We start from the raw sequence: 57,477 nt of genomic DNA, 5'->3' as shown, positions 1-57,477 counted from the left end.
TTCGGTTCGGTCGACCATCCGGCCCGGCCCTGCGCCTTCGCGCTCGGCTCGGGTGCCCGGTTCATCGCGCGGGCCTATGACGTGTCCAAGCAGCTGCCGGACGTGCTCAAGGCCGCCTATGAGCACAAGGGTGCGGCGTTCGTGGAAATTTTCCAGAACTGCATCGTGTACAACAAGGATGTGTTCGCCGACTTCACCGAGAAGAAGAATGCCGATGTCGGCCAGCTCTGGGTGGAGCATGGCAAGCCGTTGCTTTTCGATAAGGGCGCTAAGGGCATCGCGCTCGACCGCGAGGCGCTGACGCTCAAGGTCGTGGATGTGGTCGACGGCGACTGGCAGGCAGCCGGCGTGATTGTCCATGACGTCACCAACCGCGCCGTTGCGCACATGCTGGTGGAAATGCCCTTCGGCCTGTTCCCGATGGCGCTGGGCGTGCTCTACGATGCCCCCAAGGCGAGCTTCGAGCAGGCGGTGGTGGAGCAGAACGCGCTACTGGCCAAGGGTAAGACGCCGGACCTGCAGAAGCTGGTGAGCCAGGGCCAGACCTGGACGGTGACGAAGGACGGCCCGGCGCTCTGAGGGCGCCGGTTCCGTTTCTTGCCGGCCAACGCCAAAGAAGGCGCAAGCCGACCTTGTCTCAGGGTGGATTGGCCCGTAATCCATTCCCGTGATTGCCAATGTCCCGTTCTTTCCGCTGATCGTGGGTGCCGTGCTGGCCGTGTGGCTGGTGCTGGCGGTCTGGGCGCTGTTCACCGGCCTCTCGATGCGGCGCAAGGCGGCGCTGGCGCGCACGCACGCCGGGCAACTGGTCGATCTGCTGAATTCCGCGCCCGCCGTGCCCCTGCTCGTTCGGCCCGATGGCAAGCTGGATGCGCCGGACAGGCTCGCCGTATGGCTCGGCCGTGAGGCAGCGCCCACCGATCTCGGTGCGCTGCTGGATGCAGATGGCGGCCTGGAGCCGGATCATGCCCGCGCGCTCGCGGCGGAGATCGCAGCGGCGCAGCAGGGCGGCCGACCCTTCACGCTGCCGGTGCGGGTCAACGGGTCGGACCGGATGCTGCTGGTGCGCGGCGGCCCTGTCGGCACGCGGCTCGGCAAGGCCGGCACGGTGGTGCTCTGGGTCTTCGACGCGACCGACAGCTTCGCGCAAATCCAGGAGTTGCGCGGGCAGGTCGGGCAATATCGCCAGGCGCTCGACGCGCTCTCGGGCGTGATCGAGGCCGCGCCCATGCCGGTCTGGCATCGCGGCGCCGATCATCAGATCAGCCTGGTCAACAGCGCCTATGTGAAGGCGGTGGACGGAAAATCCGCGCAGGATGTGATCGAGCAAGGCATTGAGCTTGTCGAAGCAGTCGATGGCATTTCCCCGCGCGCATCCGCCGCCAATGCCGCCGCGCGCAAGGCTCCGACCGCCCGGATGCTGCCGGTCACCATCGATGGCAAGCGCCGGTTGATGAAGGTCGTCGATGTCCCGCTTGGCCCCTCGGGCGTTGCAGGTTACGCCATCGACATGCAGGAGCTGGAGGAGGTGCGGGCAGAACTGCGCCACCTCTCGCAGGCGAACCGGGACATGCTGGACAGGCTGTCGGCCGGCGTCGTCCAGTTCGGCGCCAATCAACTGCTGCAGTTCTGCAATCAGCCCTTCCTCAGCCTGTTCGGCCTGACGCCGGAGACAGCGGCGTTCGATACCCATTTTGACCGCGTGCTGGATGCCATGCGGGACAGCGGGCAGGTGCCCGACACGCCGGATTTCCGCGCATGGCGGCAGGAGCGCCGCAACTGGTTCCTCTCGCCCTCCGCCCATGAGGAGCAGTGGCGCCTGCGTGATGGCGTGCATCTGCGTGTTTACGCCCAGCCGCTGCCCGATGGCGGCCTGCTGGTCATCTTCGAGGACCGCACGGAGCATGTCCAGCTGGCCTCCGCGCGCGATACGCTGCTGCGGGTGCGCACGGCCACGCTCGACAATCTGTTCGAGGCGATTGCCGTGTTTGCCTCCGACGGTCGTCTGCATCTATGGAACAGCCGCTTCACCAAGATCTGGTCGGTGCCCGACACGACCATGGCGGCGCATCCGCGCGTCGATGAACTCATGTCGGCGCTGGCGGATCGCCTGGCGCGACCCGAACAGGCAGGTCTTGTCCACCAGCTCATTCGGGCCGCGACGATGGAGCGCCGCCAGCGCGGCGGGCGCATCGCCTTTGCCGACGGGCGCTTCTTCGAATTTGCGGCCATCCCGCTGCCGGACGGCAACGCGCTGTTCACCATGCTCGACACCACCGACAGCCGCCACATCGAGCAGGCCCTGCGGGATCGCAATGAGGCGCTGGAGGACGCCGACCGGGTGAAGACCGCGTTTGTCTCCAACATGAGCTATGAATTGCGCACGCCGCTCACCTCCATCGTCGGCTTCGCCGAGATGATGGAGGCCGGCTATGCGGGCGAATTGAGCGCCCAGTCGCGTGACTACGTGAATGCCATCATGACGGCGACGACGCGACTGACGCGACTGATCGACAATGTGCTGGATCTGACGCAGGGCGCAGCGGGCGGCCTGCCCATCGATAGGCGCGATATAGATGTGGCCGCGATGGTGCGGCAGGTGGTCGAGGGCCTGAGCGACAAGGCGGACTCGCGCGACGTGACGGTCGACATGTCGTTCGAGCAGGAGCCGGGCACCGTGTCGGGCGACGAGCGGCGGCTGCGGCAGGCCCTCGCCCATGTGGTGGATAATGGAGTGAGTTTCGTGAGCCGGGGCGGGCGGGTGCTTGTGCACGTACAGCCCGCGCCGGACGTGGTGCGGATCATCGTGTCCGATGACGGCCCGGGCATCGATGCCAAGACACAGGCGCATCTGTTCGACGTTTTCGTGCGGTTCGGGCGCCATGGCGATGGTGCCAATCAAGGGCTCGGATTGCCCTTGGTGCGCCAGTTCGTGGAAGCGCATGGCGGCAGCGTCGATCTCGTCTCCGAGCCGGGGCAGGGGACCAGCGTTACCCTCACTCTGCCGCGGGGAGAATGATGGCGTGTCCGGTCATACCCTTGCCTTCTCCTCGGCAGACGCGCTTGCCAATTTCGGCGCAGCCTTGGGCGCAAAGCTCCGGCCCGGCGATGTGATCACGCTCACCGGCGGGCTGGGCGCCGGCAAGACGACGCTCGCGCGCGGCCTGCTCAGGGGCCTTGGGCATGAAGGCGATGTGCCAAGCCCGACCTTCGCTATCCTGCAGGGCTATGAGCCGCCGGAGACGCGTCTGCCGGTCGGCCATGTCGATCTCTATCGTATCGAGGACACGGGCGATCTCGGCGAACTCGGGCTGGACGAATGGCTCGAAGGTGGTGCGCTGGCGATCGAATGGCCCGACCGTCTGGTCGGGCGCTACGATGCCATTGCCCTTGCCTTGCAGATCGACATTTTGGCGGACGGCACGCGCCGCTTGACAGCGCGGGTGCCGCGCGTTTGGGAGAGCCGATGGCCAGTCACATGATCCCACCGCTAAGCGCGCGCCCGTTTCTCGATCAAGCCGGATGGGCAGGGGCGGAAATCCTGCCGCTTGCCGGTGACGCCTCGTTCCGGCGCTATTTCCGCGTGGTCGAGGGTGACCGCCGCGCCATTTTGATGGATGCCCCGCCGCCGCATGAAGATCCGCGCCCGTTCATCAGCGTGGGCGAGTGGCTGTGTGAAAACGGATTCGCGGCGCCCGCCATATTGGCGCGGGATCTGACGCAGGGCCTCGTTCTGCTCGAGGATTTCGGCGATGCGCGGGTGCGCGAGCATCTGGATGCCGCGCCGGCCGAGGAAATGGCGATCTACACCCGCGCCGTGGACCTTCTCGTCGATCTTCATGAGCAGCCGGCCCAGAGTGGCCTCGCGCCTTATGACCGCGCCGTCTACCAGCGCGAGGCAGCGCTGTTGACCGAATGGTTCGCTCCGGCGGCAGGGCTTGCGGTCGATGCGGCGGGCTACACCGCAGCGTGGGACAAGGTGCTCCCGATCGCCGAGCAGGATGTCGCGCCAGTGGTGACAGTGCTGCGCGATTATCATGCCGAGAACATCATGCTGCTGCGGGACCATGCGCGCTCGCGCGGGCTTGGTCTGCTGGACTTTCAGGACGCGCTGGCCGGCCACCCGGCCTATGACCTCGTCTCGCTCCTGCAGGATGCCCGGCGCGATGTGAGCCCGGCCGTGGAGCAGGCGATGCTGGCGCATTATCAGGCGCGCGCGAAGGTTTCGCCGGAATTCGAGGCGGCTTATGCCGTGCTGGGTGCCCAGCGCAATGCCAAGATCATCGGCATTTTCACGCGCCTGTGGAAGCGCGATGGCAAGCCGCGCTATCTCGATTTCCTGCCGCGCATGTGGGGGCTGCTGGAGCGCGATCTTGCTCATCCCGCGCTCGCGCCGGTGGCCGACTGGTTCGCGGAGAATGTGCCGGCCTCGGCGCGGGGCCAACTGGCTGCGGGGCAATCCGCGCAATGAGCACCACGCTTGAGACGGCGATGCTGATGGCCGCTGGCCTCGGCAAGCGGATGCGTCCGCTCACGGCCACACGACCCAAGCCGCTGATCCGCGTCGCCGGCCAGCCGCTCATGGATCATGCGCTGGACCGCATCGAGGATGCCGGCATCCGTCGCACGGTGGTCAACGTCCATTATCTCGCCGCGCCCATCGAGGCGCATCTGGACTCGCGCGCCCGGCGGACGGGTGCGACCTATCCGGTCTCCGACGAGCGCGCCCGGTTGCTGGAAACCGGCGGCGGCCTCGTCAAGGCGCTGCCGCTGCTTGGCGACAAACCTTTCCTCTGCGCCAATAGCGACAATCTGTGGATCAACGGGCCGTTCGATTCCATCCGTGCGCTGGCCGACCGCTGGGATGATGATGCGATGGATGCGTTGCTGCTGCTCGTCCCGCACGCCCGTGCTACCGGTCATCGTGGCCTTGGCGATTTCCACATGGAGGCCAATGGTCGCCTGAGCCGCCGCAAGCCCGGCCGCGTGGCGCCGTTCGTCTTCACCGGCGTGCAAATCCTCTCGCCGCGGCTGGTGCGCGATCCGCCGGGCGAGGTCTTCTCGACCAATATTTTCTGGGATCGCGCGATCGAACAGGGCCGCGCCTTTGGCCTCAGCCATGGCGGCCAATGGTTCGATGTCGGTACCCCGCAGGCGATTCCGCTGGTCGAGGCAGGATTGGCCGATGGCTGAGCGCCGCGCGCCGGCCCTCTTTACCATCCCCGCTCACCGGGCATTTTCGGATGCGCTCGCCGCCGGGCTTCTCGCCCAGCATGGCCGGCGCGATGGCGGGCTGGCGCTCGCACGCGGGATCATATTGCTGCCGAACAATCGTGCGGTGCGGGCGGTGCGCGATGCGTTCGTGCGCGCCTCCGGCAACGGGTTGCTGCTGCCGAGGCTGGTGCCCATCGGTGATATCGATTTGGACGAAGCGCTGGGCAGCGCGCTCAGCCCGATCGGGGCGGAAGCGGATATTCCGCAAGCCATCGCGCCGGCCGAGCGGCTGATGATCCTGACCCGGCTGGTGATCGATCAGCGCGCGCGTCGCGGCGAGCGGCTGGAAACGGGCGAGGGCTGGCGGCTGGCGACGGCGCTGGCGGCCGCTTTCGATCAGCTCACCGTCGAGCGCAAGGCGCTGGCCGATCTCAAGGCGCTGCAGCCCGATGACCTCTCGCACCACTGGCAAGCCGCGTTCAGCGATTTCGATGCATTGGCGGCCCAGTGGCAGCAGGAACTGGCCGCGCGCGGGCTGATCGACATGGCCGAGCGGCGCAATCGCCTGCTCGATCATGTTGCGGCCCGCTGGCGCGAGATGCCGCCGGAGCGCTTCGTGGTTGCCGCGGGTATCGTCACCAATGCGCCAGCCGTGGCGGGACTGCTCAAGACGGTCGCCGGCCTGCCGCGTGGTGCGGTGGTGCTGCCCGATCTCGACCAGAATCTCTCGGATGAGCAATGGGATGCGATCGGCCCCGTCGCGCGGCCCGAGCCGGGGCGCGATCTGCCGCCACCCGCCAATGAGTCGCACCCGCAATTCGCGCTCAAGCTTTTGCTGGAGCGGATGGATGCCCACCGGGCCGAGGTGGCGCTCTGGCGCTGGGGCAGCGAGCATGATGCCCGCGCCGCGCGCGGCAAGGCGATCAGCAACGCGCTGCTCCCGGCTTTGCTGACCGGCGGCTGGCCGGATGTGCCGACGGCGCAGCGCTCGCTCAAGGATGTACGGGCCATCGAGGCGGCGAACCCGGCCGAGGAGGCGCAGGCCATCGCCATCGCCCTGCGCGAGGCGGTGGAGACGGAAGGGCGCACGGCCGCGCTCGTGACGCCGGATCGTGCGCTGGCGACGCGGGTGTCCGCGCATCTGCGCCGCTGGGGGATCGAGGCCGACGACAGCGCCGGCCGGCCGCTGTCCCAGCTGCCGCCGGGCACGCTGCTGCTGGCGCTCGTGCAGGCCGGTGCGGAACAGTTCGCGCCGGTGCCGCTGCTGGCCTTGCTCAAGCATCCGCTGGTGATGGCTGGTGACGAGCGGCTGGCGTGGCTCGAATCCGTGCGCCGCCTCGATCTGGTGCTGCGTGGTCCCCGACCGGCAGCGGGATTGGCCGGTGTCACCGCCTTGCTCGCGGAGAAGGGCGGCCGGCAGCAGGTGATGAGGGAATCGCTGCGGCCGTGGTGGGTGCAGGTCGTGGCTCTGCTGGCGCCTCTCGAGGCCGCCTTTTCTGGAGAGCAGAGCCTGCCCGCCCTGTTCGCCGCCGTCCGCGAGGCGGCCTCGGCCCTGACGGAGGAGCGCGTCTGGGCCGGCCATCAGGGCCATGCCGCCGCGCAATGCCTGGGCGATGCGGAAGCCGCCGCGTCGCAAGGGCCGGCGCGCGCGGATGGTGCCGGCTTCGTAGGGATGCTCGCGCAGATCCTCGGCGGGCAGGCCGTGCGCCCGCCGCAGGGCGGCCACCCGCGCCTGCAGATTCTGGGGTTGCTGGAGGCGCGGCTGCAACAGGCCGATCTGATGATCCTCGCCGGCCTCAATGAAGGCGTCTGGCCCGGCCTGCCATCGCCCGACCCTTGGCTCGCCCCGCGCATCCGCCGCGCGCTCAGCCTGCCGGGGCTGGATTATCGCATCGGTCTCTCCGCACATGATTTCGCCAACGGGCTAGGCGCGCCGCAGGTGATCCTCTCCCGCGCGCGGCGGGATGCCTCCGCGCCCACCGTCGCCTCGCGCTTCTGGCTGCGGCTCAAGGCCATGACCGGCGCGCGCTGGGTCGAAGATGACAGGCTGATCGCGCTCGCGCGGGCCATCGACCGGCCCGATGCTCCGGCACCGGCCTATCGCGCGCCGGCGCCTCGCCCACGCGCCGACCTGCGCCCGCGCGAGATCGCCGTCACCGATGTCGATCGCTTGCGGGCCGATCCCTATGCCTTCTACGCCGCGCGCATTCTGCGTCTGGCGCCGCTGGACGTCGTGGATGCCGACCCCGGCCCGGCCTGGCGCGGCACCCGCGCGCATGATGTCCTCCAGCGCTGGATGGAAGAAGGCGGGCACGATCCCGCGCGGCTCTCCGCGCTGGCGCAAGAGATGATCGCGCAGGCGCAAGCCCATCCGCTGCTCAAGACGCTCTGGCAGCCGCGTTTGCTGGCCGCGCTGGACTGGGTGGCGAACGCCGTGCGCGATCAGGCCGGGCAGGGACGCGACGTGCTGTTCGGCGAAAAATGGGGCCGCATCGAGCGGGCAGGCGTGACCCTGCGCGGCAAGCCCGACCGGATCGACCGGTTCGCGGACGGCACGCTCGCCATTGTCGATTACAAGAGCGGCGCGACCGCCTCGGTCAAGCAGGTCAAGGCCGGCTTCTCGCTCCAGCTCGGTTTGCTGGGGCTGATCGCGCAGGCAGGCGGGTTTGCGAAGGAAGCGGGTCTTACCGCCGGATCGGATGTGAGCGCCTTTGAATATTGGAAGCTCGGCAAGGGCACGGATGGCAATTTCGGCTTCAAGCGTCCGTTGACCGACCCCAAGGGCAGCTACAAGCGGATCGTGACGGCAGACTTCCTCGCGATGGTCGCCGGCTTCTTCGATGATGCCGTGGCGCGCTGGCTGACTGGGAACGAACCATTCGCCGCACGCCCGCACAGCGATGCACCCGTGTTCACCGACTATGACCAGCTCATGCGACTGGATGAGTGGTTCGCGCGGGATCGGCGGGCCGAGCCGCTGCCGGAGGTGGGCGATGGCTGAGGCGGGCGAACTCAACCGGCTGACGCACGAGCAGGCCAGCGCCTCGGACCCCGCCGCTCATCGCTGGGTGCGTGCCTCTGCCGGCACCGGCAAGACCGCCGTGCTGTCGGCCCGCGTGCTGCGGCTGCTGCTGAGCGGTGTCGCGCCCGAGCACATCTTGTGCCTGACCTTCACCAAGGCTGGCGCGGCGGAAATGGCCGAGCGCGTCCACAGCCGGCTTGCCCGCTGGGTGCAGGGGCGATCGGTCGATGTGGCGCGCGATCTCGTGGCGCTCGGCGAGGATCCGGGGCCGGAGGCGATCGCCCGCGCCCGCCTGCTGTTCGCGCGCGTGCTGGATGCGACCGGCGGCGGGCTGCGCATCCAGACCATCCACAGCTTCTGTCAGGCGCTGCTCGCCGCCTTCCCGCTGGAGGCCGGGCTGGTCCCCGGGTTCCGCCCGCTCGACGAGCGCGGGCAGGGCGAGCTGGCCCGCCGCGCGTTGATCGCGATGATCGAGGAGGCCGGGCAGGCGCAGGACGATCCGGTGCTGGCGGCGCTGGAGATGCTCGCCTTACGGCTTGGCGAGGAAGGCACGCAGGCCTATCTCGCGCGCTGCGTACCCGCGGCGCAACTGCTGGAGATGTTGCCGGAAGATCTGGCGGGATTCCTCCTTGCCTTCCTCGACCTGCCGGATGGCGACATCGATGCGCATCTGGCGGATCGCTGCGCCGAGGGCGTGTTTCCGGTGGCCGCGTTGCAGGCCGTCGCTAGGGCCAATGGTGCATGGGGTGCCAAATCCGGCCTTGCCTGCGCCGACATAATCGCGGCTTGGCTGAGCGGCTCGGAGGCCCAGCGCCCCGAGGGGCTGGCGGACCTGCTCGGCGTGCTGCTCACCAAGGACGGCGAGGTCAAGAACCGCGCCAACAAGAACCTGCTTGAGGCGGAGCCGGATTATGTCGATCTCGCCAGCGCGTGCGGCGCGGCGATCAAGGCCCTGCTCGATCTGCGCAAGCAAGCCGCCTTCGCGCGCACGGCGGCGCAGGGACTGACGGCGGGCCGTGCTTATGCGCGGGCCTATGCCAAGGCCAAGCGACAGGCTGGCGCTGTCGATTTCGATGATCTGATCGGCCGCGCGAGTGCGTTGCTCACCCAGCCGGGCATGGCGGACTGGATCCGCTACAAGCTCGATCAGCAGGTCGACCATATCCTCGTGGACGAGGCGCAGGATACCAACGACGCGCAGTGGGACATCGTCTGGTCCATCGTCGAGGAATTCCTTGAGGTCGAGCCCGACGAGCAGGCGCGGCTGCGCACCCTGTTCGTGGTGGGGGATACCAAGCAGGCGATCTTCGGCTTTCAGGGCACCAGCCCAGAGGCCTTTTCCAGCGCCCTGCAGCGTTTCCGCGAGGCGACGGAGCGAGTGGGCCACCCGTTCGCCGAATTGCCCTTGGCCCGCAGCTTCCGCTCCATGCCGGCGGTGCTCGATGTCGTCGATGCCGTGCTGGACGCGGTGGGGCATGATCGCCTCGGGCTGGAGACGTCTTCCGCGCCGCATCAGGCCGCCCGCCAGCACCCGGGCGAGGTACTGCTCCTCCCGCCGACATCATTGCTGCCAAGCGAGAGCGACGAGGAGGGCGAGGCCGACGAGACTGCCGGCGAGGGGGAGGAAGACTGGCTAGCCGACCATCAGCGCCGCCATGCCGAGAAGATCGCGCGGCTGGTGAAGGGCATGATCGGCACGCCGCTGGCTACCCAAGGCCGCCCGGCGCGTGCTGGCGACGTGCTGATCCTGCTCCGCAGTCGCAGTGCACTCTCCCGCCTCATCGTCGCGCGGCTGTATGAGGCGGGCGTGCCGGTGGCCGGGGTGGACCGGCTGCGGCTTCAGGCCCCGCTCGCTGTGCGCGATCTGCTAGCGGCCCTGCGCTTTGCGGTGCAGCCCGAGGACGATCTCAACCTCGCCAATCTGCTGGTCTCGCCGCTCATCGGCTGGACGCAAGATGAATTGCTGGCGCGCGCCGTCCCGCGCGAGGGCTCGCTATGGAGGCACCTGCGCGCGACATTGGCGCCGGAGCTTCAGGCCCCGTTGCGCACACTGCTGGGGCAGGCCGATTTCACGACGCCCTATCGCTATCTCGAGGCCATCCTCTCCGGCGCCATGGACGGACGGCGCAAGCTGATCGCCCGGCTGGGCGAGGAGGCGCGCGATGCCATTGACGAATTGCTCAATGCCGCTTTGGGCTTCGAGGCCGACGATCATCCATCGCTGCAGCGGTTCATCGACTGGTTCGATCGCGGCGATGCCGACATCAAGCGCGAACTGGGCGAGGGCGGTGACATGGTGCGGGTGATGACCGTGCATGGCGCCAAGGGGCTGGAGGCGCCCGTCGTCATTCTCGCCGATGCCGCCTTCGATCCCGGCCAGCGCCCGCGCGCCGACGCCGTGAGCCTGCCGGTGACCGAGGCCGCCCGCTTGCCGCTCATCCGCCCCGCCAAGGGCGAAGCCGCGCCGGCGATCGAACAAGCCATGCAGTCCGCCGAGCGGCTCGACATGGAGGAGCATTGGCGCTTGCTCTATGTCGGCCTCACGCGTGCAGAAGAGCGGCTGATCGTCACCGGATCGCTCGGCAGCCGCGCCAGGGGTGAGCCGCCCAAGGAAAGCTGGTATCAGGCCGTCGATCTGGCGATGCGGACGCTCGGGGCTGCCGATGCGGAGGTGCCCGACTGGGGCAAGGCCCTGCGCTGGTCCGGCCCGGCGGGTCTTGCCCCAGCCAAGCCCAAGAAGGTACGCGAGTCAGACGCCAGCAGCGCAGAGCCCGCGCTGCCCGCCTGGCTGCGCGCACCGGCGCCGCAGGAAGCACGGCCGCCGCGTCCGCTGTCTCCTTCCGCGCTGGTCGAGGATGATGTGCCCAATCCGCCGCCGGATGGCGCCATGCGTGCGGCTGCAGAGCGGGGCCGGCAGCTCCACGCGCTGTTCGAGCGTTTGCCGGATCTGCCCGCCGCCGAGCGCTCTGCCGCCGCCTCGCGCTGGCTGGAGCGGGCCGGCGTGGCCGACGCCGGGATGCGCACCGACCTGCTCGCGCATGTCAGCGCCGTGCTGGACGATCCCGACCATGCTGCACTGTTCGGCCCGGATGCGCTGGCAGAAGCGCCCATCGCGGCCGTCGTAGCCGGGCAGGTGATCGCGGGAACGGTGGACCGGCTGCTGGTGACGGATGACCTCGTTCATATTGTTGATTTCAAGACCGGGCGGCATGTCCCTGACAATGCAGTGGATTTGCCCGTAACCCATGTCCGCCAGATGGCGGCCTATGCCGCTGCGCTGGCCGAGATTTTTTCGGGTCGTCCGCAACGGGTCAGCCTGCTCTACACGGCCGCGCCCCGGCTCATCGATCTGCCGCCAGCCCTGCTTGCCGCGCACAAGCCCGGCTTGCTGGCACAGGAGCACAAGTTGGGCAGCACCGACCTTGAGGCCGACGCTTCGGCAACCTAGATAGACGTTCGATAGAAGGAGTTTCGACGATGGCTACCAAGGCAATTTCCGACGCCAGCTTCCATGAGGACGTGATTGCGTCCGACAAGCCCGTTCTGGTCGATTTCTGGGCGGAATGGTGCGGCCCGTGCAAGATGATCGGACCCGCTCTGGAGGAAATCAGCGAGGAATTGGGCGAGAAGGTGACCATCGCCAAGCTCAATATCGACGATCATCCCGACGCGCCGACTCGCTATGGCGTGCGCGGCATCCCCACGATGATCCTATTCAAGAATGGCGCGCCGGCCGCGACCAAGGTTGGTGCCGCCCCCAAGAGCGCGCTTAAGGGCTGGATCGAAGGCGAGCTGTAAGGCAATCGCCCACCATTGGCGGTGAGCCAAAGAAAGGGCGCCAAATGGCGCCCTTTTTCTTTCATTTATCGTTATAAAACAGCACGTTATATCGGTTATTGATTAACCGTACAGAACCGCTGCCGCACGATCCCACAGAGCCGGAGACGCCGCCGCAAGCAGGCCGCGGCCCGGATCGGCCGCCAGCCGATAGGGTGAGCCATCGGGGCGCGCGACACGGCCACCCGCTTCGTTGACGAACAGCGCCCCGGGGGCGTGGTCCCAAGGCAAGGTGCGCTCGAACGCAGCGAGATCATGCACGCCCAGCACGATGCGGGGATATTGTTCCCCGGCGCAGCGCGGAATGTCGGCAATGGCGAACTGGCCTTCGACGCGGTCGATCATCGCCTGCCGGTCGGCGGGGTTCAGGAACAGCACGGACAGTCCGGCAACCGGGATATCCGCACCGCTCTCCCTGGCCTCGACCCGTTCGCCATCGATCCACGCCCCCTGTCCGAGCGAGGCCTCGCACAGGCGCCCGGTCAGCGGATCGAGGATCCAGCCCGCCTGGATCACGCCGGCATCGGCCAGCGCGACCATGATGGCAAAGGGCGGCTTTCCGGAAGCGAAATTCGCTGTCCCATCAATGGGATCGATCACCCAGTTGAGACCGGTTTCGAGCTTTGCCGTGAGGCCGGGATCGGCCGCGCAGGCTTCTTCGCCGACCAGGCCCGCCTCGGGCAGGATGCGGCTCAGCCCTTCATTGAGGCGCAACTCGGCTTCGCGGTCGGCAATGGTCACCAGCTCGCCGACCGTCTTTTCCTCCACCTCGTGATTGGCGAGGTTCTGGTAGCGCTGCAGGACGACGTCGCGCGCGACATCGCGCAGGAGCGCGCTCACGGCGCTGCTGAGGCTGTTCATGAGGCTTAGCTCCGGTAATCGGCGTTGATCGAGATGTAGCCATGGGTGAGATCGCAGGTCCACACGGTCGCACTACCCGTTCCCAGCCCCAGATCGACGCCGATGCGGACATCCTGCCCCTTGAGATGCGCTGCCACCGGGGCTTCGTCATAACTGTCCACGGCAAGCCCATCCTGCGCCACCCATTTGTCGGCGAAGCGGATTGCCAGCTTGTCGCGATCCGCCGGCTCGCCGGCCTTGCCGACCGCCATGACCACGCGGCCCCAATTGGCATCTTCTCCGGCGATTGCCGTCTTCACCAGCGGGGAATTGGCGATGGAGAGTCCGATGCGCCGGGCGCTCTCGTCGCTGACGGCACCGGTCACCTCCACCTCGATGAACTTTTGCGCCCCTTCGCCATCACGCACCACCAGCTGCGCGAGCTGGGTGCAGATGTCATTGAGCGCTGCCTGAAACGCGTCGGCGCCGGCATCGTCCATGCTCGTGAGGGGGGCGTTGCCGGCCTTGCCGGTCGCGAAGAGCAGCACGGTGTCGCTGGTGGAGGTGTCGCCATCCACGGTGATGCACGAGAAGCTGCGCCGGTTGGCGGCGCTCAGCATCTGCTGGAGCAAATCGGGCGCGATGGCGGCATCGGTGAAGATATAGCCCAGCATCGTCGCCATATCAGGCGCGATCATGCCCGAGCCCTTGATGATGCCGGAGAGGCGGACGGTCTGGTCGCCGATCACCGCGCTTGTCGTCGCACCTTTCGCAAAAGTGTCGGTGGTGCCGATGGTCTCGGCCGCCTGCTCCCAGGTGCAGGGCGTAGCGGCCAGTGCCGCCTCGACGCCAGCGCGGGCCTTGTCGCGGGGCAGGGGCACGCCGATCACCCCGGTCGAGCTCACAAACACGTCGCTGGCGGCGCAACCCAGGTGCCCGCCGACCTGATCGCGAATCTGGTCCACGGCTTCGCGCCCCCGAAAACCGGTGAAGGCGTTGCTGTTTCCGGCATTGACGATCAATGCGCGCGCCTTGCCCTGCGCGGCGCTTTCGCGGCCAAGCTCGACCTCGGTCGAGCAGCAGACATTCCGGGTGAAGACGCCGGCCACAGCCGTGCCTTCCGCCAGTTCCACATAAGTGAGGTCGTAGCGATCCCACTGCTTGTACCGGGCACGGGCGACGCGCGGGGTCACACCGGCAATATCCGGGAGGGCGGGGAAGGGGCGAGCGAGAGGCGATTGATCAGTCATGCCGCGCGATTAGCGCAAGATGGGGCAGGGGCCAATGCTTCTGGTGCGGCTATCGATGAAGCGTACCCGGCCTGTTGCGTTGTGACGCACCGCCCGGGCATGATGCTGGAACGGAGATGGGGGCATGAACCGCAAATCGCAGGATTTTATATTGGCGCTCGTCGGTGTGACCGGCCTTGGGGCCTTGCTGCTATGGGCTGGGAAAACCGTGCAGATCGACGTTGATTATGCAGGGCATTTCGAGCGAGCCGAGGCGGCGTTCGGCGCCTTGGCGGAAGCTGTGGTCCTCGGCGTGCCCGAAACGATCGAGGACGACTTTGCGCATGTCGAGGTTCCGCCGCCTTATGATCCGGCAAAAGATGCCCTGAAAGCGCCAGCAACGCGGGCGAGGCTGCAGGGAGCCGTGCCAGCCGTCGACTATCCTCTCCTCGCCCGCCGTAACGGCTGGGAAGGCGCGACCATCATCCATTTCACCGTCGATGAGACCGGCCAGCCTTTCGATTGCAGGCTGGTGGAAAGCAGCGGTCATGATGTGCTGGACAAGGCCTCATGCAAGATGATCACGACGCGTGCCCGGTACACGCCGGCGCGCGATGCGCTGGGTCAGCCCGTGATGAGCGGCTTTAATCAGCGTATCCTCTGGCGGCTTGAGGAATGATGCGGCGCGAGGGGCGGCCAAAAAAAGCGCCCGGGTCTCCCCGGGCGCTCATCTCTCCGACTGGTGAGAGAGGGTTGAAACGGATCAGGCGGCGTTCTTGTCGCTTGAGAGGTCGATGACCTCGCCCTTGCCGTTAATGGCGATCTTGCGCGGCTTCATCGCGTCCGGCACCTCGCGGACCAGCTCTACGATGAGCAGGCCGTCGGCGAGGTCGGCGCGCTCGACGCGCACGAAGTCGGCCAGCTCGAACCGGCGCTCGAAGCTGCGGTTCGCGATGCCGAGGTGAAGATAATTGGCGCGCTCGCTCTCCGCGACCTCAGCCTTGCGGCCAGTGATCTGGAGCAGGTTCTGCTGCGCCGTGATGTCGATTTCCTCCGCCTTGAAACCGGCGACGGCGACCGTCACGCGATAGCGATCCTCATCGAGGCGCTCGATGTTATAGGGCGGATAATTGTCCGTCTGCTGCAGGCGCGCGCTGTTCTCGATAAGGTCGAACAGGCGATCGAAGCCGACAGTGGAGCGGCGATAGGGAGTCAAATCAAAGCCACGCATAATCAAATCCTCCATTGGAGCGTGTTTGAACTGCGATGCCAGGCCCGAAGTCGGCGCCCGGTGCATCAGCCGATCCCCATCATGGGCGACCGGACAGGGCAGAGATATGCGCGCGCCATGCCCTTTCAAGAGGGGCAGGTGAGGCGACTGATCATGATTTTTGCACAGCCAAGCGGTGCCGCTCGCGCTGACATCATCCGGCAACAATCCGGTGCTAGGCGTGCAGGGAAGATCGCCACAAAGACTAAGCGCCCAGATCGTTGCCGATCCGGGCGCCCGTGGACGATTAATCGTCTCCCCCTTTGGCGTCGCTTCCGCTCACCTGTCCGGCCCCCTCAAGCGAGTCAGGCGGGATGCGACATCCCTGAACCACGGCCTGCTATGATTGCCTGTGTTTCGCCGCTGACGCTAGGATGACGCACGGCGGCTGTCATCAGGCAAGTTGCGACGCTACGAAATTGTTAAGCACCCTGTGCCATATCCGCAACAGGCGCGCCATGCCCCCGGTCAGGCCGCAGGGCCTTGCCACTCCCTCCCCCGCACCATAGAGGTGCGCAGACTGTCCCCCCGCGAGGCTTCTGCCCCTGCCATGATCCTCAATCGTTACGAACGCATGATCGCCCGGCGCTACCTGCTGCCTGGCAAGGGCGAGGGATTCATCTTCCTCGTCGCCTCCATCAGCCTCGTCGCGGTGATGCTGGGCGTGGGCGCGCTGATCGTGGTGATGAGCGTGATGAACGGCTTCCGCGCCGAGCTGTTCGACAAGATCGTGGGTTTGAACGGCCATGCGGTGGTTCAGGGCTATGGCGGGCGGCTGGACAATTGGGAGGAGATCGCGCGGCAGTCGCGAGCCACGCCTGGTGTGACCAGCGCGACGCCGCTGATCGAGCAGCCGCTGCTGGCGACGTTCAACGGCCGGGTTGAAGCGGCCCTGATTCGCGGCATGACGGAAGCCGATATTCACGACAATGCGTCGCTCTCCGGCAAGGTGCTGGCAGGCTCGCTCAAGGATGTGCGTGCCGGCAGCGGCAAGGTGGCGATCGGCTCCCGCCTGGCCGAGGCGCTTGGCGTGGGCGTTGGCCAGTCAATCAGCGTCATCAATCCGGCCGGGCGCTCGACGCCCTTCGGCACGGTGCCGCGCCAGCTCCCCTATGAGATCGGCGCCATCTTCGAAATCGGCATCTATGATTATGACAAGGCGTTCGTGATCATGCCGATGCAGGATGCGCAGACGCTGCTGCTGATGGGCGGCAAGGTCGGCATGGTCGAGCTGCAGACGGAAGATCCGGACCGCGTCGGCGAGATCCTGGCGCCGCTGACCAAGCAGGTGGCAACCCAGGGCCAGGTGATCGACTGGCGACAGATGAATGCCAGCCTGTTCGAGGCACTGCAGGTGGACCGCGTGGTCTCCTTCGTCATCCTCTCGCTGATCATTCTGGTCGCGGTGTTCAACATTCTCTCCTCCCTGATCATGCTGGTCCGCGCCAAGACGCGGGACATCGCGATCCTGCGCACGATGGGCGCGACGCGCGCCAGCCTGTTGCGGATTTTCGTGACGGTGGGCGTGACCATCGGCACTCTCGGCACTGGCGCGGGGCTTGTCCTCGGCTCGGTGATCCTGTTCTTCCGCCAGGGCATTGTCGATGGCGTGCAGATGCTCACCGGCCAGCAGCTCTGGGACCCGTCGATCCGCTTCCTGACCTCGCTGCCGTCCAAGCCCGATCCGGTCGAGATCGGCGCGATCTGCATTATGGCGGTGGGCTTCAGCTTCCTCGCCACGCTTTACCCGGCCTTCAAGGCTGCTAATACCGACCCCGTACAGGTGCTGCGCTATGAGTGAGGTGCTCTCCGTTCACAGCCTGTCGCGCAGCTTCACGCAGGGCGGCGCCAAGATCGACGTGCTGCGCGGCGTGGACCTGAACGTTCAGGCCGGCGAGATCGTAGCGCTGCTCGGCCCGTCCGGCTCCGGCAAGTCGACCATGCTGCAGGCGATCGGGCTGCTGGAGGGCGGCTTTGGCGGCTCGATCCGCCTCTGCGGCGTCGAAGTTGCAAGCGAAGGTAATGATGGCCGCACGACGCTGCGGCGGGAGAAGCTCGGCTTCGTCTATCAGTTCCATCATCTGCTGCCCGATTTCAGCGCGGTCGAGAATGTCATCCTGCCGCAATTGATCCTGGGCAAGAGAAAGGCTGAGGCGCGGGCCCGGGCGGAAAGCCTGCTCACCAGCCTCGGTCTCGGGCATCGGCTGGAGCATAAGCCGAGCCAGCTTTCCGGCGGCGAGCAGCAGCGCGTCGCGGTGGCGCGTGCGCTCGCCAATCGACCGGCGCTGGTGCTGGCCGATGAGCCGACCGGCAATCTGGATGAGCGTACGGCCGATGTGGTGCTGGACGAATTCATCCGTCTGGTCCGCGAGCAGGGCTCAGCCGCGCTCATCGCAACGCATAATGAGCGGCTGGCGGCGCGGATGGACCGGATCGTTCGGCTGCATGACGGGTTTCTCGATTAGCGATTTGTGCCGGCGCGCCATGGTGGCCGGCGGCACGCGACAGGAGACGACTCATGGCAACCATCGTGATCGCCGGCGCCAATCGGGGCATCGGCCTGGAACTGGCGCGGCAATATGCGCAGGACGGGCATGATGTGATCCGCGCCATGCGCGGCGAAGACCGGGCCGACCCCATCTTCGGCACCACCATGGCGCTGGATGTGGCGGATGCCCAATCGGTCAGCAAGTTCGCTGCGGCGCTCGATGGCAGGCCGGTCGACCTGCTGCTTGCCAATGCCGGAGTGATCGGCCCCGAGCGTCAGAGCAGCACGGACATGGACTTCGATGGCTTCCTGCACACGCTCGATGTGAACGTGCTCGGGCCGTTGCGGGTGATCCAGGCACTGCTGCCCAATTTGCGCAAAGCGGCTCATCCGCGCGTGGCGGTGACCTCCAGCCGCATGGGGTCGATGGCCGCGCCGCAGTCGGGCCATCTCGCCTATCGTGCCTCCAAGGCGGCGGTCAACAAGGTCGTCCAGTGCCTCGCCGCCGATCTGGCAGGCGAGGGGATTGCGGTGGCCTCGCTCCACCCGGGCTGGGTGCGCACCGATATGGGCGGCCCCGGCGCGGACATCGACGTCGAGATCAGCGCTGCCGGATTGCGGCAGGTGCTCGATGGCCTGAGCATGGCGAACACGGGCCGCTTCTGGGCCTATGATGGCGAAGTGCTGGACTGGTAAATCGCCGCCGCTTCCAGCCCCGCGCCTGATCCGCTCATGCGCGGGCTATTTTTGAACGGATCGGCGCTCTATTAGCGCCCTAGGCCTTTCAGCTTGGCCATGTCGATGGCGGCAACGGCCGCCTTCAGTTCGTCGATGCTGCCCGCGTCGCCCTCTGCCTCGACCATGAAGCGCTTGTCGACCGTGGTTGCGAACGATCCATTGCCGGCGCCACGGTCCCACCGCTCGATGACCATATTGTCGTCCACCGTCGTGGTGCGCTCGTAGCTATCGCCATCCTCACGGTTGGATTCAACGCCCATGGCGCTCGCCATGCCGGCAATCGCGCCCATCGCCGCCATATCGGAGACCTTGAGGGTGAAGCGCTTGCCACCTGCCTCATAGCTTGCCTCGGCCTGGCTGGTGGGGCCGGCCTTGATGCTGCTGATCGCCGTGCGCTGATAGGCGCCGATGCTGGCGGGCAGGAGCGCCTGCAATTGCGCCGGAGCGACGGCTTCACGGGTCTGCGCGGCTTCCATGTCGCGCGCTGCCTGCTCGATCTTGCCGGTATCGATGTTGCCGACTCCGGGCAGGGCGATCGTCGCGCCATCCTCCGTCGTCACCGTGCCGCCGCCCAGGCTGCCCGAGGGCGAGAAGCCGAAGGTGCGGCCCACCGTGGCGGTGATCGCGCCGATGACGATATAGATCACCAGCACGCACAGCACCGTCACGATCGTGTAGGTCAGCGCCTTCTCGGGCGGCACTTTCATCAGCGGGGCCGCGCCGACATAGAAGAGATAGAAAGAATAGAGGCCGAGAATTCCAAGGAAGCTGAGCGACGGCACGATACTGAAGATGCCGGCTAGCCAACTGGCCGTCATCGAATAGGCGACGAGCTTGAAGGCGTTGCGAAAACTGCCGACACCGCCGAATTTGGGCGCGAGCTTGCTGGTGATGAAGCTGATGAGGAACAGGCTGACCAGCGCCAGAATGAAGCTCGTCATCGCCATGGAGAGGCCGCCCATCAGCGACGGGCGATAGCTGAAGCCGAACGCGCCGAAGCCGAAGAGCTGGCCGCCGACGAAGGCCGCGATCGGGCTGATCGCCGCCAGTGGCAGGGCGTAGTTGGTGAAGATGTCACCGCTCGGCGTCGTCTCCGCCGCAATCACCGGCCATTCCGCCTTGGGCTTGAGAATGATCGCCTTCGCGCGGTCCATGAGCGATGGCGCCGTGCCACCCGTCGGTTCGATGTCCATAATCCCGTCCCCTGTGTCTGCGACTCATTGAACCATCTTGGGTCCGGCGCGCAAGTCCTTGCAAGATCGGGCGTTCAGGGGGATTGCGGGGATGACCCAGTGCCGGCGGTCTCAGTGGTGCAAAGCCTGTGGGTAACTTGCGCGCGGCCCTTTCCAGATGGACGCCAAAGCCCCATAACAGCGGTCATGCCGCACCAGCCCTATGTTCCGCTCCGAAACCTGTCGGCCTACACCCTGCTGGAAGGCGCGATTGCGCCCAAGCAGCTTGCCGCGCGGGCCAAGGAACTGGGCTTCCCGGCCGCCGCGCTGACCGATCGGAACGGCCTTTATGCGGCCATGGCCTTCTCCGACGCGGCCGCCAAGGCCGGCGTGCAGCCGATCATCGGCACGACGCTCGCGGTGGCGCGCCCCGGCCGGCCGGACAATGCGCCGGTGCAGATCGACTGGCTTGTCCTGCTGGCGCAGGATGATGTCGGCTATAGCAATCTCTGCGCGCTGGCGAGCCGCGCCCATGTCGAGCGGCCGGAAATGGAGGAGGCGCATGTCTCCTTCGAGGCGCTGGAGCGCCATGCCGACGGCCTCATCTGCCTGACGGCCAGCGGCGAAGGTGCACTCGCCCGGTTGCTGGCGGAAGGCCTTCCGGAGGAAGCCGGTCGCTATCTTGGCCGTCTCTCCGCGCTGTTCGGCGATCGTCTCTATATCGAGCTGTCCCGCACGGACGATGCGATCATGGCGGCGGCGGAAGACGCGCTGATCGACCTCGCTTATGCGCGCAACCTGCCGCTCGTCGCCACCAATCCCGCCTGTTATGCCGATGCCGGCTTCCATCCGGCCCATGACGTGCTGCTCTGCATCGCCAACAGCAGCTATGTCGAGAGCGACGACCGCCCGAAAAGCTCGCCGCAAAGCTGGATGAAGCCGGCCGATGCGATGCAGCAATTGTTCGCCGATCTGCCCGAAGCCATCGCCAACACCCTCGTCGTGGCGCAGCGCTGCGCGGTGATGGCGCCCAAGCGCAAGCCGATCCTGCCCAGCCTTGCCGGCGACCGCGACGGTGAGGAGGCGCAGTTGCGCGTCGATGCGACGGCGGGTCTGGTCGGGCGCCTGCGCAAGATCCACCAGCAGACGCATGGCGAGGCCGCGGCCGAGCTTGACGAAGCTGCGCTGCGGGAGAGCTATCCGGACTATTTCACCCGGCTCGATTTCGAGCTGGATATCATCATCCAGATGGGCTTCCCCGGCTACTTCCTCATCGTGGCCGACTTCATCAAATGGGCCAAGGCGCAGGATATTCCGGTGGGGCCGGGGCGTGGTTCGGGCGCTGGCTCGGTCGTCGCCTGGGCGCTGACGATCACCGATCTCGATCCGCTGGCGCTGGGCCTGCTGTTCGAGCGCTTCCTCAATCCAGAGCGCGTCTCGATGCCGGACTTCGACATCGACTTCTGCGAAACCCGGCGTGGCGAAGTCATTCGCTATGTGCAGGGCAAATATGGCCACGATCAGGTCGCTCAGATCATCACCTTCGGTACGCTGAAGGCGCGCGCGGCGCTCAAGGATACCGGCCGGGTGCTGCAGATGGGCTATAATCAGGTCGACCGGCTGGCCAAGCTGGTCCCCAACCACCCCACCGACCCATGGACGCTGGAGCGGACGATGAACGGCTCCGCCGAGTTCGTCGCCGAGTATAAGGCGGACGGGCAGATCAAGCGGCTGGTCGATCAGGCGATGATGCTGGAAGGCCTGCCGCGCAACAGCTCCACCCACGCCGCCGGCGTGGTGATCGGCGACCGGCCGTTGTCGGAGCTGATCCCGCTCTACCGCGATCCCAAGTCCGACATGCCGGTGACCCAGTTCGACATGAAATATGTCGAGAGCGCGGGACTCGTGAAGTTCGACTTTCTCGGCCTCAAGACCCTCTCGGTGCTCCAGCGCGCGGTCAAGCTGCTCGCCAAGCGCGGTGTTAGCGTCGATCTGGAAGGGCTGAGCTGGGACGACGCGAAGGTCTACGATCTGCTCAAGCGCGGCGACACGGTCGGCGTATTCCAGCTGGAATCCGAGGGCATGCGCAAGACGCTCGCCGCGGTGAAACCGACCAATTTCGGCGACATCATCGCGCTCGTCTCGCTCTACCGGCCCGGCCCGATGGACAATATCCCGCTCTTCGGACGCCGTAAGAATGGCGAGGAGGCGATTGAATATCCGCACGATCTGCTCGAGCCGATCCTGAACGAGACCTACGGCATCTTCGTCTATCAGGAACAGGTGATGCAGGCCGCGCAGATCCTCGCCGGCTACTCGCTCGGCGGCGCCGATCTGCTGCGCCGCGCCATGGGCAAGAAGGTGAAGGCGGAGATGGACGCCCAGCGCGCCACCTTCGTCGAAGGCTGCAAGGCGCACAACCAGATCGACAAGAAGAAGGCCAATGAGCTGTTCGACTTGATCGACAAGTTCGCCGGCTATGGCTTCAACAAGAGCCACGCGGCCGCTTACGCGCTGCTCGCCTATCAGACCGCGTGGCTCAAGGCGCATTATCCGGCCGAATTCTACGCCGCCTCCATGGCCTTCGATATCCACCAGACGGACAAGCTGACCGTCTTCGTGGATGACATGCGCCGCATGGGGCTGACCTGCCTGCCGCCCGACATCAACGTGAGCGAAGCCGATTTCTCGGTGGAACCGGACCCGGAGGACGCCAGCCGCCACGCCGTGCGTTATGCGCTCGGCGGCCTCAAGGGCGTAGGCGAGAAGGCGATGGAGACGCTGGTCGAGGAGCGGGTCCGGGGCGGCGCGTTTCGCGATCTTGATGATTTGGCCGGGCGGATCGAGCCGCGCCTGCTCAATCGCCGGCAGCTTGAGAGTCTCGCAGCGGCCGGCGCCTTCGACAGCCTGGGGCTGGACCGGGCAGTGGTCCATGCCGCTGCCGAGGCGCTGCTGGCAGTGGCCGCGAAAGCTGCCGAGCAGCGCGAGAGCGGGCAGGGTGGTCTGTTCGGCGGGGAGGATGTTTCCCATGCGGATGTGCCGCTGCCGGATGTGAAATGGGCGGCCGTCGAGCGGATGGCGCAGGAGAAGGAGGCGTTCGGCTTTTATTTCTCGGCGCACCCAGTCGACCGCTACCGCATCCTCGCACGCGGCAAGGGCGTGCGCAGCTATGCGGAACTGTGCGGCCAAGCGGATGGCATTGGCGGCGGCGACCGCACCGGCGCGATGATGGCTGGGCTGATCGAGGATATACGCTGGCGCGAGACCAAGCGCGGCGCCCGCTATGCTTCGGCGACCTTCTCGGATTCGAGCGGGCAGTTCCAGGCCAGTTGCTTCGATGAGGAAAGCTGCAAGCTGCTCGCAACCCTGCACGAGAGCAACGAGTGCGCCCTGCTGACCGTGGAGCTGGATCGCCAGCCCGGTGAGGAGACCCCGCGCGTCACCGTGCGCAACGTTCAGTCTTTCGCGCGCCTCGCGGGCACGGCGCGAATGCGGATGGTCATTTCCGTCGAGGAGCCCGGCGCTATTCCTTCGCTTCGGCAGATGCTTGGCGAACGGCGCGGCGCGCGCTCGACGGTGGAGCTGGACGCGGCGCTGCCCGATGGCGGGCGGGCGCGGGTCATCCTCGGCGAGGATTTTCAGCTCGATGCAGAGCTTGGCGAGCGCGTGGAAACGGTGCGCGGTGTGACCAAGGTGGTGCTCGCTCAGCACGGCCCACAGCTGGCGTTGGTCGCCTCCCGCTAAACCGTGCCTGACGTTGCACTGCACAGCGCGGGAGCGCGAACCAACGCGGCTTTCCTCGCCTCGTGAGCACAATTGAACGCAGCGCTATTGTGCGTTTGCGAAATGTTAACCATCGCAACGGCGGGGGTGCCATCCCGTTCCATCGGGTGGCGCCGGGGGTGACTCTTAGGATTTGGGAGTTACCGATGAAAACTATGTACAAACTGCCACTTGTCACAGCGGCGCTCATGGCCGGAGCCGCCTTGGCGGCACCATCACAGGCCGCAATCATCAGCTTCGATGGTCTCTCCGGATCGGGTGATCCGTTCACCAGCTACACGCAGGATGGGTTTACCTTCGCCAATGTGCTGGGGTCTTCCGTGGTCGATACCGGCTTGGGCAATAGCGCGCCCAGCGTCGGCTTTGGCGGCGGGACGGCGCTCAGCCTGTTCGATCTGACGGCGGGCGGCGCGAGCTTCACGCTGGACAGCTTCGATCTGGCGACCGTGGACAGCAACCTGCTCTACAGCGTGACCGGCTTTGCGGGTCAGGTGCCGGTGTTCAGCCTGCTCTCGACCTTCTCCGGGGATTTCTCCACCATCGCCGGCGCCAGTAATCTGGTTGACCGGGTCGTCTTCGGCTTCGTCGTCGGTGGCGCTTCGGCGAACATCGACAATATTGCCGTAAACGGAACCAACGCTCCGCCGGTGCCCGAGCCGGCTGTCTGGGCCATGCTGGTCATCGGCTTCGGCGCGGTTGGCTACACGTTGAGGGGGCGCAAGGCGACGATGCGCGTGTCCTTCAACTGATCTGACATAGCCGAAGGGCGGTCTGTTCATCGCAGCATGCTGAACAGATCGCCCTGATCGGATGGCGGCACGAACAGGTCATGCCGCAGCGCAAGGCGGCCCTTGCCAAGGCCATGGCGTGCCTGAGCAACGCGGAAGCGGGTGCCGATCAGCTCCGCATAAGCCCCGGACCCGCGCATGCGCGTGCCGAAATTGGGATCATTGTCGCGCCCGCCCCGCATCGACTGAATGAGGCTCATCACCTTGGCGGCCCGGTCCGGATAATGCGCATCGAGCCAATCCCGGAACAGCGGCGCGACCTCGAAGGGCAGCCGCACCGGAATGAACGAGACCGATTGCGCGCCCGCCTCTGCGGCCGCCGCGACAAGCGCCTCGATCTCATGATCGTTGATCGCCGGGATCATCGGTGACAGGCTGGCATGGGCCGGCACCCCCGCCTGTGAGAGCCCGCGGATCGCCGCGAGCCGACTGGCAGGCGAGGGCGCGCGCGGCTCCAGCTTGCGGTGCAGCCCGGCATCCAGCGTGGTCAGCGAAATCGCCACCGCGACCAGCCCCTGCGCCGCCATCGGCGCCAGCAGATCGAGATCCCGCAACACCCGGTTGGATTTGGTGGTGATCATCAGCGGATGGCGGCAGTCCGCCAGCACCTCGATGCACGCCCGCGTGATGCAATACCGCGCTTCGATGGGCTGATAGGGGTCGGTGTTCGTCCCCATCGCGATGGTCTTCACCAGATAAGCACGCTTGGCGAGTTCCTGCCGCAGCAGCCTGGCCGCGTCCGGCTTGGCGAACAACCGGCTCTCGAAGTCCAGCCCCGGCGAGAGATCGAACCGGGCATGGCTCGGCCGCGCAAAGCAATAAATGCACCCATGTTCGCAGCCCCGATAGGCATTCACCGATTGCTCAAACCCAATGTCGGGGGAATTGTTGCGGGTGATGATCGTGCGCGCCTGCTCCAGCGTCACGGTGGTGCGCAGGGGGGGCGGCTGATCCTCCTCGTCCGCCAGTCGCGCATCCAGCCAGTCGCCATCCACCTCGCGCGCGGGCAGGTGGAAGCGGCTCGATACCTCGTTGGCCGGGGCGCCGCGCCCCTTGATCGCAGTCATACGCAAATAGAAGATATGGGGAACATATCTGCAATAGGCTTTGTGGTGTGGCGATGTCTGCTTCATCGCGATAAGGCCGTGGCGGTAACGAGAAATGGGGACGACGATGAAGACGACCGCTTGGATTTCGGCTGCAGCATGTGCGCTTGTGATGATGACGGCGCCCGCTCATGCGGCCGATGAGGAACCGTGCGGCAAGGGGCTTGTCTGCGCGAATGCGCCCGAGACGGTGGTGAAGGCGATCCAGGACGCGGGTTATAAGGCCAGCCTGAGCAAGAGTGGGTCCACCGGCAACCCGATGATCACCAGCGCGGCAAGCGGCTACAACTTCAACATCTATTTCTACGAATGCGAGGATGGCAAGGACTGCGCCTCACTCCACTTCTCGACCAGCTTCGTGGATGACGGCAAGAACACGCCAGAGCTCGCCAATTTGTGGAACCGCAAGAACCGGTTCAGCCAGATGGCGGTTGACGAGGATGGCTCGCTCGACCTGACCTATGACGTGACAACCTATGGTGGCCTGACCCAGCGCAATTTCGCCGATGTCGTCGACTGGTGGCAGACGATGCTCGGCGCCCTCAACAGCTTCTTCCGCGAGCAGGGCCATATCGAGTGACGGGCTTGCGCTTGTGGGGCAGGGGCGATAGGTTCTTATTTCGTTCCTGTTTTGCCGCGAGTTGCCGTGACCGTTGAAAGCCTCGTTCTTAGTCTGCTTCTTCTGCTGGTCGGGCTTGTCGCTGGCTGGCTGATGCGCGCCCGCATGGCTGCGCCGGTTGAGGCCGAGCGCAAGACTCTCGCCGACAGACTCGGTACCCTTGAGGACATGCGCAACGCCGCTCTGCGCGACCTCGCAGTGGCGGCGAGCCGGGCGGAAGAAACGGACCTCTTGCGCGGGAAATTGGATGAGACCGATCGCGCGCGGGACGAGGCCGAACGGATGCTCGCGGCGGTGCAGGCCGATCATAAGGCGCGGATGGAGGGCTTCGAGGCCCAAATTCGCGCGCTGGGTGAGGCGCGCGAGCAATTGTCTGCGCAGTTCAGTGAGACCGCCGGCAAGTTGCTGAACGAGGCGCAGCGCATGCTCATCGAGCGAGCCGACCAGCGCTTCCATCAGGCCCATGAGAAGAGCGAGGCGAGCCTCAAGGCGCTGTTGCAGCCCGTCGAGACGACGCTCAAGCGCTATGAGGAGGGCCTCGGCAAGGTCGAGAAGGAGCGGGTGGATAGCTATGCCGCGCTGCGCGAGGCCGTCGAGCAGGTGCGGTTGGGCAGTGCAGAGGCGCGGGTCGAGACGGCGCGACTGGTGAATGCGCTGCGCTCCAGCCCCAAGGCGCGCGGGCGCTGGGGCGAACAGCAATTGCGTAACGTCCTGGAAATGGCGGGGCTGAGCCAGTTCGCCGATTTCCGCTCAGAAGTTTCGGTGGATACTGCTGACGGGCGCTTGCGCCCGGACGTGATCGTGCGTCTGCCCGGGGGGCGGCAACTCATCATCGACGCCAAATGCTCGCTCAACGCCTATCTGGAAGCGGTCGACGCCGTGGACGAGGTGGTGCGGGCCGGGCATCTCAAGGCCCATGCCGGTGCGATCCGCAACCACGCGCAGCAGCTTGGCGCGAAGGATTACTGGACGCGCTTCGGCGATGCGGCGGACTATGTCGTCATGTTCATCCCCGGCGAGCACTTCCTCGCGGCGGCGCTGGAGCAGGATGACGGCCTGTGGGAATGGGCCTTCGAGAAGCGCGTGCTGCTGGCCACGCCGACCAATCTAGTCGCCATCGCGCGGACCGTTGCGAGTGTCTGGCGGCAGGAGAAAATGGCCGAACAGACCCAGCAGATCGCGGCGCTCGGCAAGGAGATGTACGAGCGGCTGGCGGTGGCCGCCGGACATCTTTCTTCGCTCGGCCGCAGCCTCAATGGCTCGGTCTCCAGCTACAACAAATTCGTCTCCAGCTTCGAGAACCGCGTGCTGGTGACCGGCCGTCGCTTCAAGGATCTGAGCGTCGAAACCGGATCGCGGGAGATCGACGCGATCGAACCGGTCGAGGCGCTTGGGCGGTTACCTGCACCGGCACCGGGCGAGAGTGCTCCTCAGGAGGCCGATGCGATGGCCGAAGAGCGAGTCACAGGGCGCGCGGACTAGCGTCGTTCGACCAGGTGGCCCTCCGAAAGCGACGCCAGCACGATGTCGCGCACGGCATGCAGATCCTCGACGATGTGGGCGCATAGGCCCTGCATTTCTGATGTGGGCGCCATCAGATCCGGCACCATCACCGTCATCATGCCTGCCGCGGCTGCCGAGCGCACGCCATTGTGTGAATCCTCAAGGGCAAGGCAATCGGCCGGCGAGACGCGCAGCCGCTCTGCGGCGAGGAGATAGGGATCGGGCGCCGGTTTTCCCGCCTGATAATCGCCAAACGCCACGACATGCATGAACCGATCCGCCAAACCATGATGCGCCAGATGATGCCGGACCTGCTCATGGCCGGAGGATGTCGCGATCGCGCGGGGCAACCCCGCCGCATCGAGCACATCGAGCAGCGCTTCCACGCCGGGCTTGAGCGGCAAGTCTCGCGTCACGAACTGGTCAAAGTGCGCTCGCACGCGATTCCTAAAATCATCCGCCGGGAAATCGCCGCCGAAATGGTCGAGCAAGTGCTGGCGCGCCGTCGGCCATGGGCACCCCAATGTGGCATTGAACAGCGCCTCTGTGATCGCGTGACCGCCCTCATCGCCGGCGGAAAACATCGCCGCGCGATAGAGCGTCTCGGTGTCGAACAGCACGCCGTCCATATCGAACACCACGGCTTTTGGGGGGCGGTCCAGCTTCATGCCCGCCTCATAGGCCGAGACCAGGCGCCTTGGAAGCGCTTCCGCTCGCTGCCCTTCCAAGGCGCGCAAAAGCGCCTATGATCGTGGCCATCACGGGGCAAAAGGAACGTCCATGTCTTTCAACGAAGCGTCGAACGAAGCCACTGCGGCCTCCCACATAGATGCGACCATCGATGCGGCGCTTCCCGAACTGCTGGAGATCTATCGCGACCTGCACGCCAATCCGGAACTGAGCTTCCAAGAAGTGCGCACTGCGGCGACGCTGGCGGCGCGGGTGCGAGCGCTTGGCTTTGCCGTCACCGAGCAGGTCGGGCAAACGGGCGTGGTGGCTGTGCTGGAGAACGGCCCCGGCCCGGTGGTGATGATCCGGGCCGACATGGATGCGCTTCCGCTCGAGGAAAAGACCGGTCTGCCCTACGCCTCAACGGTCCGGGCGACGACACGCGACGGCATCGAAAGCCCGGTGATGCACGCCTGCGGCCACGATACGCACATGACGGCCTGGACCGGCGCGGCGCAGGCGCTGATGGCGCTGCGGGCGCGATGGTCGGGGACGCTGGTGATGATCCTGCAGCCGGCCGAGGAGATCGGTCTGGGTGCCAAGGCAATGCTGGACGATGGGCTGTTCACGCGCTTCCCTAAGCCAAGCCATGTCCTTGCCTTCCATGACAGCGCGGAGCTTGCGGCCGGCACCATCGGCTACACGCCGGGCTGGATATTGGCGAATGTGGACAGTGTGGACCTCACCGTGCGCGGTCAGGGCGGTCACGGTGCCTATCCGCACAAGACCATCGACCCGATCGTGATCGCTGCGCGCATCGTCACCAGCCTGCAAACGCTGGTCAGCCGCGAATGCGATCCGCAGGAGGCGGCCGTGGTCACGGTCGGCAGCTTCGTCGCCGGGGCCAAGCACAATGTCATTCCCGATGAGGCAAAGCTGCTGATCACGGTGCGCAGCTATTCCGATGAGACGCGCGCCCGCTTGCTGGGCGGCATCGAGCGGATCGCGCGGGGCGAGGCGATGGCGGCCGGTGTGCCTGAGGACCGGATGCCGATCATGGCGGTGGAGCAGGATTACACGCCGGCCACCTACAACACGCCGCAGTTCAGCGACCATGTCGCGGGCGTGCTGCGCGCCCATTTCGGTGCCGATCGGGTCCGCCAGGTGCCCTCCGTGATGGGCGGCGAAGATTTCGGCCAATATCACCGCGCCGATAACAGCATCGAGAGCATGATCTTCTGGGTCGGCGGGGTGGACCCTGACAAGGTGGCCGCGGCGCGGCGCGGAGAGATCAGCCTGCCGTCGCTCCACAGCCCGCTCTGGGCGCCCGATCCCCATGCGGTGATCGGCACGGCCGCAAAGGCGCTGACGGTGGCGGCGCTGGATATTTTTGGGAAGTCGTAGGTCGGGTGGGCGCATTCACTGATTGGCCGTTATCTTGTATTTATCTTCGAAGGCGCCATTCCGGACACGCCGCCGTTGTGGGCATCGTTGGCATGAGGCAACTGGGCGAGCATGAGGCGGCGGAACCTAAAACTATCGGATTATGGCGTTCACATATTCGGAGCGCTTTTCACTTTCGCATTCCTAACTTTCGCGAGAGAACGAGGTTGGTCTTGGTCGTTATCCATCATCGTGCTGATTGTGGTTTCGATCCCGATAGGTTTGGGACTCGCATGGCTGAGTCTACGATTTAGATCGCGGCGAAGAAGGCGCCCCTAACCAAGCGTTTCGGTTCCAGATCGAGCAAGTCTGCGCTGCTCCGTCGCGGACGTCCAAGAGATATGAATTCTCTACGGGGCGTGGACTGATTGCTGCAAGATCACGCGCGCATCAATAATGCGGTTTGCCATCGTCGCCGCCAAAACCGGACTGCGGCGAGAAGTTTTCCGCGTGGGCCGGGGGCGCCGGTGCGGGGACATCCTCGGCGACCGGCTCGGGAAGCGAGACGCGGGCGGACTCCACGTCCAGCGTCGGGTTGGCATCGAAGAGGGGATCGGTCGATCCGGGCGCCTGTTCCACCATCGGCGGGGGCGGCGCCTCCGTGTCCGGTTCGGACTGAGTCTCGTTCATCGACGGGTCTGGGCCCTGCCCGCCGTTCGCCGCCATCTCTGCCGCCGGGTCCGAAGGGAGGACATCGCTGATGCCCATCACAAGCACCGGGCCGCCGATGATGAAGGCGAGGGCGATTAGCAGATAGATGCGGTTGGGCATGAACGGCTCCGGCTCGTCCGGTCTTCGCGGACGCGGGCATGATAAGCAAACAGGCTTAGCATCCGGTAAAAATCGGCATCGCGCGCCGGCAGTCTGCGGCGTTCAGCATATTTTTGCTATTTCACCGTAAGTCGGCCGGGTGTCGGATCATCTTACACTGAGCTGTAAAGCGGGATGGCGGGGCTACGGCGTGGGCGGTGTGCTCGTCACGGCCGCGCGGTCGCTTAGCCGGGGGAGATGCGCATGACTGTCTGGCTGATTGCCGGCCATCTGGGTCACGCCCTCGCGGCGATCCTGTTCGCCACGCTCGCGATCCTGATTTCGCGGCAGCCCCACCGCATCGCCGCGCCGCAGTTCGTCATCGTCGCGCTGGCGCTGACGGCGCTGTGGTCGCTGCGGCACGCCTTTGTCGGCTTCAGCCCGCTCGGCCAATTGAGCGATGGCGTCACCGAGACCATGCGCAACGCGGCCTGGCTGGCAGCACTGGCCAGCCTTTCGCGGGTCTGGCGACCGGGCGGGCGGGCCGGCCCCAAGGTCGTGGTGCTGGCTCTGGCGCTTGTGCTCGCTGTTCAGCTGATTTTCGATCTGCAGATGGGTGAGGGCATTCGGTTTGATCGCCGCATCCTCGTCTATTTCGAGATGACATGGATGTTGCGCGCCGCCTTTGCTCTGGGCGCGCTGCTGCTGCTCTTCCGCTGGAACACCGGGCGCGGTGACCCGGAATCCGCCCGCCGTGAGGGCTGGTTGGCTGCCGCACTGGCCTGCATGTGGGCCTATGATTTCAATCATTATCTGCTGGTCTGGTTCGCCGAAGGGAGCATGACCCCGCTCGCGCCGATGCGCGGGTTCGTGATGGCGGTACTGGCGATCATGCTCGCATTGGGCCTGCGCAGCGATGGCACGCGCGCGTTCGCGCTCTCGCGCACACTGACGACCCGCCTCGTCTCGGCCGGTCTCGCGCTGTTCTACATTTGCGTCATCCTGCTGCTCGTCGGCTTGCTGAGCGGCATGAGCGCTCCCATGGCGCGCATCGTCCAGTTCGCGCTGCTGTTCACTCTCGCCGTCGCGGTGCTGGCCTTTCTGCCGTCGGCATCGATGCGCTCCTGGCTGCGGGGTGAAATCTCCAAGCATGTGTTCGCGCATCGATATGACTATCGCAGCCTCTGGCTCCGCTTCTCCGCCACGATGGATGGCGGAGATACGGATGATACCAGCCTCGATTGCCGCATCGCGCGGGCGATTGCCCAGGCGGTCGATGCGCCGGCCGGTGCGCTGTATCTGAGGCAGGATGAGCGTCTGGTCCGCGTCTGCGCCTATGCGTGGCCAGAGGCTAGCGCTGCGCCGCTGACCCTGCCCATCGCCGTCACCGACCGAATGGTCCCGGCCGGAAAGATCCTCGACATCGCGCGTGAGGGGCATGATCTGGGCGACCTTCTACCGGCCTCGATGCTGGAGAGCCGTATCGCTTGGGCACTTGCGCCGCTCATCTGCCGCGATGAGATCATCGGCGTGATGCTGCTCGCGGCACCGCCACGTTCTCGCGCGCTCGACTGGGAGGATTTTGACGTTCTGCGCGTCGTCTGCGGTGAAGCTGCCGCTCGCGTCGCGGAGGAGCGCCATCGCGAGGCTTTGGCTGAAGCGCAGCGGTTCGAAGAGTTCAACCGCCGCTTCGCCTTCATCCTGCACGATCTCAAGAATCTCGTGAGCCAGATGACGCTGCTGGCCGGCAACGCCCGCCGCCACGCAGACAATCCGGCGTTCCGGGAGGATATGATCCTGACGCTGGAAGAAACCTCGTCGCGGATGAACGACCTCATCCAGCGCCTTGGGCGTGGCGGGCAGGCGCGCCCGCCCGAGCGCGAGGAGCTGCTGCTGGGGCCATGGCTCGGCGATCTCGCCCGCGCCTGGGCCGGCGGCACGCGCAATGTCGTCGTGGAGGGTGCGCTCGACCAGCAGGTGATCGTCGACGCCGATAATCTGCAGCGCGCGCTGACTCATCTGGTGCGCAATGCCATCGAAGCCAGCCCGGACGGAGCCCTGGTGCGGATCGTCGTCGAGCAAGGCGATGCCTGGCTCGATCTTCACGTGATCGATCGGGGCAAGGGGATGAGCACCGCCTTCATGCGCGACCGTCTGTTCCGCCCGTTCAGCTCCACCAAAGCCAATGGATTTGGCCTTGGCGCGCATGAGACGCGCGCGCTGGTCGAGGCGATGGGCGGCCGGCTTCTTGTCCAGAGTGTCGAGGGGGAAGGCAGCCAGTTCACGATCCGGCTGCCAGTCACCAGCCCAAGTGAGAACGCAACAGACATGCCGATGCGGAGTGCGATGTAATGGGGGATAGCCGCCCGAAATTGCTGGTCGTCGAAGATGATCCAGGTCTGCAGCGCCAGTTGCGCTGGTCCTATGACGGTTATCACATCCTGATCGCCGGGGATCGGGAGGAGGCGATGGACATTCTGCGCGCAGAAGCGCCGCCGGTGGTTACGCTCGACCTGGGGCTACCGCCCGACCCGGATGGAATCACCGAAGGCATGGCCGCACTGGCGCAGATCCTCGCCGAAGCTCCGGCGACCAAGGTGATTGTAGCGTCCGGTCAGGGCGACCGCGCCAGTGCCCGGCGTGCAATTGCGCAGGGGGCGTGGGATTTCTACCAGAAGCCGCTCGACATCGATTCGCTGGGCCACATCGTCTCGCGCGCCTTCCACGTCCACACGCTGGAGCAGGAGAACCGGCGGCTTGCCGAGGCGGTCCCCGCCGATGCGCGGGTGCTCGGGCATATGATCACGGCATCGCCCGAAATGCTCAAGGTCGCGCGCATGATCGAACGGGTGGCGAGCGCCAGCGTGTCCGTGATGCTGCTTGGCGCCAGCGGCACTGGCAAGGAGTTGCTCGCGCGCGGCCTGCACGAAAAGAGCGACCGCGCCGCCGGGCCGTTCGTCGCGATCAACTGCGCGGCGATCCCTGAGACGCTGCTGGAAAGCGAACTGTTCGGGCACGAGAAGGGTGCATTCACCGGTGCAGTCAAAACCACGCCCGGCAAGATCGAGCAGGCGCAGGGCGGCACGCTGTTCCTCGATGAAGTGGGCGACATTCCGCTGGCCCTGCAGGTGAAGCTGCTGCGCTTCTTGCAGGAGCGGACCATCGAGCGGATCGGCGGACGCCAGCAGATCGCGGTCGATTGCCGGATCGTTTGCGCGACCCACCAGAATCTGGAGGAGATGATCGCCCAGAGCCGCTTCCGCGAGGATCTCTATTATCGTCTGGCGGAGATCATCGTGCGCATCCCGGCTCTTGCGGAGCGAACCGGCGATGCCGTGCTGCTGGCGCGCCATTTCGTCGCTCGCTTCGCCCCGGAGCTGAATGCGCAGGTGCGCGGCCTGGCAGGCGATGCCATCGCCGCCATCGATGCCTGGCACTGGCCGGGCAATGTGCGGGAGATGGAAAACCGCGTCAAACGTGCGGTCATCCTGGCCGAGGGCAAGATGGTCACCGCCGGCGATCTCGATCTGGATGGAGCGGCCGGCGAGGATGGCCCGGTGGTCAATTTGCGCGCGGTGCGCGAGGCGGCCGATCAGGCGGCGATCCGGAGGGCCATCGCCCGGTCCGAGGGCAATATCTCAGGCGCGGCACGAATGCTGGGGGTGAGCCGGCCGACGCTCTACGATCTCATGAAAAGTTATAATCTTCAGAGTTGAGCTGTCCGTGCCGGAGCGACCTTGTGGCCACTCCGGCACGTCCAAACTCAAGCGGCGATCAGCGGCAGCGCGCGCCGCTTCGCTCGATTTCCCGACCGAGCAAGGCGCCACCAGCGGCACCGAGGACGGTGCCGAGCGTGCGGTCGCCGCGCGTGTCGATGGTCCGGCCGAGCAGTGCGCCACCGGCCGCGCCGATGATCAGGCCCGTCGTGCCGTTGGCGCGCTTGCAATAATAGCGGCCATCATCGCCGCGCCATGTGCGCGTGTCGCGGGTGATCGGGCGGGGCTCGCGGTAATAGCCGCGCTCGTCATACATGCGGCTGGCGCCGTGCCCATGCCGATGCTTGCTCTTATGGGCTTCCGCAGGGGCTGCGCTCATCATCACGCCGACGGCGGCGAGGGTAGCAAGGGCGGTCTTGATCATGTCTTGTCTCCGTTCAACCTGATGCGACAAGTCTGGCGAGGCCAACCGCAACGGCAGATGAACGAGAGATCAGACGCGATAGATCGATGGGTTAGGGCGACGGGCCGTGATCAGCCGGTGGTCACGCGATCTCGCTCGATCAGCTCTTCCAGCGTAATTCCAATGCGATGCATCTGCTCGGAGACGCCCGGCCAGACCGCGCTGAAGAAGCGTTCGCGCTCCATCGCCCGCAAGCGCCGCGATGCGCCCGGCGCGACAAACATGCCAACGCCGCGGCGGACCTGCACCAGCCCTTCATCCTGAAAGCTCTGATAGGCTTTGGCGACGGTCAGGGGATTCGCGCCTTGCTGGGCCGCAAAGGCCCGCACCGATGGCAAGACATCGCCATCGGCAAAGCGTCCATCCAGAATGGCAGCGGCGATTTGGTCGCGCAGGCGCAGATAGACAGGCCGGCTCTCATCGATCATGCTGCATCAGTGACATAATACAGTGGATCGGTCAAGGCGCCGGCCAGGAAGCGTGCGGTCAGCCGCCCGACCAGATCGACAACACGTCGTCCAGCTCCGGCCGGGGGCGCTCGTCCAGATCCCGCGAGGGCGTGCCGATGAACACGAAGCCAGCGATCCGCTCCTCGCTCGTGGCAAACGCATCGCGCACGGCCTCGTTGTAGGACGGCCAGCCGGTCAGCCATCCTCCCGCAAAACCCATCGCATGGGCGGCGTGCAGCAGGTTCATGGTTGCCGCACCGACGGAGAGCTCCTGCTCCCACACCGGAATCTTGGAAGGCTTGGGCGAGGACAGCACGACGATCAGCGCCGGCGCCTGATGCGCGAACTGATGCATCGCCTCGATTTCCAGCCGACCGGCGTCGGGCTTTTCGGCCAAATAGGCGCGCTCGAGCAGGGCCGCCAGCGCCGCGCGCTGGTCGTCGGCCACGATCACGAACCGCCAGGGGGCGAGCTTGCCATGATCGGGGGTCCGCGTCGCGATCCGCACCATCTCGCGTTGCTCATCGAGCGAGGGGCCAGGCGCCGCGAGGTCGCGCGGTTTGCCGGACCGGCGGGATGCGAGATAGGCGGGGAGGGAAGAGCGGTCGTTGAACATGCCGCATCGCTAGACAAATCCGGTCGATCCGCCAAGCGCCTTTGCGAATTGATCGCAATGTCGGTGCGGTAGCGGCGGTTTTCGCTACGGCAGGGCCGATGGAGCGGCTCCCATCGAGGCCGGCGGAAAAAAGCGCTTTTCTCAAATGTCAGACTCTCTAAGTCTCGTGGGCATATTGTCGCGGCCGGCGTCTCGCCGTTGCCCGGACCAGGAGACTTTATGGCGACCATTCCAGCCATCGCCCTCATCGCGCTCGTCGTGCTTCTTGCCGGCGGCGCGGTCGGGCTTGTGAGCAAGAAGCAGGAGTTTATCGGCCATCCCAAGGGCCTCTACATCCTGTTCTTTGCCGAGATGTGGGAGCGCTTTTCCTATTATGGCATGCGCGCCCTGCTGATTTTCTACCTCACCAAGCATTGGCTGTTCAGCGATGGGCAGGCGAACCTCGTCTACGGGGCCTATACCAGCCTCGTCTACGTCACCCCGGTGCTGGGCGGCTATCTCGCCGACCGTTATCTGGGCCAGCGCAAGGCAGTGCTGTTCGGCGCGCTGATCCTCACCGCCGGCCACTGCCTGATGGCATTCGAGGGATCGGGCGGACAGGATGATCCCACGATCAACATCTTCTGGCTGGCGCTGAGTTGCATCGTTGTCGGCTCCGGCTTCCTCAAGGCCAATATCTCCGTGATCGTCGGTCAGCTTTACGGTCTTACCGATCCCCGCCGCGACGGCGCCTACACGATCTTCTATGTCGGCGTGAATGTGGGCGCGGCCATCGGCACCATCATGGCCGGTTGGCTCGGCGAGACCTACGGCTGGAAATACGGCTTCGGCGCAGCGGGCGTTGGCATGTTGCTGGGCGCGGCGGTGTTCGTCATCGGCAAGCCGTTCCTGATGGGCAAGGGGGAGCCGCCCAAGCCGCTCACCCTGCGCACGGAATGGTTGCTGTATGCCATCGGCGTCGCCTCCATCGGCGTGATCTGGTTCCTCGTCCAGTATCAGGACATCATCGAGACGCTGCTTATCGTCGCGGGCGTCGCCCTGCTCGGCTATGTGCTCTACGCCGCGATGAAGCTGCAACCCGATGCCCGCGATCGCATCTTCGCGATCGTTTTCCTCGTCGCCCTCAACCCAGTCTTCTGGGGCCTTTTCGAGCAGGCGGGCGGCAGCCTCAATCTGTACACGGATCGCTATGTCGACCGTGGCGGTTTCCAGACCACCTTCTTCCAGTCGCTCAACCCCATCTACATCGTGCTGCTCGGGCCGGTCTTCGCCTGGCTTTGGTTGTGGCTCGGCAAGCGCGGCTGGGAGCCGTCCGCACCGGCCAAATTCGGTCTGGCGCTGGCGCAGGTCGGCTTCTCCTTCCTCATCTTCGTGTGGGGCGCCCAGTCCGCGGGCATGGCCGCGCTGACGCCGGTGCTGTTCGTGTTCCTGGTGTATCTGTTCCAGACCACCGGTGAGCTGTGCCTCTCGCCTGTCGGGCTCTCCGCGATGAACCGCCTGGCCCCTAAGCATCTCGCCAGCCTCATCATGGGCGCGTGGTTCTACATGTCGGCGGTGGGCAATTTCGTCGCCGGCAAGATCGGCGAGGCGACCGGCGGTCATGATGGCGAGATGACCAAGGAAGCAACGCTCTCGGTCTACAACACCATCGGCTGGTGGACGATCGGCATTGCCGTCGCGGTGCTGGCGGTCTCCCCGCTGGTCAAGCGCCTGATGCATCTCGACACGCTGAAGGAAGAGGATGAACCGGTCGATGACCGCCCGGAGGAAGGCCTGCGGGACCAGACGGCGCCTGTGCGGTGAGCCTTCAAGGGGGCTGGCGCTGCCGGCCCCCGATCCGCTAAGCACCGGCGATGACCAGACGCTTCTTCGGCACGGATGGCATCCGTGGCCGCACCAACCAGTCCACGATGACGGCCGAAATGGCCATGCGAGTGGGCATGGCCGCCGGCCGGCACTTCATGCGCGGCAGCCATCGCCACCGCGTGGTGATCGGCAAGGATACCCGGCTTTCGGGCTACATGATCGAGAACGCGCTGGTCGCGGGCTTTACCAGCGTCGGCATGGACGTGGTGCAATTCGGCCCGATCCCCACGCCCGCTGTGGCGATGCTGGCGGCGTCCATGCGCGCCGATCTCGGCGTGATGATCTCGGCCAGTCACAATCCTTATTATGACAATGGCATCAAGCTGTTCGGGCCGGATGGCTACAAGCTCTCCGACGCCGACGAGCTGAAGATCGAGGCGCTGATCGAGGGCGGCGAGATACCGCTGGCTCCGTCCGAAGGCATCGGGCGCGCGCGGCGGGTCGAGGATGGGCGCGGGCGCTACATTCACTTCGTCAAATCGACCTTCCCGCAGCATCTGCGGCTCGACGGCCTCAAGGTCGCGCTCGATTGCGCCAATGGCGCCGCCTACAACACCGCGCCCTACACCTTCTGGGAGCTGGGCGCTGAGCTGGTCCAGATCGGTGTGACCCCCAACGGCACCAACATCAACGATGGCTGCGGCTCGACCGCGCCGCTGCTGCTGCAGGAGACGGTCGTGGCATCCGGCGCCGACATCGGCATTGCGCTCGATGGCGATGCCGACCGCCTGATCGTGGTGGATGAGACCGGCACCATCGTGGATGGCGACCAGATCATGGCGCTGATCGGCACGAGCTGGGCGCGGCAGGGCATGCTCAAGGGCGAGGGGGTCGTCGCCACGGTGATGTCCAACCTTGGGCTGGAGCGAAAGCTCGCTAGCGAGGGCATTCCCCTCATCCGCACCAAGGTCGGTGACCGTTATGTGCTGGAGGAGATGAAGGCGCGTGGCTGCAATGTCGGCGGCGAGCAGTCCGGCCACATGATCCTCTCCGATTATGCGACGACAGGCGACGGCACCATTGCCGCGCTCCAGGTGCTCGCCGCGCTCGTGCAGAGCGGCAAGCCCGCGAGCGCCTTGCTGCGCCAGTTCGAGCCGGTCCCGCAATTGCTCAAGAATGTCCGTTTCGCCGGCGGCAAGCCGCTGGAGGCGCAGAGCGTCCAGGCCGTGATCGCGCAGGCGGAAGCGGAGCTGGAAGGGGTGGGGCGTCTCGTCATTCGCCCATCCGGCACCGAGCCGGTGATCCGCGTGATGGCCGAAGGGGACGATGGCGATCAGGTCGTCCGCGTGGTGGACCGCATCTGCGATGCCGTGGCAAGCGCGGCGGCCGCCCGTGCTTGAGATGCGCCCGGATTGTGAGCGCTGCGGCGCCGATCTCCCCGCCGATGCGGGTGGTGCCTTCATCTGCTCGTTCGAATGCACCTTCTGCGCCGAGTGCGCCGAGGATCTGGACGATCGCTGCCCCAATTGCGGGGGCGAGTTGCTGGACCGGCCCAGCCGGACGGGCGACGCGCTCCAGCGGAACCCGGCTTCGACGGAGCGCCGCTTCAAGGGCTGAGCGCGCGCGACCTGTTTGATCTGGCGCATGGTTTGGCGCGCATCACCGCCTAGACTGGCATCGAGCAGTCGGGCGGAGAGGTGTGACCATGGATATGATGGACGCAAAAGCACGGCTTCTGGCCATGCGCGATGATCTGAAAGCCCGGCAAAAGCGGCTTGCGGTCGATCTGGACGAACCGCTGAATGCCGATTCAGCTGAACAGGCAAGCGAAGTGCAGGATGATCGCGCACTGGAGCAGCAGTCCGCGCTGGTGGCGCGCGAGATCGGTTCGGTCAATCGTGCGCTCGCGCGGATCGAGGCCGGCGCTTACGGCGCCTGCGTGCTGTGCGGCGAGCCCATCGCACCGGCGCGTCTGGCGGCCCGGCCCGAGGCATCGCTGTGCATCGCCTGCGCCCGCAAGGAACAGTGAGGCGCAGCGCCAGCGGCTCGACTTCCGCGCCGGCAAGGGGCAAAAGCGCCTCATGAGCTATCCTCGAATCCTGATCATCGCCGGCTCGGACTCCGGCGGCGGCGCCGGCATCCAGGCGGACATCAAGACCGTCACCATGCTCGGCGGCCACGCCATGACCGCGATCACCGCGATCACCGCGCAGAATACGCTGGGTGTTCAGGCCGTACATCCCGTGCCGACCGAGATGGTCTTGGCACAGATCGACAGCGTGGTCAGCGACATCGGCGTGGACGCCGTGAAGATCGGCATGATCGGCTCTGCGGAGACGGCGCTGGCAGTCGCCGACCGGCTTGAGAGCATCGGCGCGCCGGTGGTGCTCGATCCGGTGATGGTCGCGACGAGCGGCGGCCTGCTGGCGGACGCCGCCACCATCGAGAGCTTGCACGAGCTGATGGGCTGGGCGTTCGTCACGACGCCGAATCTCCCCGAACTGGAGGCGCTTGGCGGCGAGGCGGACCTGACTGCGCGGGGCGAGATGCTGCTCATTAAGGGCGGCCACGCCCCCGGCGAGATCATCACCGACCGGTTGGTTGGATCGGAAGGCGAAATAGCCCGTTGGGAAGGGGCACGCATCCATACCGAGGATACCCATGGCACCGGCTGCACCCTGGCCAGCGCCATCGCGGCCGGGCTGGGGCAGGGGCTGGACCTGCCGGAAGCGATCGCTCGGGCGCGGCTGTTCGTGCGGCTGGCTCTGCGCACTGCGCCCGGCCTCGGTCGCGGGCATGGCCCGATGGCGCATGGCGCGGTGCGGCTCGATATGGGGGCGAGCGGCCGCCTCAACCAGATTGCCGTGCCGGTCAGCGATTATGCCGCCTCGCGGGATTTCTACGAGGATCTGGGCCTCACCCTGATCGTGGACAGTCCGGACCAGCCCTATGCCCGGTTCGAGGCGCCGGGCGGCGCGACGCTGTCTCTCCATGGCCAGCAGCATGGCGTCTATCTGGAATGCGACGATCTCGATGCCCGGGTGACCGCGTTGATCTCGGCCGGGCTCGTCTTCGATAATGAGCCGGTGGATCAGGCATGGGGCTGGCGCGAGGCCTGGCTGGTCGATCCGGCCGGTAACCGCGTCTGCCTTTATTCGGCGGGCGAGGACCGGCGCTATCCGCCCTGGCGGATCGGCTGATGATCGCCGGTGTCGATGAGGCCGGGCGCGGGCCGCTGGCCGGGCCAGTCGTCGCGGCGGCGGTCGTGCTCTGCAAGCCGCGTCCCTCCGGCCTCGATGACAGCAAGAAGCTGAGCGCCGCCAAGCGCGCGGGTCTGGAAGCGACGATCAAGCGCCGCTGCCACTGGGCGGTCGGCGTGGTCGACGTCGCCGAGATTGATCGGCTCAACATTTTTGGCGCGACGATGCTGGCGATGACGCTCGCGGTCGAGGGACTGTGCGCCCGCCTGGGGTGCGATCCGCGCGAGGTGCTGGTGGACGGCAATCTCACGCCCCATGGCCGGCGCCCCGAGTGGCGCTGGTCGGCGCGGGCGATCGTCGGGGGGGACGCATTGGAGCCCTGCATTTCCGCCGCGTCGATCATCGCCAAGGAGCATCGCGACGCGCTGATGCGGGAAGCTGCGCGGGATCATCCGCATTATGGCTGGGAGCGGAACAAGGGCTATGGCACTGCCGATCACCTTGCCGCCCTGCGCCAGCATGGTCCGAGCCCGCTTCACCGCCGCAGCTTCGCACCGGTCGCGCAACTGGCCTTTCTGTAGGGCGCCGGTTGACGGGAGACGGCCGAGCGCCTAAGGCGCTGGGGTCATCTGGGGAGTAGCCAGCTGCCGGTTTCCGGCAGGCCTGCCCGTCAACATACTCGGTCGAGAGGCCGTGGCGGTAGGGAATCCAAGCATTCCGGCGAGACCAATGACATCGAGCTTCCGTCCAGGCCGGGCGGGAGGCGCGGTGTCATTGTTTGTCTTGTTGCCCGGCTGAGGATTTTTCATGGAAGCCCTGTTTACCTCAACCGCCGTCGTCGCGCTCGCCGAAATCGGCGACAAGACGCAGTTGCTGGCCATCCTGCTCGCCACCCGGTTCAAGAAGCCGGTGCCGATCATCCTCGGCATTCTCGCGGCGACGCTGGCCAACCACTTTCTGGCAGCCCTGCTCGGCGCGAGTGTGGCGTCCATCTTCCAGCAGAACTGGTTCCACTATCTGGTCGCAGCCGGCTTCCTCGCCATGGCGATCTGGACCCTGATCCCCGACAAAATCGACGATCTGGAGGACAAGCCCGCCCGCTTTGGCGCGTTCGTCACCACCACGATCGCCTTCTTCCTGGTGGAGATGGGCGACAAGACGCAGATCGCGACCGTCGCGCTGGGCGCCCAGTTCCATCAGGTCGGTCTGGTGACGATGGGGACGACCCTCGGGATGCTGATCGCCAATGTCCCGGCGGTGTTTCTCGGGCACGAACTGCTCCGCCGCGTGCCGCTCAAGGTGGTGCGCATCGTGGCGGCCAGCCTGTTCGCGGTCATCGGCCTGTGGTTGCTGATCCAGGGACCGGGCAGCCTCTGAAAATCGATAACGCCGGAGGCTCGGTTAAAATATTTTTTGGCCCATCGCGGCGCTGAGTCTTCGGCGCAACACCACAACATGTTGAGTCCTGCCTGAATAGCAGGACTCCATCCCTCGTGTGGGACTCGTTTCGTTCTCATTTCCGGCGCGGATTCTTCGCGTGACTCCAGTCCGTTACCGCTCTTGACGGTGGACTCGTCGTGACTCACACCGGGCGCACAAACGGGGGTGAGACGACATGAGCGTGATGGAAAAACTGACGAAGCGACCGGTGCGCGCAAAGGTCCTGCCGGCCAACACGCCGCCGGTCCTGCCGCTCGACACGCTGCTGCAGGGCGACTGCATCGCCATCATGCGCACGCTGCCGACGGCAAGCGTAGACATGATCTTCGCCGATCCGCCGTACAATCTCCAGCTCGGCGGCGATCTGTTCCGGCCCGAGGGCGGACGCGTGGACGCCGTCGACGACGCCTGGGACCAGTTCGACAGCTACGCTGCCTATGACTCCTTTTGCCGCGAGTGGCTGGCCGAGGCGCGCCGCATCCTCAAGCCGGATGGCACGATCTGGGTGATCGGCAGCTATCACAATATCTTCCGCGTCGGCGCACTGATGCAGGATCACGGCTTCTGGATCCTCAACGATATCGTCTGGCGCAAGGCCAACCCCATGCCCAATTTCAAGGGCACGCGCTTCACTAATGCCCATGAGACAATGATCTGGGCGAGCCAGGGCGAAAAGGCGAAATATACCTTCAATTATCGCGCCATGAAGACGTTGAATGACGAGCTGCAGATGCGCTCGGACTGGGTGCTGCCGATCTGCGCCGGGCAGGAACGCCTCAAGCGCGGCGGCACCAAGGCGCATCCCACCCAGAAGCCGGAGGCGCTGCTCTACCGCGTGCTGCTCTCCTGCACCAACAAGGGCGATGTCGTGCTCGATCCCTTCTTCGGCACCGGCACCACCGGCGCCGTGGCCCGCCGCCTCGGGCGCCGCTGGATCGGCATCGAGCGGGAAGACAGTTATTGCGAGGTCGCGCGGGAGCGTATTGCTGCAGCGCTCCCGCTCGATGAGAGCGCGCTGACCATCATGCAATCCCCCAAGAGCCAGCCGCGCGTGGCGTTCGGCACGCTGGTCGAGACCGGCATGATCGCACCCGGCACTGTGCTCACCGCCAGCAAGGGGCGCTTCAAGGCGCATGTCCGCGCCGATGGCTCGCTGGAGTGCAAGGGCCAGACCGGCTCGATCCACAAGATGGGCGCCACGCTGCAGGGCGCGCCAAGCTGCAATGGCTGGACCTTCTGGCAGATCGAGCACGAAGGCGCCGTGAAGCCGCTCGATGCCATGCGCCAGCTTTACCTGCTCGCGACGGAGCCATAAGGCACCGTCGTTGGGGCCCGGACGGCGCGCTCCCACCGCGGGTCCGGGCTCCTGCTTCCGCTTTTGTGCCGGGCAAGCTAAGGCGCGCGGGATGCACAAGGATATCGCCCGATGATGATGGAAATCCCGCCGCCGGACGCCCGCCTCTATCTGCGCCCGATCTGGTTCATCGACACGCCTGTCGGGCTGGAGACGCATGAATTCCGCAGGCTTGCCGGGGGACTGATCTGGTTTCAGGGCCTCGAGGTTCGTTGGGCGGGCGCGGAAGGCACCGCCGACAAGGCCAGCGTTCCCGTCTCCATGTTTGAGGACTGGCAAAGCCGCCTGAGCGATGCGCAGGCTGAGCGGATCGCAGCGCAAATGCAGGGGCTGACGGCGCCTCGCGCACCGTTGACGCTGGGCGAGCGCGTCATTCGCTTCGATACGCCACAGGTCATGGGCATCCTCAACATGACGCCGGACAGTTTCTCGGATGGCGGCAAGCTCATCGGCGATGCCGAGCGCGCCGCCGATGCCGGCTTTGCGATGCAGCTGGCCGGCGCCTCGATCATCGATGTCGGTGGTGAGTCCACCCGGCCGGGCGCCGCCACCGTGTGGGAAGGCGACGAGATCGCCCGGACCGTACCGGTGATCGAGCGACTGGCGAAGAGCGGCATCGTCGTCTCCATCGATACACGCAAGGCGGCGGTGATGGAGGCCGCGCTCGCGGCCGGCGCCGGCATCGTTAATGATGTGACCGGCCTCACCCACGATCCGCGCGGACTTGAGGTGGTGGCGAAGGCGGGGTGCCCCGTCATCCTGATGCACAGCCCGTCCGCGGGCGACGATCCGCACGGCGGCGCGGTCAAGTACAAGGCCGGTGCCGTTGCCGGCCCGACGGTGGACATGGCCGTGTTCGACTGGCTGGAGGCGCGGGTCGCTGCCTGCCTCAATGCCGGCATCGCGCGGAGCAGCATCATCCTCGATCCCGGTGTCGGCTTCGGCAAGGCGTTGCAGGACGACACGCGAATTATCAACAATCTGGCCATGTATCAGGCGCTCGGCGTGCCGCTGCTGTTCGGCGCCAGCCGCAAGCGCATTGTCGGCGCGCTGACCGACGGTGCGCCGGTCGAGGAGCGGCTCGGCGGCTCGGTCGCCCTGGCGCAGGTCGCGATCGGGCAGGGTGCGCAGATCGTACGGGTGCATGATGTGCAGGAGAGCGTGCAGGCCGCCCGCGTGTGGCGCGGCTTGCGCGACGCCGCCTTGGTCGCTGCCTGATCGCTGGGGAAAGCGTTCCGATGCAGAAACGCCTGTCATGTTGAACATGGCCATGATTGGCGGAGGCGGGCTTCTGTCCATCGGCCAGACCCACCGCATCGCGGCGGAGGCGACCGGACAGATCAGGCTGGTTGCGGGCGTGTTTTCCTCCGACCCGGCGCGATCCCGGCAGGCGGGGCTTGCATATGGCATCGATCCCGCCCGTGCCTATGCCGATGTGCCCGCTCTGCTGGCGGGCGAGCGGGACCGGGTGGATGGCGCCGATTTCGTGACCATCGTCACGCCCAATCATCTCCATTACCCGGCTGCCGCGGCCTCCCTTGAGGCTGGCCTTGCCGTGATGAGCGACAAGCCCATGACCGCGCGGTTCGATGAAGCCCGCAGGCTCGCCGCGCTTGTGAACGAGACGGGCCGCCCCTTTGCGGTCAGCTATCCTTATGGTGGCTTTGCCGCCGTGCGCGCCGCCCGCGCGATGATCGCCGAGGGAGAGCTGGGCGCGGTCCGCAAGGTCAGCGCAACCTATGCGCAGGGCTGGCTGGCGAGCGCATCCGGCGATGCGCAGGCGGCCTGGCGTGTAGACCCCGTGCGCTCCGGGGTAGGCGGCTGCATCGCGGACATCGGCGTCCACGCCTTCCATCTCACCGAGTTCGTCTCCGGCCTGCATGTAAGCCGGATCATGGCGGACCTTGGCAGCGTGGTGCCGGGGCGCACGCTGGACGACGACTGCGCCGTGCTCCTGCGGTTCGAGAACGACGCACGCGGGACAATTCTGGCCTCGCAGATCGAGGCGGGGGAGGGCAACCGGCTCCGCCTGCGCTGCGATGGGGAGGCCGCCAGTCTGGTCTGGACGCTTGCTGATCCCCATGCCCTTACGCTGCATCCGATCGACGGTGCCAGTTTTCGGCTCTCATTCGAAGAGGCCGCGCCTGCGATCGCCTGCCCGCCGGGCGTCCACCATGCCGAAGGTTATATGGCGGCCTTCGCCGCCCTCTATCGCGATTTCGCCGCGGTTCTTCAGGGCAATGCGGCGCCTTTGCTCCCCGGCGTGCAGGAGGGGTTGCGCGGCATGGCCTTCATAGCGACAGCCGTTGCCGCCTCACGGGCCCAAAGTGGCTGGGTCGACCTGGCGCTCTAGACCCGCGCTATCGCCTCAGCTGCTGCAGGTCGAAGCGGTGACGCCTTCATTATTGTAGACGCCCGTGCCGCCATTGCCATTATAGTCGCGGTCGTCGCGCACAGTCATAGCGGCAGTGTCCACAATGACGGTCGTCGGCACGATGCTCGCCGAAATGAGCGGCGTATAATCATAGGCCACTTCAACGAAAATGACCGCGCCGCCATCGGGCGCCGTCACCTGCTTGCCGGTTTCGCCCATCGCCGGCAGATCGGTGTCGCCCTGCACGCCATGGGTGGAGGCCCAGCTTTTGGCGCCGAAGCAACGCTGCCAGTGGATGCGGAATTTTTTGGGTTCGGGATTGGGATTGGCGACCGGCTCAAGGCTGGAAATGATGATCCGCCCATTGGTGGCAAGATCGAGCGCGCCGGACTGCATATTGGCGCCGATCAGCAAATCGTTGATCTGCGCCTCGCTGATCTGCGGCGCGGTGAGCAGGCTGTTCGTGCCGATACGGGAGGCATTATCGGCGACATGCAGGGCGATCTGGCTCACCTGCATCCGCGTGATCGCGAAATTGGTGAGTTCCGCGCCCGCGAGGAACATCCCAAGGATCAGCGGAGCCGTGAGTGCGAATTCCACGGCGGCCACACCACTCTGGGCGCGCGCGAGACGCGAGACGTTGCCAAGCCGCATACGGCAGAGTGCGCCTTTGCGCTTGAGGAGCCTCACCGCACTCATGAGCAATACCGCACAGTTGGCGTGCCATCGGTGCCTTGGTCGCCATAGGGCTGGTTTGAGAGCACGGTTCTGGCCACGACATGCGTGGTCCCATGCCCGCCGATCAGTCTGTCGATCGGAAACAGGCGCGGATAGGAGACCGTCACCGTGAACACGACATTGTCACGCGCGCCCGCGGCGTTGATGGCATTGCCCCCGTCGGCATCCCAAACGCCGTTGTTATTGTTGTCCACAAACGGCTCGCCGCCGTCGCAAACCCCATTCTTGTTGGGGCCGCTGGCACTGTCCGTAAAGGGCTCGGCCTGAGCAGCAGCGGCTTGCGAGAAGCTGCGATAAAAGCGCCGCTGGACCGAAACCTCCGCGTCATTATGCAATTGCTTGATCTGGCTTTCCACGACTGCGTCGATCGCATCGCGCGAGGTCGCGTTGGTGCCCGCGGATGTCTCCAGCGTGCCGTCCCGCGCGGCCTTCTGCACGGCGCCCTGCACCACGCTCTGCATGTAGAGCGTGTGCCCAACATCCAGCGCGCCCAGCAGCATGATGAGGAAGCCCGGCAGAATGAGCGCAAACTCGATGATCGTCACGCCGTCCTGCGCCCGCGCGAAACGGCGCAGGACAGGCAAGGCGCGTGCGCCGAACAGATGAGGCGCGCGCCTCATCTCAGTTGGTCAGCCTCAGATCGGCGATTTCGGACGCGATCTGCTTGAAATTGCTGATCAGCGTTGGCGTATCATCGGCTTTGAAATATTTGCCGGGCGTCGCGCAATTCTCCAGGCGCGTTTCGGTCTCGGTGTCGACACCGCCGCCATAGGACACCACCCACAATGTGATGTTGCGGTTGCGGATCGCGGTACACAGCGCGACGAGCCTGCTGTTGAGGATGTTGGTGAGCTGCGTGTCGTTGGGCGCATAGGTGGTCTGGCGCCGGTCCCACCAGGGAATGCCATAGGCCGTATAATTTGTGTTGTCTGTCATCGTGGCGCCGTCGGTCATGAAGATAATGTGCCGCTGGATGGCGCCGCCAGTGGGGGTCTCTCTGTTTTCGTCAGCAAAGATACCGGTCGGCGAAATGAACCGGGCGCCCCAGATCATCCCGATGTCGTGGTACGTGTTACCGATGGCGCGCAAGGAGTTGACATAGGTTTCAAATCCCCCTGGTGTGTACCAGGTCTGGAGCTTCTTCGCTTCGGTCGAGCAATAATAACTGAATCGGTCCTTGCGGGGATGATAAGGATTCGGATCCGAAGTCACTACAGGAGGATCTACGGTCCAATTGTAGTTATAATTGGTACCCGTGTAGCGCGCCCAGACTACACCAGGCAGCATAGGTTTCCACTGCGTGTCCGGGTTGGAGGGATCGGGCACCGCATCGATGTTCATATCGCGCGCGCCAGTCGGAATGGAATTCCATTCATCGCTCGCATCGCCGTCGCTGTTTAGAACGGTCTTGCGCTCCTCAATACACCCATCCCAAGTGACCTCGGCATTCGCGGCAATATAGAGCGTCGTGTCCGCGTTGGAGCCGGATAGTTTGACCGCTGGAACGGTCGATGTCGCTACCGGCAGTGCGACGCTATTATTCCAGTTTGTACCACCAGCTTTCAAAGCGGAAACGTCGAACGACATTTGTTTATATGTCCAGCCGGTTACGCGTTGCCGGTGTGTAGTCCAAGTGATGGAGCGTGTGCCAGTCGCCGTCTTTGAGCGCGTGTATGTGCGCGCGTTGCTGCTCTGAAGACGGCAACTGCTGTTTGACCATGAGTATTTGTATGCGACGACGACATGGTTGTCGTCCTGCCGATGGGTCCGAACTTGTGGATCTTCCGGATACACCGGAGCTACGTCGGTGGGGTCCTGTAGGCTGCCAGTATCCGTGTAAGTAAGTACCGTCCCGTTCGAGTTGAGGTTGGAGCAGTTTGAAGAGTTCCTGTCGGTGCGCCGATTGCTGTATGATGTACCGTTGATAGTAGTTGAACTGTTGTTGTTGCTGTTCGTAATATTAGACCAGCCGGAATAGGTGCTGGCATTATTCAGATTCGTCGGAGAACCTGACCAGTTTGTCCACGGGGTCATTGTTTCGGTGCCCGCTTGCCATGAGTAAACTGTTTCAGTTTTTGGCTCGCGCGACTGGTAGATCGCTGTGCTAGCCATCCAGTCATTGTTCAGAAGCTTGCCGACGTTCACGTTTACCGAATAGGGCATGAACCCTAAGCGGATTTGCGCCGTGCCGGCATAAGTGGTGGCTGCAGGGTCGTTGCCGCAGGTCTCCGCGGTGTTAACCCGCAGCAGAGCTTCGTAAAAGCATTTGACGGCGCTCTTCAACCCAACAAGGCGGGCATTACTTGCCGGGCTATTGTTATTGTTGCCGCCCGGGCAGTAGCTGCCATCGGCCGGGCAATTCATCGATCCCGTCACGTCCAGCACGAACATCACGTCGGTATTCGGGATTTCCATCTTGGCGGTGCAGGTTACGTGCATGGTCCGCTCGGTGATGCCGAAGATGCGCATGATGGTCATGGGCACGGAGACGTCCGCAAAGCCGGTGACCTCGCCGTCATCCTCCGAGAAATCGTGGTCGAGCAAGGTCGTGCCGTAGGCGCCATCCGTGAAATTGGCGTTGAACAGTTCGAGCGCGCGGCTGCGGGTGCTGGTGCTGCCCTCTTCGGTCCAGCTCCCCGATCCCATCGCGCGCCGGCCGGCCAGCACGCCGGCGTCACAAGCCTGTTGCAGTCGCGTCTTTGTGAGGTAGAGACGGCTCATGTCCACGCCGCCGCCAATCAGCCCCGCCAGCGGAATGAGGGCCGCTGCCGAAATGGCGATGACGTTGCCGCGCACGTCGCGGCCAAGCCTGGTCATGAAGCTTGCGCCTGCCCGGTTGCGCATTCCTGTCCTCACTGCCCTTGAAGCCACCCATCCGGCGAACGATTGCACCGCCACCGGCCCGATCCTCGCCTTATTCAGAAGTGGTGGACAAATGCCTAATTCGGTTGGTTGATCGTTGGTGAATGCGCCGCCTACCGCGCTCGGTGCCGATCACGAGCACGCCCCGTTGCAGCGCCTGTTGCTCGCGCACACGCCTGCGGGGGAGCGCTCATGGCATGCGCTGTGCTGGCAATTGGACGCCCGGTTGGCCGAACTGATCCGTCGGCGGGCCGATCCGACGATCGCCGCCATTCGCCTCGCCTGGTGGGATGCCGTGTTGGTGGAACGGGATGACGCCAAGGGGCGCGGCGAGCCTCTGGTCGATGCTTGGCGCCAGCAAGCGGACACCGGCGCCAGCGTGGCGGCAGAACGGCTGATCGACGGATGGCGCGTGCTTGCCTCGCCCGATCCGCTCAGCGACGAGGATTTGCGGGACTATGCACTTGCTCGGGGCGGGGGGCTGTTTGCGCTTCTGGCTGGAGGAGAGAGCGAGGCGGCCGATCGGCTGGGCGCGCTCTGGGCTTTGTGGGATCTGGCCGGTCACGCCAGCGAGGAGGCTCTTGCGCGTCGGAGCCTCGCACTTGCCTCGGATTTTCTGCCTCGGGATGCGCGATCGCCTCGTAGCCTGCCGCGCCCCCTGCGTCTGCTCGCCGCTGTCGCAATGCCGGACGTCCGCGCCGCGCGGCTGCCATCGCGCGGCTTCACGCCCCGCCAGTACAGCCGCTTGCTGATCGCCGCCCTGCGCGGTTAATCTCCCCGCAGGGGGCCTGCGATGGGGCGATTCTTTGCCGGTGTACTTTCCGCGCTGCTGTTCGTCGCGGCGGGGCTGTTCTGGTGGCAGTCCGCCGTGGATGCGGACATGCCGCCGCGCGTCGCCAATGGTGGCCTGCGCGCAGAAGCGCCGCCCTTGCCCGGGCCGGGCGATCCCAATGCACGCGGGGCGCCGCTGCCCGACGTCCCGGAAGCCACAGAGCGCACCCGCGAGCAGAAGCGCTTCGACCGCTATGATCGCAATCGCGATGGCGTGGTGACGCGCCTGGAGATGATGGCAAGCCGAACGAGCGCGTTCCGCAAGCTGGATAAGGACGGCAACAACCTCCTCTCGTTCGAGGAGTGGGCCGTGGCGACATCGACCCGTTTTGCCGGAGCGGATGCAAACCGCGATGGCCGTCTGGTCCCGGTCGAATTCGCGACGACCGCACCCCGGCCCAGCGCGACGCGCGCCGGGCCGGTCTGCAAGTGCGAAGAGGATTGAGCGAGCGGGGGCGGGAAGGGGGCCGTAGCCCCCTTGGCCTTACTTGGCGGTGTCAGTCTGCTCGACCAGATCGAGCAGCCCATTGACGATGCCGCTTTCCGCGCAGCCGGGCTTCAGGCGCGAGGACACCACCTCAAAGGTATATTGGCCGAAAGCCGCATCGTTCGGGATGTAGCCCGATGGGCCAAAGCCGTTCGTCAGCGTCGCCATCATCGTGCGGCGCGAGGGCGCCTGCGCCTTGAAGCTGGTCGCAATGGGGTTGAACACCTCGCCATTCACCCCGCCGATGAAGACATCGCCGATCTTCAGCATGCTGAGGTGAATGGGGATGTCGGCCGCATCGACATAGGTGCCGGCATAGCCTGCGCGGCCCTTGTCGGTGCGCTCGCGGCCGGGGCATACCAACGTCTTGCTGGCACCGGCGATGCCGTTCACCTTCTCGGGCCGTTCCAGGCGCAAGCGGATGGTCTGCAGCACTTCCTCACCGAGCATCTGGCCCATGGACTGGGCCATCTGCTTTTGCTGCTCCATCAGCTTGGCGACCTGCGGGTTCTTGCGGTCCATGCCGACACCGCCGGGTGGCATGGCATTGCTGATGTCCTCACCGCGCTTGGCATAATCAGCGATGCGGATCGCGCGCAGATCGTAGGTCTGCTGGAAGAAGATGGGGTTCTGGTCACCCGCGGCACCCTCGGACCACACCGCCACCACATCATCGCCCATCGCATTTTCGATATAGCGGGAGGCGGCGCCGGGCAGATCGCCGCTCACCAGATCGAGATTGCCGGTCAGCACGGCATGGACCGCATAGTTATAGTAGACGGCGACCGGCTTGCCGGCCGCATTCTCAAAGCGCAGCACAGCCACGGTCTTGTCGGACGGGCCATCGACATTGGGGCCTTCCCACCAACGGCGGTTGTCCGGGTCGATGATGTTGCGGTTCACGTTGATGTAGGACTTACCTTCGCCGAAGGCGACCTTGCCCGGCTGCATCTTGCCGACCGCTTCGCGCACGGCCTGGACGATCTGGTCCTCCAGCTTGGGGTGCGGACCCCAGGGCACGCTGTGGGTGTGGGTCGCGGTGAGCATGACGCGCTCCGGCGCGATGCCGAGATCGCTGCTCAGGCGAGCGGTGACGCCGCTCCACAGGTCCGTCGGGATTGCACCCACATCCACCGTCACGAGCGCAGCGCGCTCGCCATTGCTCTCCAGCGCGATCGCGCGCACGTAAATGGAGTCGAGAACGCCGGTATAGGGTTCTTTCAGACTCTTGGCGGCCGGGGTCCAGTCGACCTTGGCGGCGCCGACTTTCAGTTCTGCCTGAGCGGGCGCAGCGAGCGCCGTGCCCATGGCCAGCATGGCGGCGCCGGCGATTAAAAATCTCTTCATTTCAAAGCCTCCTCATCCTCGTGCGGCTGCGGCGAGTCTCGCATCCAGCGGGTCGATGGGTGGGAGGGGTAGCGAAGCGAGGCGGGCAGGGCCAGTAAAAATGCAATCGATTGCCGTGGGAGTGTCGGCTCAACCGGATTGTGGCGGCGCGATGCCCAGGATCAGGTCGGCGGCCTTTTCCGCGATCATGATCACCGGCGCATTGGTATTGCCGCCGACGATGCGCGGCATGACAGAGGCGTCGGCCACGCGCAGGCCCTCAATGCCCCGGACCCGCAAGGCCGGGTCGACCACAGCCTGCTCATCGGCGCCCATCGCGCAGGTCGAGGAGGCATGATGGGCGAGCACGCTGCTGCGGCGATTATAGGCGTCGATCTCCGCATCGCTCTGCACGCGATCGCCGGGCATGATCTCGCCTCCGGCAAGATCGCGCAGCGGCGCGGTGGCAAAGAACTCCCGCAACATGCGCACCGCCCGGCGCATCGTCACCAGATCCCGTTCGTCCTCATACATGTTGATCCGGATCTCGGGCGCGTCCCCCGGGTTGCGCGAGCGCAGGCGCACGCTGCCCCGGCTTTCAGGCCTCAGCAACACGGCGAACGCGCTCATGGCATGGCCGGCGCCCTTGCGGATACCGGGAAACCAGACGCGGGCATCGAGCCGGGTGGGGTAGATATTGGCCTTGATATCCGGCCGCGCTAGGCCGGGCTTGGTCGGCATGAAGCCAAAGGCGGTGACCGGCAATTGCGTCGCCCGGTTCCCCAGGCCGAGGAAAAAGCGTCCCACGTTCAACAGCAGCCGGTCGAAGCGCAAATTGCTCTCGAAGCCGATGGGCTCGGTCAGCGTGTAGCCAATGCCGGTGAGGGGATGCTCCTGAAGATTGCGGCCAACCCCGGGCAAGTCGGCCACGACATCGATGCTGAGCGCGCGTAAGTCGTCCGCCGGGCCGATCCCCGAGAGCATCAGCAATTGCGGCGAGTTGTAGGTGCCCGCGCACAATATGACCTCGCGGCGCGCGCGCAGCAAAGTCGGCCGGCCTTTGTCGATGATCTCGACGCCCACCGCGCGCCCGGCCTGGATGACGATCCGGGTGACCGTGCAGCCGGTCCGAATGGCCAGATTGGGCCGGTGCGCGACGGGGTGCAGGAACTGCCGCGAACTGCTGGCGCGGCGGCCTTTGTCCACCGTTACCTCGGGCGGTGCAAAGCCGTGCCCGCTATTTGGCCCATGCTGATCGTCGAGAATTGGATGGCCAAGGGCGCGCGCGGTCTGCATCACCGCATCATGCAAAGGCCCAGTCGTCTCGACCGGGCTGACCGTCAGCTGCCCGTCGACGCCATGATCTGCGCTGTCGCCGCGCCAGCTCCGTTCGGAGCGCCGGAAATAGGGGAGCAGCTCGTCCCAACTCCAGCCGGGGGCGCCGAGTGCCGACCATTCATCATAGTCTGCTGGATGGCCGCGCGCGTAGACCATGCCGTTGATCGAGGAGGTGCCACCCAACACCTTGCCGCGCGGCAGCCACAGGCGCCGGCCATCCAGCCCCGGCTCCGGCTCGCTCCAATAGGGCCAGGTCAGGGACGGCATGAACTGCAGCTTCATGAAAGCGAAGGGCATGCGGATCAGCGGGTGGCGATCGTGCCCGCCCGCCTCCAGCAGAAGAACCCGGTTTTCCGGCGCGGCCGACAGGCGGTTGGCGAGGACGCATCCCGCCGACCCCGCGCCGATGATGATATAATCTGCGCTTTCCGATTGCGGCACCGGCGCCTCTCTGAAATAGTATATTCTCGTGCTATACAATCCTCACGCCAAGGTGTCACGACTTTGAATGCTCCGCTGTATCAGGATCGTCTCTTCATCGGCGGCGCATGGGTCGAACCGCACGGCCGGGACATCGTCGAGGTTCGGTCTCCGGCGGATGGAACGCTGCTCGGGCGCGCGGCGCTCGGCGATGCGGTCGACGCAGATCGAGCCGTCGCAGCAGCCCGGCAAGCGTTCGCCTCATGGTCGCAGAGCAGCATCGCGGAAAGGCTGGACGTGCTCGCCCGGATGCGCGGCGCCTTCGATGTGCTGGCACCCGCGTTTGAGGATCACCTCATGCGGGAGATCGGCCTGACGCGCATGGTCGCGCAGGGGCAGAGCATGATGTGCCGGGCGCATTTCGATAGCATGACCGAGATTCTCGCGCGCTATCCCTTCGCCCGGACGATGCCCGGCGGCTTCGAGATCGTGCGGGAACCGATTGGCGTGGTGGTGGCAATCACCAGCTGGAATGCGCCGGTCAACCAGATGCTGTGCAAGGCCGTGCCGGCGATCGCTGCGGGATGCACGGTGATTGTCAAGCCGAGCGAACATGCGCCATTGTGCGGCGGCCTGCTCGCGGAGGCGATGGCACAGGCGGACCTGCCGCCCGGCCTGTTCAATCTCGTCAACGGTCGCGGCGCGGATTGCGGGCAGCGCCTCGCCGCGCATCCCGATGTAGACATGATCTCGGTCACCGGATCGGTGGCGGGCGGCGCGGCGGTCGCGGCGGCGGCCGCACCGACGATCAAGCGGGTGCATCAGGAACTGGGCGGGAAGGGCGCCAATATCCTGCTGCCGGATGCCGATTTTGCGGCCGCCGTCCCACGCAGCGTGGCGGCGTGCATGATGGTCGCAGGGCAAGTCTGCGCCGCGCCGACCCGGCTGATCGTCCCGGCCGACCGGTTCGAGGAGGTTGCCGCGCTTGCCGTGGCGGCAGGGGAGGGCCTTGTTGTGGGGCCGCCCGATGATCCCGCAACAAGCTTCGGCCCGCTGATGAACGCGGCGCAGTTCGATCGGGTGCAGGGCCTGATCCGGCAGGCGATCGATGAAGGCCAGCCGCTATTGACCGGCGGTCTCGGACGACCCGACCATCTTCCGACCGGCTATTACGCCAGACCGACGATCTTCGGTCCGGTCGCGCCGGATGCCGCCATCGCCACGCAGGAAATCTTCGGCCCGGTCCTGTGCATCCTCACCTATCGCAATGTTGACGAGGCCATCGAAATCGCCAATGCCACCGACTTCGGCCTCGCCGCCTATGTGCAGTCGGCCGATCCCGCATCGGCGCGGGCCGTCGCTGCCCGCGTGCGGGCAGGCTATGTGTCGATCAACTTTCCGCCATGGACGGCGGCGGCGCCGTTCGGAGGATACAGAAGGTCCGGCAATGGCCGGCAATATGGTGTCTGGGGACTGGAAGAGTTTCTAGAGACCAAGACAATCATCGCAAGCTGAGAGGGCAGGAGCAATCATGGGTGTGGTCGTACAGAATATCGAACGTGCTGATCCTGAGGTGATTGACGGTTTGGCGGCGTGCGGTGTTGCGACGGTTCATGAGGCGCAGGGACGCACGGGTTTGCTGGCCAGCTATATGCGGCCCATCTATGCCGGCGCGCGGATCGCGGGCAGTGCAGTGACGATCAGCGCGCCTCCGGGCGATAACTGGATGGTGCATGTCGCCATCGAGCAGTTGAAGGCGGGCGACATCCTACTGCTGGCCCCGACCAGCCCGTGCGAGGATGGCTATTTCGGCGATCTGCTGGCCACCTCGGCGCAGGCGCGCGGTTGCCGTGGCCTGATCATCGATGCCGGCGTGCGCGATGTGCGCGACCTCACCGAGATGAACTTCCCGGTCTGGTCCAAGGCCGTCTATGCGCAGGGCACGGTCAAGAACACCCTGGGCAGCGTGAACATCCCGGTGGTCTGCGCCAACGCGCTGGTCAATCCCGGGGATGTGATTGTCGCTGATGATGACGGCGTGTGCGTCGTCCCCCGCGCCAACGCCGCCAAGGTGCTGGAAGCATCGCGGGCCCGTGAGGCGAACGAGGCTGGCAAGCGTACGCGCCTTGCAGCCGGAGAGTTCAGTCTCGACGTATTCGATCTGCGCCAGCGGATCATGGACGCCGGGGTGCGCTACGTCTGAGCCAAAGATTCGCTCGGATCGCCCTGCATCCAATATTGGCCTTGCGCGTTAGGCTATCGGGTTCCCGATCAAGCGTGGAGGCAATTGTGGCCGATCTCAGCAACGTCAAAGAGCATATGTCCATCATCGGCGCCGATGGCGTGCATATCGGCACGGTCGACCATGTCGAGGGTGACCGCATCAAGATGACGCGCGCGGACAGCGGCTCGCATGGCAAGCACCACCATTATCTGTCGGGCGGGCTCGTCGCAGAGGTGGAAGGCGACAAGGTGCGCTTGTCCGCAACCGGAGCAGCGGCCCTGCTGTTCGAAGAGGAGCAGGACGGGAAGCCGATTGCGGACATGAATCCCTGAGATGGCGAGCCGCGCGCAGGTCGCCGAGGCATGTTCTGCAGACCTGGCTGACCGCTTCCAATCTGTCCGCTCGCTTTCTGTCGATCTGGCGGCGCCGCTGAGCGACGCCGACGCGACGGTGCAGTCGATGCCCGATGCGTCGCCCGCCAAGTGGCACCTCGCTCATACGACCTGGTTTTTCGAAACCTTCCTGCTGCGCGACCATGTGCCGGGCTATGTCGCGCATGACGATCGCTGGGCCTATCTCTTCAACAGCTATTATGAAGCGGAGGGGCCGCGACACCCGCGTCCACACCGTGGCCTGCTCACCCGCCCGACACTCGCGGAGGTCCGCGACTATCGGGGGCGGGTCGATGAGGCGGTCCTGAATGCGATGCCTCGGCTTGCGGAGGCGTGCCCGGACTTGCTCACCCTCGGCCTCCATCATGAGCAACAGCATCAGGAACTGATGCTGACCGATCTCAAGCATCTGTTTTCCTGCAACCCGCTCGATGTCGCCCTGTGGCCTGCACAACCGCGAGGACATAGCGAGACCCCGGCCGTGCGCTGGATCGAGCGGCCGAGCGGCCTTGTCGAGGTCGGTCATGCAGATGGCGCTGGCACCTTCGCCTTCGACAATGAGCAGCCGCGTCACCCCCATTATCTTGCCCCCCATGTGCTCGCCAACCGGCCGGTCAGCAATGGCGAGTGGCGGGCGTTCATCAAGGATGGCGGCTATCGCACGGCATCCCTGTGGCTGTCAGACGGCTGGGATTGGTGCAATCGCGAGGGGATCGGCCGTCCACTCTACTGGCGGGAATCGGGTGGCGTCTGGGAGCAGTTCAGTCTTTCGGGCTGGCAGGCCTTGGATGATGCCGATCCGGTCACGCATATCAGCTTCTACGAGGCCGATGCCTTTGCGAGCTGGTCCGGCGCGCGCTTGCCCACCGAGCAGGAACTGGAAGTGGCGGCACAGGGTGCCGATCCTCACGGCGGCATCCAGCTTGACGGGCCGGGACCGGTCGCGCCGCGATGCCCGGAAGATGCGCCC

Annotated in this window: 50 protein-coding genes and 1 riboswitch (2 of these 51 only partly in view); of the genes, 35 read left to right on the top strand and 15 right to left on the bottom strand. The window is 65.7% G+C overall.

Annotated elements, in window-relative coordinates; genetic code table 11:
- The 8 genes from M2339_RS06865 to trxA form a co-directional block, all read left to right on the top strand.
- Nucleotides 1–579: the 3' portion of a 2-oxoacid:ferredoxin oxidoreductase subunit beta gene (locus M2339_RS06865; protein ID WP_264570157.1), read on the top strand. The gene continues 468 nt to the left of window position 1, outside the view; the window shows 579 of its 1,047 coding nt (coding positions 469–1,047); the start codon falls outside the window, past its left edge; the stop codon is at nt 577–579.
- A gap of 91 nt (nt 580–670) precedes the next feature.
- Nucleotides 671–3,019 carry a PAS-domain containing protein gene (locus tag M2339_RS06860; protein WP_413714895.1) on the top strand — a complete coding sequence of 783 codons (2,349 nt, stop codon included), beginning with the start codon at nt 671–673 and terminating at the stop codon, nt 3,017–3,019.
- 4 nt (nt 3,020–3,023) lie between these two features.
- Nucleotides 3,024–3,482: a tRNA (adenosine(37)-N6)-threonylcarbamoyltransferase complex ATPase subunit type 1 TsaE gene (tsaE, locus tag M2339_RS06855; protein ID WP_264587097.1), complete on the top strand. Its 459-nt coding sequence runs from the start codon at nt 3,024–3,026 to the stop codon at nt 3,480–3,482.
- On the top strand, nt 3,479–4,471 hold the full coding sequence (locus M2339_RS06850) for an aminoglycoside phosphotransferase family protein (protein ID WP_264587098.1): 993 nt from the start codon (nt 3,479–3,481) through the stop codon (nt 4,469–4,471). The genes tsaE and M2339_RS06850 overlap by 4 nt, the downstream gene beginning before the upstream one ends.
- Entirely contained in the window at nt 4,468–5,193 is a 726-nt protein-coding gene (locus M2339_RS06845) for a nucleotidyltransferase family protein (RefSeq protein WP_264587099.1), read from the top strand. The genes M2339_RS06850 and M2339_RS06845 overlap by 4 nt, the downstream gene beginning before the upstream one ends.
- The gene (gene addB, locus M2339_RS06840; RefSeq protein WP_264587100.1) at nt 5,186–8,215 is read left to right on the top strand and encodes a double-strand break repair protein AddB; all 3,030 of its coding nucleotides are present in this window, start codon (nt 5,186–5,188) and stop codon (nt 8,213–8,215) included. Before M2339_RS06845 ends, addB begins: the two co-directional genes overlap by 8 nt.
- Complete coding sequence (gene addA / locus M2339_RS06835; RefSeq protein ID WP_264587101.1) at nt 8,208–11,684, top strand: double-strand break repair helicase AddA; 3,477 nt, start codon at nt 8,208–8,210, stop codon at nt 11,682–11,684. Before addB ends, addA begins: the two co-directional genes overlap by 8 nt.
- A 29-nt stretch (nt 11,685–11,713) precedes the next feature.
- Nucleotides 11,714–12,034: a thioredoxin gene (gene trxA, locus M2339_RS06830; RefSeq protein WP_181559514.1), complete on the top strand. Its 321-nt coding sequence runs from the start codon at nt 11,714–11,716 to the stop codon at nt 12,032–12,034.
- A gap of 102 nt (nt 12,035–12,136) precedes the next feature.
- Here trxA and M2339_RS06825 read toward each other — a convergent pair whose 3' ends face one another.
- Complete coding sequence (locus M2339_RS06825; RefSeq protein ID WP_181559515.1) at nt 12,137–12,934, bottom strand: inositol monophosphatase family protein; 798 nt, start codon at nt 12,932–12,934, stop codon at nt 12,137–12,139.
- Nucleotides 12,935–12,939: 5 nt separating this feature from the next.
- Nucleotides 12,940–14,163, bottom strand: coding sequence for a bifunctional glutamate N-acetyltransferase/amino-acid acetyltransferase ArgJ (argJ, locus tag M2339_RS06820; RefSeq protein WP_181559516.1), 1,224 nt, complete (start codon nt 14,161–14,163; stop codon nt 12,940–12,942).
- Between the two features lie 124 nt (nt 14,164–14,287).
- Between argJ and M2339_RS06815 the strand changes: the two genes are divergently transcribed.
- Nucleotides 14,288–14,821 carry an energy transducer TonB gene (locus tag M2339_RS06815; protein WP_181559517.1) on the top strand — a complete coding sequence of 178 codons (534 nt, stop codon included), beginning with the start codon at nt 14,288–14,290 and terminating at the stop codon, nt 14,819–14,821.
- A gap of 84 nt (nt 14,822–14,905) precedes the next feature.
- On the opposite strand, the gene M2339_RS06810 is transcribed toward M2339_RS06815, so the two are convergent.
- The gene (locus M2339_RS06810; RefSeq protein ID WP_181559518.1) at nt 14,906–15,373 is read right to left on the bottom strand and encodes an Hsp20 family protein; all 468 of its coding nucleotides are present in this window, start codon (nt 15,371–15,373) and stop codon (nt 14,906–14,908) included.
- 589 nt (nt 15,374–15,962) lie between these two features.
- Between M2339_RS06810 and M2339_RS06805 the strand changes: the two genes are divergently transcribed.
- Genes M2339_RS06805 through M2339_RS06795 form a run of 3 tightly spaced genes read left to right on the top strand, consistent with a single transcriptional unit; the run spans nt 15,963 to nt 18,596 of the window.
- Nucleotides 15,963–17,213 carry a lipoprotein-releasing ABC transporter permease subunit gene (locus tag M2339_RS06805; RefSeq protein ID WP_264587102.1) on the top strand — a complete coding sequence of 417 codons (1,251 nt, stop codon included), beginning with the start codon at nt 15,963–15,965 and terminating at the stop codon, nt 17,211–17,213.
- Nucleotides 17,206–17,877 (top strand): ABC transporter ATP-binding protein, encoded by a 672-nt coding sequence (locus M2339_RS06800; protein WP_181559520.1) that lies wholly within the window; start codon nt 17,206–17,208, stop codon nt 17,875–17,877. Before M2339_RS06805 ends, M2339_RS06800 begins: the two co-directional genes overlap by 8 nt.
- A gap of 53 nt (nt 17,878–17,930) precedes the next feature.
- A complete protein-coding gene (locus tag M2339_RS06795) occupies nt 17,931–18,596 on the top strand; it encodes an SDR family oxidoreductase (protein WP_264587103.1) in 666 nt (221 codons plus the stop codon).
- Between the two features lie 71 nt (nt 18,597–18,667).
- On the opposite strand, the gene M2339_RS06790 is transcribed toward M2339_RS06795, so the two are convergent.
- Nucleotides 18,668–19,831: a Yip1 family protein gene (locus tag M2339_RS06790; RefSeq protein WP_264606273.1), complete on the bottom strand. Its 1,164-nt coding sequence runs from the start codon at nt 19,829–19,831 to the stop codon at nt 18,668–18,670.
- 186 nt (nt 19,832–20,017) lie between these two features.
- On the opposite strand from M2339_RS06790, the gene dnaE reads away from it, so the two are divergent.
- Entirely contained in the window at nt 20,018–23,554 is a 3,537-nt protein-coding gene (gene dnaE, locus M2339_RS06785) for a DNA polymerase III subunit alpha (protein WP_264587105.1), read from the top strand.
- 185 nt (nt 23,555–23,739) lie between these two features.
- A complete protein-coding gene (locus M2339_RS06780; RefSeq protein WP_264587106.1) occupies nt 23,740–24,342 on the top strand; it encodes a PEPxxWA-CTERM sorting domain-containing protein in 603 nt (200 codons plus the stop codon).
- A gap of 26 nt (nt 24,343–24,368) precedes the next feature.
- On the opposite strand, the gene M2339_RS06775 is transcribed toward M2339_RS06780, so the two are convergent.
- Nucleotides 24,369–25,448 carry a PA0069 family radical SAM protein gene (locus tag M2339_RS06775; protein WP_264587107.1) on the bottom strand — a complete coding sequence of 360 codons (1,080 nt, stop codon included), beginning with the start codon at nt 25,446–25,448 and terminating at the stop codon, nt 24,369–24,371.
- Between the two features lie 106 nt (nt 25,449–25,554).
- Here M2339_RS06775 and M2339_RS06770 point away from each other — a divergent pair, with 106 nt between their 5' ends.
- Nucleotides 25,555–26,067, top strand: coding sequence for a YbjN domain-containing protein (locus M2339_RS06770; protein ID WP_264587108.1), 513 nt, complete (start codon nt 25,555–25,557; stop codon nt 26,065–26,067).
- Between the two features lie 66 nt (nt 26,068–26,133).
- Nucleotides 26,134–27,588, top strand: coding sequence for a DNA recombination protein RmuC (rmuC, locus tag M2339_RS06765; RefSeq protein ID WP_264587109.1), 1,455 nt, complete (start codon nt 26,134–26,136; stop codon nt 27,586–27,588).
- Here rmuC and M2339_RS06760 read toward each other — a convergent pair.
- Nucleotides 27,585–28,277, bottom strand: a complete 693-nt coding sequence (locus M2339_RS06760) for an HAD family hydrolase (protein ID WP_264587110.1) — start codon at nt 28,275–28,277, stop codon at nt 27,585–27,587. The genes rmuC and M2339_RS06760 overlap by 4 nt on opposite strands.
- A 112-nt stretch (nt 28,278–28,389) precedes the next feature.
- On the opposite strand from M2339_RS06760, the gene M2339_RS06755 reads away from it, so the two are divergent.
- Entirely contained in the window at nt 28,390–29,682 is a 1,293-nt protein-coding gene (locus tag M2339_RS06755) for an amidohydrolase (RefSeq protein ID WP_264587111.1), read from the top strand.
- 429 nt (nt 29,683–30,111) lie between these two features.
- Here M2339_RS06755 and M2339_RS06750 read toward each other — a convergent pair whose 3' ends face one another.
- Nucleotides 30,112–30,492, bottom strand: coding sequence for a hypothetical protein (locus tag M2339_RS06750; protein ID WP_264587112.1), 381 nt, complete (start codon nt 30,490–30,492; stop codon nt 30,112–30,114).
- A gap of 243 nt (nt 30,493–30,735) precedes the next feature.
- On the opposite strand from M2339_RS06750, the gene prsK reads away from it, so the two are divergent.
- Both prsK and prsR read left to right on the top strand, forming a co-directional pair.
- The gene (prsK, locus tag M2339_RS06745; protein ID WP_264587113.1) at nt 30,736–32,823 is read left to right on the top strand and encodes an XrtA/PEP-CTERM system histidine kinase PrsK; all 2,088 of its coding nucleotides are present in this window, start codon (nt 30,736–30,738) and stop codon (nt 32,821–32,823) included.
- Nucleotides 32,823–34,187 (top strand): PEP-CTERM-box response regulator transcription factor, encoded by a 1,365-nt coding sequence (prsR, locus tag M2339_RS06740; protein ID WP_264587114.1) that lies wholly within the window; start codon nt 32,823–32,825, stop codon nt 34,185–34,187. The genes prsK and prsR overlap by 1 nt, the downstream gene beginning before the upstream one ends.
- A gap of 58 nt (nt 34,188–34,245) precedes the next feature.
- Here prsR and M2339_RS06735 read toward each other — a convergent pair whose 3' ends face one another.
- The 3 genes from M2339_RS06735 to M2339_RS06725 all read right to left on the bottom strand — a co-directional run bounded on the left by M2339_RS06735 (nt 34,246) and on the right by M2339_RS06725 (nt 35,715).
- Nucleotides 34,246–34,611, bottom strand: coding sequence for a glycine zipper 2TM domain-containing protein (locus M2339_RS06735; protein WP_264584951.1), 366 nt, complete (start codon nt 34,609–34,611; stop codon nt 34,246–34,248).
- Nucleotides 34,612–34,721: 110 nt separating this feature from the next.
- On the bottom strand, nt 34,722–35,078 hold the full coding sequence (locus M2339_RS06730) for a GntR family transcriptional regulator (protein WP_264587115.1): 357 nt from the start codon (nt 35,076–35,078) through the stop codon (nt 34,722–34,724).
- Nucleotides 35,079–35,136: 58 nt separating this feature from the next.
- Nucleotides 35,137–35,715 (bottom strand): nitroreductase, encoded by a 579-nt coding sequence (locus M2339_RS06725; protein WP_264587116.1) that lies wholly within the window; start codon nt 35,713–35,715, stop codon nt 35,137–35,139.
- 219 nt (nt 35,716–35,934) lie between these two features.
- Between M2339_RS06725 and M2339_RS06720 the strand changes: the two genes are divergently transcribed.
- The 10 genes from M2339_RS06720 to M2339_RS06675 all read left to right on the top strand — a co-directional run bounded on the left by M2339_RS06720 (nt 35,935) and on the right by M2339_RS06675 (nt 45,868).
- Nucleotides 35,935–37,518 carry a peptide MFS transporter gene (locus tag M2339_RS06720; RefSeq protein ID WP_181559535.1) on the top strand — a complete coding sequence of 528 codons (1,584 nt, stop codon included), beginning with the start codon at nt 35,935–35,937 and terminating at the stop codon, nt 37,516–37,518.
- 50 nt (nt 37,519–37,568) lie between these two features.
- The gene (gene glmM / locus M2339_RS06715; RefSeq protein WP_264587117.1) at nt 37,569–38,921 is read left to right on the top strand and encodes a phosphoglucosamine mutase; all 1,353 of its coding nucleotides are present in this window, start codon (nt 37,569–37,571) and stop codon (nt 38,919–38,921) included.
- The gene (locus M2339_RS06710; protein ID WP_264587118.1) at nt 38,914–39,138 is read left to right on the top strand and encodes a DUF1272 domain-containing protein; all 225 of its coding nucleotides are present in this window, start codon (nt 38,914–38,916) and stop codon (nt 39,136–39,138) included. Before glmM ends, M2339_RS06710 begins: the two co-directional genes overlap by 8 nt.
- 88 nt (nt 39,139–39,226) lie before the next feature.
- On the top strand, nt 39,227–39,550 hold the full coding sequence (locus tag M2339_RS06705; protein WP_264587119.1) for a TraR/DksA family transcriptional regulator: 324 nt from the start codon (nt 39,227–39,229) through the stop codon (nt 39,548–39,550).
- 52 nt (nt 39,551–39,602) lie between these two features.
- Nucleotides 39,603–40,721 (top strand): bifunctional hydroxymethylpyrimidine kinase/phosphomethylpyrimidine kinase, encoded by a 1,119-nt coding sequence (thiD, locus tag M2339_RS06700; RefSeq protein ID WP_264587120.1) that lies wholly within the window; start codon nt 39,603–39,605, stop codon nt 40,719–40,721.
- On the top strand, nt 40,721–41,302 hold the full coding sequence (locus M2339_RS06695; RefSeq protein ID WP_264570188.1) for a ribonuclease HII: 582 nt from the start codon (nt 40,721–40,723) through the stop codon (nt 41,300–41,302). The genes thiD and M2339_RS06695 overlap by 1 nt, the downstream gene beginning before the upstream one ends.
- Before the next feature lie 37 nt (nt 41,303–41,339).
- Nucleotides 41,340–41,525, top strand: a riboswitch (yybP-ykoY riboswitch).
- Between the two features lie 3 nt (nt 41,526–41,528).
- A complete protein-coding gene (locus M2339_RS06690) occupies nt 41,529–42,098 on the top strand; it encodes a TMEM165/GDT1 family protein (protein ID WP_181559541.1) in 570 nt (189 codons plus the stop codon).
- A 238-nt stretch (nt 42,099–42,336) separates the two neighbouring features.
- Nucleotides 42,337–43,476, top strand: a complete 1,140-nt coding sequence (locus M2339_RS06685) for a site-specific DNA-methyltransferase (RefSeq protein ID WP_319801007.1) — start codon at nt 42,337–42,339, stop codon at nt 43,474–43,476.
- 111 nt (nt 43,477–43,587) lie between these two features.
- On the top strand, nt 43,588–44,733 hold the full coding sequence (gene folP, locus M2339_RS06680) for a dihydropteroate synthase (protein ID WP_413714745.1): 1,146 nt from the start codon (nt 43,588–43,590) through the stop codon (nt 44,731–44,733).
- A gap of 46 nt (nt 44,734–44,779) precedes the next feature.
- Nucleotides 44,780–45,868, top strand: a complete 1,089-nt coding sequence (locus M2339_RS06675; protein ID WP_264588345.1) for a Gfo/Idh/MocA family protein — start codon at nt 44,780–44,782, stop codon at nt 45,866–45,868.
- A 15-nt stretch (nt 45,869–45,883) separates the two neighbouring features.
- Here the strand turns inward: M2339_RS06675 and M2339_RS06670 are convergent, their stop codons facing one another.
- From M2339_RS06670 to M2339_RS06660, 3 genes are read right to left on the bottom strand one after another with little or no spacing between them, the layout of a single operon-like run.
- Nucleotides 45,884–46,588, bottom strand: a complete 705-nt coding sequence (locus M2339_RS06670) for a TadE/TadG family type IV pilus assembly protein (RefSeq protein WP_264606272.1) — start codon at nt 46,586–46,588, stop codon at nt 45,884–45,886.
- Entirely contained in the window at nt 46,585–47,247 is a 663-nt protein-coding gene (locus M2339_RS06665; RefSeq protein ID WP_181559544.1) for a TadE/TadG family type IV pilus assembly protein, read from the bottom strand. The genes M2339_RS06670 and M2339_RS06665 overlap by 4 nt, the downstream gene beginning before the upstream one ends.
- Nucleotide 47,248: 1 nt before the next feature.
- A complete protein-coding gene (locus M2339_RS06660) occupies nt 47,249–49,444 on the bottom strand; it encodes a TadE/TadG family type IV pilus assembly protein (protein WP_264587123.1) in 2,196 nt (731 codons plus the stop codon).
- Between the two features lie 145 nt (nt 49,445–49,589).
- Between M2339_RS06660 and M2339_RS06655 the strand changes: the two genes are divergently transcribed.
- Together M2339_RS06655 and M2339_RS06650 are read left to right on the top strand one after the other, a co-directional pair.
- Nucleotides 49,590–50,261, top strand: a complete 672-nt coding sequence (locus M2339_RS06655) for a hypothetical protein (protein WP_264587124.1) — start codon at nt 49,590–49,592, stop codon at nt 50,259–50,261.
- Between the two features lie 21 nt (nt 50,262–50,282).
- A complete protein-coding gene (locus tag M2339_RS06650) occupies nt 50,283–50,765 on the top strand; it encodes an EF-hand domain-containing protein (RefSeq protein ID WP_264587125.1) in 483 nt (160 codons plus the stop codon).
- 39 nt (nt 50,766–50,804) lie between these two features.
- Here M2339_RS06650 and M2339_RS06645 read toward each other — a convergent pair whose 3' ends face one another.
- The gene (locus M2339_RS06645; RefSeq protein ID WP_264587126.1) at nt 50,805–52,154 is read right to left on the bottom strand and encodes a neutral/alkaline non-lysosomal ceramidase N-terminal domain-containing protein; all 1,350 of its coding nucleotides are present in this window, start codon (nt 52,152–52,154) and stop codon (nt 50,805–50,807) included.
- Between the two features lie 129 nt (nt 52,155–52,283).
- Nucleotides 52,284–53,912 (bottom strand): GMC family oxidoreductase, encoded by a 1,629-nt coding sequence (locus M2339_RS06640; RefSeq protein WP_264587127.1) that lies wholly within the window; start codon nt 53,910–53,912, stop codon nt 52,284–52,286.
- Nucleotides 53,913–53,975: 63 nt separating this feature from the next.
- On the opposite strand from M2339_RS06640, the gene M2339_RS06635 reads away from it, so the two are divergent.
- The 4 genes from M2339_RS06635 to egtB all read left to right on the top strand — a co-directional run.
- The gene (locus M2339_RS06635; RefSeq protein ID WP_264587128.1) at nt 53,976–55,406 is read left to right on the top strand and encodes an aldehyde dehydrogenase family protein; all 1,431 of its coding nucleotides are present in this window, start codon (nt 53,976–53,978) and stop codon (nt 55,404–55,406) included.
- A gap of 13 nt (nt 55,407–55,419) precedes the next feature.
- Nucleotides 55,420–56,094 carry a 4-carboxy-4-hydroxy-2-oxoadipate aldolase/oxaloacetate decarboxylase gene (ligK, locus tag M2339_RS06630; RefSeq protein ID WP_319801029.1) on the top strand — a complete coding sequence of 225 codons (675 nt, stop codon included), beginning with the start codon at nt 55,420–55,422 and terminating at the stop codon, nt 56,092–56,094.
- Between the two features lie 86 nt (nt 56,095–56,180).
- Nucleotides 56,181–56,447 (top strand): DUF2171 domain-containing protein, encoded by a 267-nt coding sequence (locus M2339_RS06625; protein WP_181559551.1) that lies wholly within the window; start codon nt 56,181–56,183, stop codon nt 56,445–56,447.
- A 1-nt stretch (nt 56,448) separates the two neighbouring features.
- Nucleotides 56,449–57,477, top strand: the 5' portion of a protein-coding gene (egtB, locus tag M2339_RS06620) for an ergothioneine biosynthesis protein EgtB (protein WP_264587130.1). The gene runs 246 nt beyond the window's last position; only the first 1,029 of its 1,275 coding nucleotides appear in the window; it begins with the start codon at nt 56,449–56,451; its stop codon lies beyond the right edge, outside the window.

This window comes from Sphingobium sp. B2D3C (assembly GCF_025961835.1).
Taxonomy (GTDB): domain Bacteria; phylum Pseudomonadota; class Alphaproteobacteria; order Sphingomonadales; family Sphingomonadaceae; genus Sphingobium.
The sequence above is the reverse complement of the archived record's forward strand: the minus strand, read 5'-3'. Positions and strand labels throughout refer to the sequence as shown.

Bases quoted from the DNA above. Each gene is read 5' to 3' on its own strand.
- M2339_RS06690 (WP_181559541.1), top strand. From the start codon at position 41,529: ATGGAAGCCCTGTTTACCTCAACCGCCGTCGTCGCGCTCGCCGAAATC.
- M2339_RS06685 (WP_319801007.1), top strand. From the start codon at position 42,337: ATGAGCGTGATGGAAAAACTGACGAAGCGACCGGTGCGCGCAAAGGTC.
- M2339_RS06800 (WP_181559520.1), top strand. From the start codon at position 17,206: ATGAGTGAGGTGCTCTCCGTTCACAGCCTGTCGCGCAGCTTCACGCAG.
- folP (WP_413714745.1), top strand. From the start codon at position 43,588: ATGATGATGGAAATCCCGCCGCCGGACGCCCGCCTCTATCTGCGCCCG.
- prsK (WP_264587113.1), top strand. From the start codon at position 30,736: ATGACTGTCTGGCTGATTGCCGGCCATCTGGGTCACGCCCTCGCGGCG.
- M2339_RS06660 (WP_264587123.1), bottom strand. From the start codon at position 49,444: ATGACCAGGCTTGGCCGCGACGTGCGCGGCAACGTCATCGCCATTTCG.
- M2339_RS06850 (WP_264587098.1), top strand. From the start codon at position 3,479: ATGATCCCACCGCTAAGCGCGCGCCCGTTTCTCGATCAAGCCGGATGG.
- M2339_RS06735 (WP_264584951.1), bottom strand. From the start codon at position 34,611: ATGATCAAGACCGCCCTTGCTACCCTCGCCGCCGTCGGCGTGATGATG.
- M2339_RS06725 (WP_264587116.1), bottom strand. From the start codon at position 35,715: ATGTTCAACGACCGCTCTTCCCTCCCCGCCTATCTCGCATCCCGCCGG.
- dnaE (WP_264587105.1), top strand. From the start codon at position 20,018: ATGCCGCACCAGCCCTATGTTCCGCTCCGAAACCTGTCGGCCTACACC.
- M2339_RS06845 (WP_264587099.1), top strand. From the start codon at position 4,468: ATGAGCACCACGCTTGAGACGGCGATGCTGATGGCCGCTGGCCTCGGC.
- M2339_RS06650 (WP_264587125.1), top strand. From the start codon at position 50,283: ATGGGGCGATTCTTTGCCGGTGTACTTTCCGCGCTGCTGTTCGTCGCG.
- M2339_RS06770 (WP_264587108.1), top strand. From the start codon at position 25,555: ATGAAGACGACCGCTTGGATTTCGGCTGCAGCATGTGCGCTTGTGATG.
- M2339_RS06815 (WP_181559517.1), top strand. From the start codon at position 14,288: ATGAACCGCAAATCGCAGGATTTTATATTGGCGCTCGTCGGTGTGACC.
- M2339_RS06795 (WP_264587103.1), top strand. From the start codon at position 17,931: ATGGCAACCATCGTGATCGCCGGCGCCAATCGGGGCATCGGCCTGGAA.
- M2339_RS06750 (WP_264587112.1), bottom strand. From the start codon at position 30,492: ATGCCCAACCGCATCTATCTGCTAATCGCCCTCGCCTTCATCATCGGC.
- M2339_RS06775 (WP_264587107.1), bottom strand. From the start codon at position 25,448: ATGACTGCGATCAAGGGGCGCGGCGCCCCGGCCAACGAGGTATCGAGC.
- M2339_RS06825 (WP_181559515.1), bottom strand. From the start codon at position 12,934: ATGAACAGCCTCAGCAGCGCCGTGAGCGCGCTCCTGCGCGATGTCGCG.
- M2339_RS06810 (WP_181559518.1), bottom strand. From the start codon at position 15,373: ATGCGTGGCTTTGATTTGACTCCCTATCGCCGCTCCACTGTCGGCTTC.
- trxA (WP_181559514.1), top strand. From the start codon at position 11,714: ATGGCTACCAAGGCAATTTCCGACGCCAGCTTCCATGAGGACGTGATT.
- glmM (WP_264587117.1), top strand. From the start codon at position 37,569: ATGACCAGACGCTTCTTCGGCACGGATGGCATCCGTGGCCGCACCAAC.
- M2339_RS06790 (WP_264606273.1), bottom strand. From the start codon at position 19,831: ATGGACATCGAACCGACGGGTGGCACGGCGCCATCGCTCATGGACCGC.
- M2339_RS06665 (WP_181559544.1), bottom strand. From the start codon at position 47,247: ATGAGGCGCGCGCCTCATCTGTTCGGCGCACGCGCCTTGCCTGTCCTG.
- M2339_RS06645 (WP_264587126.1), bottom strand. From the start codon at position 52,154: ATGAAGAGATTTTTAATCGCCGGCGCCGCCATGCTGGCCATGGGCACG.
- addB (WP_264587100.1), top strand. From the start codon at position 5,186: ATGGCTGAGCGCCGCGCGCCGGCCCTCTTTACCATCCCCGCTCACCGG.
- M2339_RS06675 (WP_264588345.1), top strand. From the start codon at position 44,780: ATGGCCATGATTGGCGGAGGCGGGCTTCTGTCCATCGGCCAGACCCAC.
- M2339_RS06755 (WP_264587111.1), top strand. From the start codon at position 28,390: ATGTCTTTCAACGAAGCGTCGAACGAAGCCACTGCGGCCTCCCACATA.
- M2339_RS06720 (WP_181559535.1), top strand. From the start codon at position 35,935: ATGGCGACCATTCCAGCCATCGCCCTCATCGCGCTCGTCGTGCTTCTT.
- M2339_RS06760 (WP_264587110.1), bottom strand. From the start codon at position 28,277: ATGAAGCTGGACCGCCCCCCAAAAGCCGTGGTGTTCGATATGGACGGC.
- M2339_RS06670 (WP_264606272.1), bottom strand. From the start codon at position 46,588: ATGAGTGCGGTGAGGCTCCTCAAGCGCAAAGGCGCACTCTGCCGTATG.
- argJ (WP_181559516.1), bottom strand. From the start codon at position 14,163: ATGACTGATCAATCGCCTCTCGCTCGCCCCTTCCCCGCCCTCCCGGAT.
- addA (WP_264587101.1), top strand. From the start codon at position 8,208: ATGGCTGAGGCGGGCGAACTCAACCGGCTGACGCACGAGCAGGCCAGC.
- M2339_RS06780 (WP_264587106.1), top strand. From the start codon at position 23,740: ATGAAAACTATGTACAAACTGCCACTTGTCACAGCGGCGCTCATGGCC.
- M2339_RS06705 (WP_264587119.1), top strand. From the start codon at position 39,227: ATGGATATGATGGACGCAAAAGCACGGCTTCTGGCCATGCGCGATGAT.
- thiD (WP_264587120.1), top strand. From the start codon at position 39,603: ATGAGCTATCCTCGAATCCTGATCATCGCCGGCTCGGACTCCGGCGGC.
- M2339_RS06730 (WP_264587115.1), bottom strand. From the start codon at position 35,078: ATGATCGATGAGAGCCGGCCTGTCTATCTGCGCCTGCGCGACCAAATC.
- prsR (WP_264587114.1), top strand. From the start codon at position 32,823: ATGGGGGATAGCCGCCCGAAATTGCTGGTCGTCGAAGATGATCCAGGT.
- M2339_RS06695 (WP_264570188.1), top strand. From the start codon at position 40,721: ATGATCGCCGGTGTCGATGAGGCCGGGCGCGGGCCGCTGGCCGGGCCA.
- M2339_RS06805 (WP_264587102.1), top strand. From the start codon at position 15,963: ATGATCCTCAATCGTTACGAACGCATGATCGCCCGGCGCTACCTGCTG.